Origin of the sequence: Streptomyces sp. SID8352 (genome assembly GCF_009862265.1) — a bacterium.
Classification (GTDB): Bacteria; Actinomycetota; Actinomycetes; order Streptomycetales; family Streptomycetaceae; genus Streptomyces.
Genome location: NZ_WWGX01000012.1, coordinates 57,672 through 115,342 on the forward strand (window position 1 = coordinate 57,672; position 57,671 = coordinate 115,342).

44 protein-coding genes and 1 riboswitch (2 of these 45 cut by a window edge) are annotated in these 57,671 nt (G+C 74.6%); of the genes, 29 read left to right on the forward strand and 15 right to left on the reverse strand.

Annotated features, from left to right (window positions below):
- From GTY84_RS04270 to gcvT, 11 genes are all read right to left on the reverse strand, one after another.
- Positions 1-1,069, reverse strand: partial view of an MFS transporter gene (locus tag GTY84_RS04270; RefSeq protein ID WP_161224740.1) — the 5' portion only. It extends 275 nt beyond the left edge of the window; only the first 1,069 of its 1,344 coding nucleotides appear in the window; it begins with the start codon at positions 1,067-1,069; its stop codon lies beyond the left edge, outside the window.
- The gene (locus GTY84_RS04275; protein ID WP_161224741.1) at positions 1,062-2,159 is read right to left on the reverse strand and encodes a beta-ketoacyl synthase N-terminal-like domain-containing protein; all 1,098 of its coding nucleotides are present in this window, start codon (positions 2,157-2,159) and stop codon (positions 1,062-1,064) included. The genes GTY84_RS04270 and GTY84_RS04275 overlap by 8 nt, the downstream gene beginning before the upstream one ends.
- Positions 2,149-3,480 carry a fatty acid--CoA ligase family protein gene (locus GTY84_RS04280; protein WP_161224742.1) on the reverse strand — a complete coding sequence of 444 codons (1,332 nt, stop codon included), beginning with the start codon at positions 3,478-3,480 and terminating at the stop codon, positions 2,149-2,151. Before GTY84_RS04280 ends, GTY84_RS04275 begins: the two co-directional genes overlap by 11 nt.
- Positions 3,481-3,506: 26 nt before the next feature.
- A complete protein-coding gene (locus tag GTY84_RS04285) occupies positions 3,507-5,195 on the reverse strand; it encodes a thiamine pyrophosphate-dependent enzyme (RefSeq protein ID WP_161224743.1) in 1,689 nt (562 codons plus the stop codon).
- A gap of 82 nt (positions 5,196-5,277) precedes the next feature.
- Positions 5,278-5,787 (reverse strand): hypothetical protein, encoded by a 510-nt coding sequence (locus GTY84_RS04290; protein WP_161224744.1) that lies wholly within the window; start codon positions 5,785-5,787, stop codon positions 5,278-5,280.
- Positions 5,784-7,061: an aldehyde dehydrogenase family protein gene (locus GTY84_RS04295; RefSeq protein WP_161224745.1), complete on the reverse strand. Its 1,278-nt coding sequence runs from the start codon at positions 7,059-7,061 to the stop codon at positions 5,784-5,786. The genes GTY84_RS04290 and GTY84_RS04295 overlap by 4 nt, the downstream gene beginning before the upstream one ends.
- A gap of 861 nt (positions 7,062-7,922) precedes the next feature.
- Positions 7,923-9,593 carry an ABC-F family ATP-binding cassette domain-containing protein gene (locus GTY84_RS04300; RefSeq protein WP_161224746.1) on the reverse strand — a complete coding sequence of 557 codons (1,671 nt, stop codon included), beginning with the start codon at positions 9,591-9,593 and terminating at the stop codon, positions 7,923-7,925.
- A 502-nt stretch (positions 9,594-10,095) separates the two neighbouring features.
- Complete coding sequence (locus GTY84_RS04305; protein WP_161224747.1) at positions 10,096-11,463, reverse strand: L-serine ammonia-lyase; 1,368 nt, start codon at positions 11,461-11,463, stop codon at positions 10,096-10,098.
- A 103-nt stretch (positions 11,464-11,566) separates the two neighbouring features.
- Complete coding sequence (glyA, locus tag GTY84_RS04310) at positions 11,567-12,829, reverse strand: serine hydroxymethyltransferase (protein ID WP_161224748.1); 1,263 nt, start codon at positions 12,827-12,829, stop codon at positions 11,567-11,569.
- 32 nt (positions 12,830-12,861) lie between these two features.
- Positions 12,862-13,239, reverse strand: a complete 378-nt coding sequence (gcvH, locus tag GTY84_RS04315) for a glycine cleavage system protein GcvH (RefSeq protein WP_161224749.1) — start codon at positions 13,237-13,239, stop codon at positions 12,862-12,864.
- Positions 13,240-13,375: 136 nt separating this feature from the next.
- Positions 13,376-14,494, reverse strand: a complete 1,119-nt coding sequence (gene gcvT, locus GTY84_RS04320) for a glycine cleavage system aminomethyltransferase GcvT (RefSeq protein WP_161224750.1) — start codon at positions 14,492-14,494, stop codon at positions 13,376-13,378.
- Between the two features lie 151 nt (positions 14,495-14,645).
- Positions 14,646-14,740: riboswitch (glycine riboswitch) on the reverse strand.
- Between the two features lie 936 nt (positions 14,741-15,676).
- Between gcvT and GTY84_RS04330 the strand changes: the two genes are divergently transcribed.
- The 11 genes from GTY84_RS04330 to GTY84_RS04380 all read left to right on the forward strand — a co-directional run bounded on the left by GTY84_RS04330 (position 15,677) and on the right by GTY84_RS04380 (position 28,760).
- Entirely contained in the window at positions 15,677-16,348 is a 672-nt protein-coding gene (locus GTY84_RS04330; RefSeq protein WP_161224751.1) for an AAA family ATPase, read from the forward strand.
- Between the two features lie 144 nt (positions 16,349-16,492).
- Entirely contained in the window at positions 16,493-17,263 is a 771-nt protein-coding gene (locus GTY84_RS04335) for an enhanced serine sensitivity protein SseB (RefSeq protein ID WP_161224752.1), read from the forward strand.
- Positions 17,264-17,357: 94 nt separating this feature from the next.
- Positions 17,358-18,140, forward strand: a complete 783-nt coding sequence (locus GTY84_RS04340; RefSeq protein ID WP_161224753.1) for an enhanced serine sensitivity protein SseB C-terminal domain-containing protein — start codon at positions 17,358-17,360, stop codon at positions 18,138-18,140.
- A gap of 794 nt (positions 18,141-18,934) precedes the next feature.
- Positions 18,935-19,933, forward strand: a complete 999-nt coding sequence (locus tag GTY84_RS04345; protein ID WP_161224754.1) for an ABC transporter permease — start codon at positions 18,935-18,937, stop codon at positions 19,931-19,933.
- Positions 19,934-19,971: 38 nt separating this feature from the next.
- Positions 19,972-21,744 (forward strand): ABC transporter substrate-binding protein, encoded by a 1,773-nt coding sequence (locus GTY84_RS04350; RefSeq protein ID WP_161224755.1) that lies wholly within the window; start codon positions 19,972-19,974, stop codon positions 21,742-21,744.
- A gap of 69 nt (positions 21,745-21,813) precedes the next feature.
- Positions 21,814-22,821: an ABC transporter permease gene (locus tag GTY84_RS04355; protein WP_161224756.1), complete on the forward strand. Its 1,008-nt coding sequence runs from the start codon at positions 21,814-21,816 to the stop codon at positions 22,819-22,821.
- Entirely contained in the window at positions 22,818-23,903 is a 1,086-nt protein-coding gene (locus GTY84_RS04360; RefSeq protein ID WP_161224757.1) for an ABC transporter ATP-binding protein, read from the forward strand. Before GTY84_RS04355 ends, GTY84_RS04360 begins: the two co-directional genes overlap by 4 nt.
- A complete protein-coding gene (locus GTY84_RS04365) occupies positions 23,900-25,192 on the forward strand; it encodes a dipeptide ABC transporter ATP-binding protein (protein WP_345943336.1) in 1,293 nt (430 codons plus the stop codon). The genes GTY84_RS04360 and GTY84_RS04365 overlap by 4 nt, the downstream gene beginning before the upstream one ends.
- A 69-nt stretch (positions 25,193-25,261) precedes the next feature.
- Complete coding sequence (locus GTY84_RS04370) at positions 25,262-25,921, forward strand: trimeric intracellular cation channel family protein (RefSeq protein ID WP_161224758.1); 660 nt, start codon at positions 25,262-25,264, stop codon at positions 25,919-25,921.
- A gap of 189 nt (positions 25,922-26,110) precedes the next feature.
- Positions 26,111-26,971 (forward strand): thioesterase family protein, encoded by an 861-nt coding sequence (locus GTY84_RS04375; protein WP_161224759.1) that lies wholly within the window; start codon positions 26,111-26,113, stop codon positions 26,969-26,971.
- Between the two features lie 625 nt (positions 26,972-27,596).
- Entirely contained in the window at positions 27,597-28,760 is a 1,164-nt protein-coding gene (locus GTY84_RS04380) for a cysteine desulfurase family protein (RefSeq protein WP_161224760.1), read from the forward strand.
- A gap of 64 nt (positions 28,761-28,824) precedes the next feature.
- On the opposite strand, the gene GTY84_RS04385 is transcribed toward GTY84_RS04380, so the two are convergent.
- Entirely contained in the window at positions 28,825-29,523 is a 699-nt protein-coding gene (locus tag GTY84_RS04385; protein WP_161224761.1) for a peptidoglycan recognition family protein, read from the reverse strand.
- Positions 29,524-29,582: 59 nt separating this feature from the next.
- Between GTY84_RS04385 and mnmA the strand changes: the two genes are divergently transcribed.
- Complete coding sequence (gene mnmA / locus GTY84_RS04390; RefSeq protein WP_161224762.1) at positions 29,583-30,713, forward strand: tRNA 2-thiouridine(34) synthase MnmA; 1,131 nt, start codon at positions 29,583-29,585, stop codon at positions 30,711-30,713.
- 80 nt (positions 30,714-30,793) lie between these two features.
- Here mnmA and GTY84_RS04395 read toward each other — a convergent pair whose 3' ends face one another.
- Positions 30,794-31,117, reverse strand: a complete 324-nt coding sequence (locus GTY84_RS04395) for a DUF427 domain-containing protein (protein WP_161224763.1) — start codon at positions 31,115-31,117, stop codon at positions 30,794-30,796.
- Between the two features lie 106 nt (positions 31,118-31,223).
- On the opposite strand from GTY84_RS04395, the gene GTY84_RS04400 reads away from it, so the two are divergent.
- From GTY84_RS04400 to GTY84_RS33450, 15 genes are all read left to right on the forward strand, one after another.
- A complete protein-coding gene (locus GTY84_RS04400; protein WP_161224764.1) occupies positions 31,224-31,763 on the forward strand; it encodes a TIGR00730 family Rossman fold protein in 540 nt (179 codons plus the stop codon).
- An 18-nt stretch (positions 31,764-31,781) separates the two neighbouring features.
- The gene (locus GTY84_RS04405) at positions 31,782-32,480 is read left to right on the forward strand and encodes an SDR family oxidoreductase (RefSeq protein ID WP_161224765.1); all 699 of its coding nucleotides are present in this window, start codon (positions 31,782-31,784) and stop codon (positions 32,478-32,480) included.
- 478 nt (positions 32,481-32,958) lie between these two features.
- Entirely contained in the window at positions 32,959-33,960 is a 1,002-nt protein-coding gene (locus tag GTY84_RS04410) for a methionine synthase (RefSeq protein WP_161224766.1), read from the forward strand.
- 15 nt (positions 33,961-33,975) lie between these two features.
- On the forward strand, positions 33,976-36,180 hold the full coding sequence (gene ligA / locus GTY84_RS04415) for an NAD-dependent DNA ligase LigA (RefSeq protein WP_161224767.1): 2,205 nt from the start codon (positions 33,976-33,978) through the stop codon (positions 36,178-36,180).
- 259 nt (positions 36,181-36,439) lie between these two features.
- Positions 36,440-38,680 (forward strand): bifunctional diguanylate cyclase/phosphodiesterase, encoded by a 2,241-nt coding sequence (locus tag GTY84_RS04420; RefSeq protein ID WP_161224768.1) that lies wholly within the window; start codon positions 36,440-36,442, stop codon positions 38,678-38,680.
- 910 nt (positions 38,681-39,590) lie between these two features.
- Complete coding sequence (gene gatC / locus GTY84_RS04425; RefSeq protein WP_006130840.1) at positions 39,591-39,887, forward strand: Asp-tRNA(Asn)/Glu-tRNA(Gln) amidotransferase subunit GatC; 297 nt, start codon at positions 39,591-39,593, stop codon at positions 39,885-39,887.
- A gap of 5 nt (positions 39,888-39,892) precedes the next feature.
- On the forward strand, positions 39,893-41,386 hold the full coding sequence (gene gatA, locus GTY84_RS04430; protein WP_161224769.1) for an Asp-tRNA(Asn)/Glu-tRNA(Gln) amidotransferase subunit GatA: 1,494 nt from the start codon (positions 39,893-39,895) through the stop codon (positions 41,384-41,386).
- Positions 41,383-41,625 (forward strand): hypothetical protein, encoded by a 243-nt coding sequence (locus GTY84_RS04435; RefSeq protein ID WP_161224770.1) that lies wholly within the window; start codon positions 41,383-41,385, stop codon positions 41,623-41,625. Before gatA ends, GTY84_RS04435 begins: the two co-directional genes overlap by 4 nt.
- A gap of 15 nt (positions 41,626-41,640) precedes the next feature.
- Positions 41,641-43,155: an Asp-tRNA(Asn)/Glu-tRNA(Gln) amidotransferase subunit GatB gene (gatB, locus tag GTY84_RS04440; RefSeq protein WP_161224771.1), complete on the forward strand. Its 1,515-nt coding sequence runs from the start codon at positions 41,641-41,643 to the stop codon at positions 43,153-43,155.
- A 437-nt stretch (positions 43,156-43,592) separates the two neighbouring features.
- Entirely contained in the window at positions 43,593-45,914 is a 2,322-nt protein-coding gene (locus GTY84_RS04445) for an MMPL family transporter (RefSeq protein ID WP_161224772.1), read from the forward strand.
- Positions 45,892-46,467, forward strand: a complete 576-nt coding sequence (locus tag GTY84_RS04450; protein WP_161224773.1) for a GNAT family protein — start codon at positions 45,892-45,894, stop codon at positions 46,465-46,467. Before GTY84_RS04445 ends, GTY84_RS04450 begins: the two co-directional genes overlap by 23 nt.
- 35 nt (positions 46,468-46,502) lie before the next feature.
- Complete coding sequence (locus GTY84_RS04455) at positions 46,503-47,186, forward strand: hypothetical protein (protein WP_161224774.1); 684 nt, start codon at positions 46,503-46,505, stop codon at positions 47,184-47,186.
- A gap of 228 nt (positions 47,187-47,414) precedes the next feature.
- Positions 47,415-47,588 (forward strand): hypothetical protein, encoded by a 174-nt coding sequence (locus GTY84_RS32850; protein WP_202549151.1) that lies wholly within the window; start codon positions 47,415-47,417, stop codon positions 47,586-47,588.
- Between the two features lie 593 nt (positions 47,589-48,181).
- A complete protein-coding gene (locus GTY84_RS04460; RefSeq protein ID WP_161224792.1) occupies positions 48,182-51,280 on the forward strand; it encodes a LuxR family transcriptional regulator in 3,099 nt (1,032 codons plus the stop codon).
- Positions 51,281-51,320: 40 nt separating this feature from the next.
- Positions 51,321-51,551, forward strand: a complete 231-nt coding sequence (locus GTY84_RS33450) for a DUF6191 domain-containing protein (protein ID WP_161224775.1) — start codon at positions 51,321-51,323, stop codon at positions 51,549-51,551.
- 437 nt (positions 51,552-51,988) lie between these two features.
- On the opposite strand, the gene GTY84_RS04470 is transcribed toward GTY84_RS33450, so the two are convergent.
- Both GTY84_RS04470 and GTY84_RS04475 read right to left on the reverse strand, forming a co-directional pair.
- Positions 51,989-53,161: a PQQ-dependent sugar dehydrogenase gene (locus GTY84_RS04470; RefSeq protein ID WP_161224793.1), complete on the reverse strand. Its 1,173-nt coding sequence runs from the start codon at positions 53,159-53,161 to the stop codon at positions 51,989-51,991.
- 485 nt (positions 53,162-53,646) lie between these two features.
- Positions 53,647-54,645, reverse strand: a complete 999-nt coding sequence (locus tag GTY84_RS04475) for an aldo/keto reductase (RefSeq protein WP_161224776.1) — start codon at positions 54,643-54,645, stop codon at positions 53,647-53,649.
- Positions 54,646-54,719: 74 nt separating this feature from the next.
- On the opposite strand from GTY84_RS04475, the gene GTY84_RS04480 reads away from it, so the two are divergent.
- Both GTY84_RS04480 and GTY84_RS04485 read left to right on the forward strand, forming a co-directional pair.
- Complete coding sequence (locus GTY84_RS04480) at positions 54,720-55,661, forward strand: 2-hydroxyacid dehydrogenase (RefSeq protein WP_161224777.1); 942 nt, start codon at positions 54,720-54,722, stop codon at positions 55,659-55,661.
- A gap of 439 nt (positions 55,662-56,100) precedes the next feature.
- Positions 56,101-57,671 carry the start of an EAL domain-containing protein gene (locus GTY84_RS04485; RefSeq protein ID WP_161224778.1) on the forward strand. The gene runs 1,615 nt beyond the window's last position, so the window shows 1,571 of its 3,186 coding nt (coding positions 1-1,571); its start codon is at positions 56,101-56,103; its stop codon lies off the right edge, out of view.

Genomic DNA, 57,671 nt, shown 5'->3' on the forward strand with positions numbered 1-57,671 from the left:
ACTCGGTGATCCCCGCGAGGAAGAGCAGGGCCAGCGCGAGCGGGGCGGACGACACGTGGACGAGGGACACCCAGAGGACCGCCTCCACGACGTTGCCGACGATGTACAGCAGGCCGCTGTGGAAGCGCACCAGCCGCCCGACGAGAACGCCGCCGACGACCGCGCCGATCGCCATCGCGCCGAGGAGGTACCCGTAGAAGCCGGAGTGGCCGGGGAAGGAGTCGGCCGCCAGCCCCAGGAGGAACATCCGGCCCACCGAGACGGCCCCGACATAGGTGAACCCGGTCAGGGTCAGCCCCAGCAGGAAGCGGTCGCGGGCGACCGCCGCGGCCATGCCGTGGACCCCGGCGGCGTAGGCCCGCCGCAGGTGCCGGCCCGCCGCGAGGAGCGCGCCGCCGGGGCGCCGCCGGTGCCCGGACCCGCCCGGCTCCCGGCCGTCGTGCGGCCGCAGCAGCGAGCCGACGGGGGAGGCGGGGACGAGCAGGACCAGCCCGGCGGCGGCCAGACAGGTGACCGCCTCGGCCAGGAAGGCCACGTGGAAGCCCGCGGCGGCGACGAGGATGCCCGCCAGCGGGGGCCCCACGAAGACGGGCAGCCGCTCCACGGTGATGAGGAAGCCGTTCCCGGCGAGTTCCTCGCCCTCCTTCAGGACCAGCGGACGCAGCGCGAGCCGGGCGGGAGCCGCGAACATGTGGCTGATGCCCACGAGCAGGCCCAGCACCTGCACCTGCCAGAGCGCGGACGTCCAGGGCATGAGGGCGATGACCACAGCGCCGCCCAGCGCGCTGACCGCCGCGACCCGCCGGGGGTCCCAGCGCGCCACCGAGTCGCCGACCACGGGCCCGAGCAGTACACCGGGGATCAGCCGCGCCGCGAAGGCGAGACCGGCGGACGCGGTGATGCCGTACCGGTCGAGGAGGAGCAGCGGCAGGGCCACCGCGGTCATCGCCGAGCCCAGCTCGATCAGGAAGATACTGAGGAACAGCGCGTTCCTCGAAAGGGCACGGGAACGGAGGGGAACCGCCGGGTCCCCCGCCGTCCGGTCCTTCGCGCCCGGTGGCTCAATCATCTACCAGCTCTCTTTCGTACCCGCTCGTCTCAAGGAGGACGCAGGCGTAGTTGCCGCCGAATCCGAAGGCGTTGACCAGGACCCGCCGCAGGCGGGCCGGGGAGCGCTCGGTGCTGACGCGCACCGCCGGATGCTCCGCCAGCGGTGCGGCGCAGCCCGGTGTCGCCGGGAGGAGGGACCTCCGCATCGCCTCCGCCGCGTGCGCCACACCGGCCAGGGCCGAGGTGTGGAGGAGGTGACCGAGCGCCCCCTTGTGGGAGAACACCGGCACCCGCGTCCAGCCCAACTCCTCGCCGAGGGAAGCGAGTTCCCCGAACTCCACCGCGTCGCCGAGGGCCGTGCCCGTGGCGTGGGCGCAGACGGCGTCCACCCGCGTCCGGCCGGTGCCGTCCGCCGGGGACAGCACCGCGCGCAGGACGGCGCCCATGGCGGCCGGATCGGACTCGGCCCTGCTCGGCTTCACCAGGCAGGCGGTCCCCGCGACCGCTATCGTCCCCCCGCCCCCGCGGGCCCCGGCCGCCTCCGCGCGCTCCAGCACGAGGGCGACGGCACCCCGGCCCACGGCCATCCCGCCGCGCTCCGTGTCCAGGGGCCGTACCGCACCCGTGGCGAGCACCCCGACCGCCTCCAGGCTCATCTCCTCCATCGGGTCGGAGACGGAGGCGCCCGCGACCACGACGACGTCGGCCTGTCCGGCGGCCAGCCGCTGCGCGGCCAGACGGATGGCGAATCCCCCGGTGGCGCAGGCGTGGGAGACCACCGTGACGGGGGCCCGTCCCGCGCGCGTGGACAGCACGTCCGTGTTCGCGCCGTGCAGGAAGGGCGCCGTCGCGGAGTCCCTCGCGTCGGCCTGCGCACAGACGACGACCGCCACCCCGGTCCCGGTGCGGGGCGGCCCCGGAGGGAACCCGGCCCCGGCGAGGGCCTCGTCGACGACCGCCTCCAGCAGGTCCCGCTTGGACCACGACGGAGGTGCCGCCGCGTAGGCGCCCGGTGTCGAGGCCGCGCGCCACAGGCCCTCGGCGCCGTCGCCCCCGGGCAGTCGCGCCGCGATGCCCGTGATCACCGGGAAGGAGCGCTCACTCGCCACCGTCCCCTCCCCCCACGCGGGTCCGGGCGCGGCCGGACAGCAGCCCCCGGACGGCTTGTCTGTCGAGCTTGCCGTTGCCCAGGCGCGGCAGTTCCACGACGGGCACCACCACCCGGGGGCGCAGCACCGGCGGCAGCAGGTCCCGGGCGGCCGCCCGCCACCGCGCGAGGTCGGTGCCGCCCGCGGCCACCACCACCGCGCCCATCCGAGGCGTCCCCCGGCGGTCCACGACGGCGTCCACCACCACCTCGCCCACCGAACAGCGGTGGCTCAGCAGCGCCTCCACGTCCGAGGGGATGACGGTCTCGCCGTGGATGGTGATGCGGTGCTTCAGCCGGCCCACGATGCGCAGCGCGGGGCCCACCCATTCCGCCTGGTCGCCCGTGGCCAGCCAGCCGTCGGCGCGCAGCGCCGGCCGGGTGGTGCCGAAGTAGCCGGACGTCACGCCCGGACCCCTGACCAGGAGTTCGCCGCTGGTGTCCTCGATCGACACCTCCGTGCCGGGCAGCGGAAGACCGACCGTGCCGGGGTGGAAGTGCCCGGGGGCGTTGAGCGCCACGTTCGGTCCGGCCTCCGTGAGCCCGTAGCCGTTGTGCAGGGGAGCGTCCCACCGTGCGAGGGCCTCCTCGACCGCGGGCGGCAGCACCTCCCCTCCGCAGCCGCGGAACCGCAACGCGGCGAAGGCCCGCAGCTTCTCGGGGGACCCCTCCAGCCGGGAGAGCAGCGCCGTGTACAGCCCGGGGACCCCGTCGAGGGTGGTGATGCCGTCCCGGGTGAGCCTGTTCAGGACGGCGATGGCGTCGCTCCTCGTCTCCACCCACAGCTCGGCCCCGGTCAGGCGCGCCATGCCGAGGACACTGAAGCCGTAGGCGTGGCCGAGCGGGAGGGGCAGGCAGAGCCGGTCCGTGTCCGTGGTGCCCATGCGCTCCGCGGTGACCCGGTACTGGTACTCCTGGCTCCGCGCGCTGAGCATGACCAGCCGCGGATCACCGGTGCTGCCCGAGGTGAAGCAGGCGACCGCGGTGCCGGAGGGGAAGCGCCGTCCGGTGGTGACCGCACGGGGCGTCACCACCGGCCCCGCCGGGTCCTCGGCCACCTCGCAGACGGCGGGCAGCCAGGAGGTCCGGGCGTAGGCGGACCGCAGCACCAGGACGGCGCCCGTCCGCCGGCACGCCTCGGCGGCCGCCACGAACGCGATCCCGTTGGCGGTGGGGGCGAGGACACCCGTGCCGGGGGCCGCACCGGCCGCGGCGACCTCCCGCGTCACGGAGTCGGTCGCGCGACGCAGGGCTTCGGCCCCGACCGGGCGGCCGTCGATCACGAGACGCACGGTCCGGCGCCGCCCGCTCATGACGGCCGCACCAGGCCCCGGCGGGCGGCCGGCGGCAGGTCCCCGTCGTCCGCGCGGACGACCACCAGGGCGAGCCGCCCGGCCCCGGCGTGCCCACGGGCGCGCGCGAGCGCGTGCTCCAGGTCGCCGGGCGCGCCGGGCCGCTGGACGTCGTCGAACATCGACTCCAGGGCGGGAAGGGTCCGGGAGCGGTCGGTGAAGGACATCAGCGGCGCGGTGTCCTCGCGCTCGGCCCGGGGCCAGCCCCAGCCGCCGTTGTCCCAGGTGATGACCGTGAGCCCGACACCGGCCCGGCGCGCGGTGGCCAGCGCCGCGAGGCTCATCTCCAGGGCACCGTCACCGCAGGTCACCACCGTCTCCATGGTGGGATCCGCGAGGTGTACGCCCACCGCGGCGGGCAGCGCGAACCCCATCATGGTCTGCTCGCCCGGGGTGACGGCCGTTCCCTCGGGCCCCAGTTGGAGATGCGTGTAGTGATATCCCCACAGGTCGTGCAGTCCGTTCTCCTGGACGACGCACCAGCGGCTGCCGCCGTACTCGCGGGACAGGGCCCGCAGCGTCGCGGGCACCATGCCGAGGGGTTCGTCCCGCTCGGCCAGGCGGTTCCTGGCGGCACGCCATTCCTCGCCCCACGCGGTCCGCCGGGCCGTGGTGTCCCGTTCCGACGCGGCGAGGAGCGCTTCCGCCGTGAGGGCCGCGTCGCCCGCGAGGAAGCACGCGGCCGGGGTGCCGTGCAGCCGCGCCTCGTGGTCGGTGTCGATCCGCACGACGGCCGTGTCACCGACGAGTTCGTCCCAGCCGTCCCGGGCGGTCTCCTCCAGCCGGGTCCCGAACGCGAGCACGAGGTCGGCCCGGCGGAGCGTGTCCTCCATCCCCTCCTCGCGGTACAGGCCGATCAGTCCGCAGTAGTCGCCAACCGCGTCGTGGAACCGGTCACCGGTCTCGGGAACCGTGCCCCGGCCGCTCGCCGTGGAGAACACCGGCGCGTTCAGTTCCGCGGCCAGCCTCTCCACGGCGGGGCCCGCCCCGGCGGCGTGCGCGCCGCCGCCCACCACGACGAGGGGGCGCCGGGCGCGTTCCACCAGCGCTGCGGCGTGCCGCAGTTGCTCCTCGGCGGGCGCCTGGAGCGGACGGGGGACCGCGGGGGCGGCGGGGCGCGGGGCGCTGTCGGCAGGCCCGGGCGCGCCGCCCGCGGCGACGTCGGCGGGCACCTCGATGACGGCGATCCCGGGGCGGGGGCCGGTGGACTGCCACACGGCCGACTCGACCGCCCAGCGGAGCTGTTCACCGGTGGCCAGCACGTGGTACCAGACGGCGAACTGCCCGAGCAGCTCCCGCTGCGACACCTCCTGGAACGCGGCCCTGCCCCGCTGCTCCCGGGCGGTGGCCGTGGTGACGAGTACGGCGGGCAGCCGCAGCGACGCCAGTTCTGCCAGGCCGGTGAGGGCGTTGAGCACCGAAGGGCCGGTGGAGACCTCGATCGCGGCCGGCCGCCGTCCGGTCCGGGTGTAACCGGCCGCCACGCAGCCCAGCATGCGCTGGTCCCGCGGCACGAGGGTGCGGAAGTCCTTGCGCCGGGAGGCCGCGTCGACCAGGCAGGGGAGGTCCGAGGGGAACCCCACCACCGTGCTGACACCGAGGCGGCCGAACTCCGCCGCCATGCAGTCCCAGAACCCGTTTGCCACTGACAGTCGCCCCTTCGGTCTCACGCGTGCGTGCATGGGTTGTGCCGGCCCGTCCCGCGGGTCCCCACCGCGCCCCGCCGGCCTACCGCTCCGGGGAGAGGAGCACTCCGGTCAGATGGAACCGGGATTCCGAGCAACGGACCCGCAGGACCGCGGCACCCTCGGACGGGTCCGCCACCAGGGCGGCACGGGCGGCCCCTTCGGCCGCCTCCAGGTCCTGGGCACCGCAGTGGAAGTAGGCCTCGTGCTCGCCGGTGGCACCTTCCGAGTACGCCATCAGCAGGCGGCTGGGTTCCAGTTCGGTCGAGGCCGAGGGCCGGATGCGGTACTTCCGTCCCTCGACCCGCCGCTGGTACAGGGCTCCGGCCACGGCGCAGTATTCGGCGACGGCGAAGTGCAGGGGGGTGCGGCCGGTGAGGCCGGGCAGCCCGGCCAGCACCTCGGCGACGGCCGACGGAGCCTCGCGCCACCACGGGGGCTCGGGGACGCGGGGCGTCCGGGCGGGGGCCCGGGGGCGTCCGCCCCCGGGCGCCGGGAGGGCTCGGACGACGCTCCGCGACCGGGACGGCCGGTGCCGGCCCGCGCCGGTCATCGCGCCACCAGGGGGGTGCCGACGGCGTCGGCGGCGGGGTGCGGCCCGGCCTCCCTGGACAGCAGCAGGGGACGCGCCGCCACTTCGCCCGCCTGCCAGCGGGCGCTGGCCCGTCTGCCGTAGCCGCCGAAGGGGCGGTTGCCGTCCTCGGCCTGGAAGGAGGTCCGCGGGCCGCAGTTGACGGAGGTGCCCAGGACGGGGTCGGGCAGGCCGGGCTCACCGTACACACTGACGTACATTCCGCGTTCGGTCTCCGTCTCGCTGGTGAGCCAGGCGCGGACCTCGGTGGCCTCGTGGTAGCTCGTCAGGCAGATGACCGGGGAGAAGAGTTCGGGCGGATGTGTTTCCGAAAGGCATGGGAACTCGACGACGGTCGGTTCCAGCCGAAGGTTCCGCTCATCGACCGTTCCGCCGCTGAAGACCTTTTCCCGGTGCGTTTCGATGAACGCGGAGGCCGCTTCGAACGCGTCGTTGTAGAACATGGGGGGAATGACGAGCCCGGGCCGCTCCCTGGGCGCGCGGGGAACCTCGGCGAAGGCATGCGCCAACCGCTCCCTGAGTTCCGGGTATATCGAGGAGTGCGCGATGAGCAGGTCTGGGCAGAGGCAGTCCTGACCGCCGTTGAAGAGCCGGGACGAGGTGGTCTCGCGGACCACTTCGGCGACATCCGCGAAGGGGCCGGCCACCACGGGGTTGGGTCCGGATCCAAATCCCAGGATGGGCACCGCGGAAGGAATCGATTCTCTGATCGCGTGAAGATTCTCGTAGCGTCCCGTGAAGACGACCGTCCGGGCTTCGCGGCACAGTGCGACGAACTCGCGCTGCGAGACGTCGGCCATGGTCACCGGATTGTGCGGAAGACCCGCGAGGATCCCGTGGAGGGCGAACACCGCCTCGCGTGTCCGGGCCGACGGCCGGATCAGCACCTCGTCGCTCCACAGTCCGGGCATCAGGCCGAAGAGGACATACGAATAGAGCACGTTGTTCGACGGCAGGAAGGTGCAGACACGGCCACCGGTGGTGCCCTCGAACTGCCGCATCTCCGCACGGCCGCCGCGCAGTGTGGCGATCGCGGAGTCCAGTTCGGCGACCGCGCTGTCCCGGGTGGCGATCTCCGTGAGTAATCGGGTGAGATCCTCGGAGCGTTCCAGCAGGAAGTCGGCCCATGTATCGCACAGGAACCCCATGTGGTCCAGATCGGGTTCCGCTTCGACTGTTCGGCTTCCGGATGACGCGACGTGCAAGAGTTCCCCCTCGGCGGTGGCGTTTCGCACGTATGGAATGGTTGACCGTTCGGCGGGCCGCAGACGAAACCCGAAACGGAGCCGGCTGCCTGCTGCGGGGAGTGGGCGGGCGAACCTCGGGCGCCGCGTTCACTGCTGGGGAGGGTGGTCGGGCCCGGGAGGAAAGGGAGTCGGCGCTGACGGTGCCGCTGGAGTTGGGGCGGCCCGGCAATTCGTCGACACCTCCCCACTTGAATCGGCGAGCTACGTGATCTCCGGCATCAATAGCGTCCACAGCGAACATCTGCTTGTCAACGCTCCCTCGGGAAGGGCGTACCGGAAAAGCGCAATGTCCATTATGGGGTAATGGTGTGAACCATTTGCTCTTGCCCGGTGAGGGACGCTGCGCGGTATAAGGGAAGGGGGCGATGGACCATTCGGATGTTCAAGGGGCGCCCGGGGCGCTGAATGCGGCGGTGCGGTGCCGCTGCGCGGCCGAGCGGGCCCGCGGTGACAGTTGGCCGAAATCCTGAAGGTGCTTCCCGCTCCTCCCGGGCGTCTGCGGGGAAAGTGGGCTGGTGGCCGGACCGGGGCCGGTCGGTGCCATGGGGTCCGCGGGGAAACCCGGTCGCGTTCTTGGCCGAAGAACCATGGGGACGGGGCCGGACTTCGCCGTGCGCAACGCGGCACGACTGCCCCGGCGAAGACATCGCGCCAAGTTTCCGGCCGTCCGGACGGCCTCTTCGGTGTGCGTGGCCGGACGAGTGCGGTGCGGATCGGTTTCTCCTGCGATTCGGTGGAGGGGGTGCCCCGCCGTGTGCGGCCTCGCCCGGACGGGCCGGGACCGGTCCTGGACGGCGGTCCGCCATGTGCCGGTGGGGAGGGCGGCCGCTCGCGGCGGCCGCCCGGCGGTCACACCGGTACCTCGGTGAGTCCGCCGTCGGCCATGTCGAGGCGGCGGGTGACGCGCACCGAGTCGAGCATGCGCCGGTCGTGGGTGACCAGCAGAAGGGTGCCCGGGTAGGTGCCCAGGGCCGACTCCAGTTGTTCGATGGCGGGCAGGTCGAGATGGTTGGTCGGCTCGTCCAGGACGAGGAGGTTGACCCCCCGGCCCTGCAGCAGTGCGAGGGCCGCCCGGGTGCGCTCACCGGGGGAGAGCGTGGACGCGGGACGCATGACGTGGTCGGCCGTGAGGCCGAACTTGGCGAGCAGGGTGCGGACATCGGCCGGACCGGTGTCGGGCGCGGCCGCGCGGAAGGAGTCGAAGAGGGCTGTCGGGCCCTGGAAGAGCGCGCGCGCCTGATCGACCTCACCGATGACGACGCCCGGGCCGAGCGCCGCCTCGCCCGCGACCAGCGGCAGCCGGCCCAGGAGGGCGGCGAGCAGCGTCGACTTGCCCGAGCCGTTGGCGCCGGTGACCGCGACCCGGTCGGCCCAGTCGATCCGCAGGGTCACCGGGCCCAGCGTGAAGGCGCCGCGCCGCACCTCGGCCTCGTTCAGCGAGGCCGCGATCGCGCCGGAGCGCGGCGCCGCGGCGATCCGCATGCGCAACTCCCACTCCTTGCGCGGTTCCTCGACGACATCGAGGCGCTCGATGAGCCGTTCGGCCTGTCGCGCCTTGACGGCCTGCCTCTCGCTGGACTCCACGCGGGCCCTGCGGCCGATCTTGTCGTTGTCGCCGGACGCGCGGCGAGCCCTTCTGACCCCCTTCTCCGCCCAGGCGCGCTGGGTCCTGGCCCGGGCTTCGAGCGCGGACTTCCGGTCGGCGTACTCCTCGTACGCCTCCCGGGCATGCCGGCGGAGGGCCTCCCGCTCGTCCAGATGGGCGGCGTAGCCACCGCCGTAGAGGGTGACCCGCTGCTGCACCGGGTCGAGTTCGAGGACCCTGGTGACGGTGTGCGTGAGGAACGCGCGGTCGTGGCTGACGACGACGGCGCCCGCGCGCAGTCCGCGCACGAACTCCTCCAGTCTCTCCAGGCCCCCGAGGTCCAGGTCGTTGGTCGGCTCGTCGAGGAGGAACACGTCGTAGCGGGACAGCAGGAGTGAGGCGAGTCCCGCGCGGGCGGCCTGGCCGCCGGAGAGCGCGGTCATGGCCCGACCGGGACCCACGTTCAGGCCGAGTGCGCCCATGACGCGCTCGGCGCGCTCCTCCAGGTCCGCGCCTCCCAGGGCGAGCCATCGCTCCAGGGTCTCCGCGTACGCGTCGTCCGAGCCCGGCACCCCGTCCGCGAGTTCCCTCGTGGCCCGGTCCATCGCGCTCCGGGCGGCGGCGACGCCGGTACGGCGGGCCAGGAACGCCCGGAGCGTCTCGTCCGGCCTGCGCTCGGGCTCCTGCGGCAGATGGCCGACGGTCGCGGTGGCCGGGGACAGCCGTACCGTTCCCCGGTCCGGCGCTTCCAGACCGGCGAGGAACCTGAGCAGTGTGGACTTCCCGGACCCGTTGGGCCCGACGAGTCCGATGATGTCGCCGGGCGCCACGACGAAGTCCGCCCCCGAGAACAGGGAACGGCCGCCGCGGTCGGCGGCGAGGCTCCTGGCGACGAGGGTCGCGGACGGAGAGATGGCGTGGCTGCTGATCGTCATGAGGTCCTCGCGAGGGCGAACGCTGTCGGAGATGCGGCGGCGCGGGTGAGCATCACGCGATGACCGGACCGACGGGGAGGCGGGCGTGCCGTCCGGCCCGGAGGGTCCGGGGGAGGGCATGGCGTACCGAGGTCGCGTCCTTTGGGGTCACGGGCAGCGCACGGGTCGGCGTCGCACGTGAGGGACGTGCGGAACGACCGGGCGGCGTGATGATCGGAACCTCGGAGCTACAAGGTCCACCTCTGACGGAGACGACAGGACCGCCGACCACCCTAGGCGCTCGGGGCGAAGCGGGGCAAGGACCCGGCCGGGGAGGAGGGGCCCGGTGCGGCGGCCCGTTCCCCACCCGGTGGAAAGGGAGTTCCCCCCGGGGGGCGGCCAGGGACGCCGGGCCCTGACACTCCTTGGGCGGGGGCCCGGGGGTTCCGCCGGGGCGGGGGGCGCGGGGCGCGTCCTCCGGCGGTGCCGGAGGGCGCGGGGGCAGCGGCCGGGGCCCGGAGCCTCAGCACTCGATGATGTTCACCGCGAGCCCGCCGCGCGCCGTCTCCTTGTACTTGACGGACATGTCCGCGCCCGTCTCCTTCATCGTCTTGATGACCTTGTCCAGGGACACCTTGTGCGAGCCGTCGCCGCGCATCGCCATGCGGGCCGCGGTGACCGCCTTGACCGCGGCCATGCCGTTGCGCTCGATGCAGGGGATCTGGACCAGGCCGCCGACCGGGTCGCAGGTCAGGCCGAGGTTGTGCTCCATGCCGATCTCGGCCGCGTTCTCCACCTGCTCCGGCGAGCCGCCCAGCACCTCCGCCAGCGCGCCCGCCGCCATCGAGCAGGCGGAGCCCACCTCGCCCTGGCAGCCGACCTCGGCGCCGGAGATCGAGGCGTTCTCCTTGAACAGCATGCCGATCGCGCCGGCGGCCAGCAGGAAGCGGACCACGCCGTCCTCGTCGGCGCCGGGCACGAAGTTGACGTAGTAGTGCAGGACGGCGGGGATGATCCCGGCGGCGCCGTTGGTGGGGGCGGTGACGACCCGGCCGCCGGCCGCGTTCTCCTCGTTCACGGCCATCGCGTAGAGGGTGATCCACTCCATCGCGAGGGCCTGCGGGTCGCCCTCGGAGCGCAGCTTGCGCGCGGTGGTCGCGGCGCGGCGGCGGACCTTGAGGCCGCCCGGCAGGATGCCCTCGCGGGACATGCCGCGCGCCACGCACTCCCGCATCACGCGCCAGATCTCCAGCAGGCCCGCGCGGATCTCGTCCTCGTCGCGCCAGGTCCGCTCGTTCTCCAGCATCAGCGCGGAGATCGACAGCCCGGTCTCCTCGGCACGCCGCAGCAGTTCGTCACCGGTGCGGAAGGGGTGCTTGAGCACGGTGTCGTCGAGCTTGATCCGGTCCGCGCCGACCGCGTCCTCGTCGACGACGAAGCCGCCGCCGACCGAGTAGTACGTCTTGGCGAGGACCTCCTCGCCCCCGGTGCCGTACGCCCGCATCGTCATGCCGTTGGCGTGGTAGGGCAGGGCCTTGCGGCGGTGCAGCACCATGTCGTCGTCGTAGGAGAAGGCGATGGCGCGCTCGCCCAGGAGCCGCAGGCGCCCCGAGTCGCGGATCGCGTCGACCCGCTCGTCGGCGCGCTCCACGTCCACGGTGCGCGGCGACTCGCCCTCCAGCCCGAGCAGCACCGCCTTGGGCGTGCCGTGCCCGTGGCCGGTGGCGCCGAGCGAGCCGTACAGCTCGGCGCGGACGGTGGTGACGGAGCCCAGCAGCCCTTCGTTGCGCAGCCGCCGGGCGAACATGCGGGCCGCCCGCATCGGGCCGACCGTGTGGGAGCTCGACGGACCGATGCCGATCGAGAACAGGTCGAAGACCGAGATGGCCACGGGGACTCCTCTGAGGCGGGGGTGGTGCGGAGGGGAGGGCGCGGGGCGCCGGTCCCGCTCGTGGCGGGCCCGGCGCCCCGCACCGTGTGCTGTGCGGCGGTGGTCAGCCGCTCAGCCCGGGGTAGAGCGGGTGCTTGTCGGCCAGGGCGGTGACCCGGGCCTTCAGCGCCGTCACGTCGCAGGACGGCTTGAGGGCCTCCGCGATCACGTCGGCGACCTCGGCGAAGTCCTCGGCGGTGAAGCCGCGGGTCGCCAGGGCAGGGGTGCCGATGCGCAGGCCCGAGGTGACCATCGGCGGGCGGGGGTCGTTCGGGACGGCGTTGCGGTTGACGGTGATGCCCACCTCGTGGAGGCGGTCCTCGGCCTGCTGGCCGTCCAGCTCCGAGTCGCGCAGGTCCACCAGGACCAGGTGCACGTCCGTGCCGCCGGTCAGCACGGAGACGCCGGCCGCCCGCGCGTCGTCCCGCACCAGGCGCTCGGCCAGGATGCGGGCACCCTCCAGCGTACGGCGCTGGCGGTCCCGGAACTCCTCGCTCGCGGCGACCTTGAAAGCGACGGCCTTGGCGGCCACCACGTGCTCCAGCGGACCGCCCTGCTGACCGGGGAAGACGGCGGAGTTGATCTTCTTGGCCAGCTCGGCCGTGGAGAGGATCACACCGCCGCGCGGGCCGCCCAGCGTCTTGTGGGTGGTGGTGGTGACCACATGGGCGTGCGGCACCGGGTTGGGGTGCAGCCCGGCCGCGACCAGACCGGCGAAGTGCGCCATGTCGACCATGAGGTACGCGCCGACCGCGTCCGCGACCTTGCGGAACGCGGCGAAGTCGAGCTGCCGGGGGTAGGCGGACCAGCCGGCGACGATCAGCTTCGGCCGGTGCTCCTCGGCCAGCCGCTCCACCTCGGCCATGTCGACCCGGCCGTCGTCGCCGACGTGGTAGGCGACGACGTCGTAGAGCTTGCCGGAGAAGTTGATCTTCATGCCGTGGGTCAGGTGCCCGCCGTGGGCGAGGTTCAGGCCCATGATGGTGTCGCCCGGCTTGAGCAGGGCGAACATCGCGGCGGCGTTGGCCTGGGCGCCGGAGTGGGGCTGCACGTTGGCGTGCTCGGCGCCGAACAGCTCCTTGACCCGGTCGATGGCGATCTGCTCGGCCACGTCGACGTGCTCGCAGCCGCCGTAGTAGCGGCGGCCGGGGTAGCCCTCGGCGTACTTGTTGGTCAGGACCGACCCCTGGGCCTCCATCACCGCGACCGGCGCGAAGTTCTCGGAGGCGATCATCTCCAGGGTGGACTGCTGGCGGCGCAGCTCGGCGTCGACGGCCGCCGCGACGTCGGGGTCCAGCTCATGCAGGGGGGTGTTCAGTAGCGACATGCGTGGGTGACCTCTCAGGACCTCGGGACCGGTCAGGCGCCCGCGAACGCGGCGTACTCGTCGGCGGAGAGCAGGTCGCCCGGCTCGTCCGTGACGCGCACCTTGAACAGCCAGCCGCCCTCGAAGGGGGCCGAGTTCACCAGCGAGGGGTCGCCGACGACGTCCTCGTTGACCTCGGTGATCTCACCGGAGACGGGGGAGTACAGGTCGGAGACGGACTTGGTCGACTCCAGCTCGCCGCAGGTCTCGCCCGCGGTCACCGAGTCGCCGACCGCCGGGAGCTGGACGAACACGACGTCACCGAGCGCGTTGGCCGCGTGCTCCGTGATGCCGACCGTCGAGACGCCGTCCTCGGCGGCCGACAGCCACTCGTGCTCCTTGCTGTAGCGAAGCTGCTGGGGGTTGCTCATGGCCTGAATTCTCCTGTACGCGGAAGAGTGCTGGTGAACGGGGTGACCCGACCGGGTATGTCCCCGGGCGGCGCGGGCGCGCGCGGGCACGGGGGCGGCGGACCGCACGCCCGGGGTGCCCGCCGTCGGCGGGTGGCTACTTCTGACGCTGGTAGAACGGGAGCGCCACGACCTCGTACGGCTCGTGGGTGCCCCGGATGTCCACGCCGACGCCGGGCGTGCCCGGGGCCGCGTGCGCCGCGTCGACGTACGCCATGGCGATCGGCCGGCCCAGCGTCGGGGACGGCGCGCCGGAGGTGACCTCGCCGACGGTCCGGCCGTCGACGACGACCGCGTACCCGGCGCGCGGGACCCGGCGGCCCTCGGCGACCAGGCCGACCAGGACCCGGGGCGGCTCGGCGGCCGCCCGCTCGGCGGCCTCGGCCAGCGCGGCGCGGCCGACGAAGTCGCCCTCCTTCTCGAACTTGACCACTCGGCCGAGCCCGGCGTCGAAGGGGGTCAGCGCGGTGCTCAGCTCGTGCCCGTACAGCGGCATGCCCGCCTCCAGGCGGAGCGTGTCGCGGCAGGACAGCCCGCAGGGGACGAGTCCGGCGTCCTTCCCGGCCTCGGTGAGCGCCTCCCACACCCGTGCGGCGTGCTCCGGCCGCACGAACAGTTCGAAGCCGTCCTCGCCGGTGTAGCCGGTGCGGGCGATCAGCGCGGGGACGCCGGCGACGGTGCCGGGGAGCCCGGCATAGTACTTCAGGCCCTTGAGGTCGGCGTCGGTGAGGCTGCCCAGGATGCCCGCGGACTCCGGGCCCTGCACGGCGAGCAGCGCGTGGGCGTCGCCGTCGTCGCGGACCTCGGCGTCGAAGCCGGCGGCGCGGGCGGTGAGGGCCTCCAGCACGGCCCCGGCGTTGGAGGCGTTGGCGACGACCAGGTAGTCGGTCTCGCCCAGGCGGTAGACGATCAGGTCGTCCAGGATGCCGCCGTCCTCGCGGCAGATCATCGTGTAGCGGGCGCGGCCCGGCTTCACGCCGCTGATGTTGCCGACCAGGGCGTGGTCCAGGAGGGCCGCCGCCTGCGGGCCGGTGACCGCGATCTCACCCATGTGGGAGAGGTCGAACAGCCCGGCCCTGGTGCGCACCGCGATGTGCTCGTCGCGCTCGGAGCCGTAACGCAGGGGCATGTCCCAGCCCGCGAAGTCGGTCATCGTGGCGCCCAGCGCGCGATGCGTGGCATCGAGCGCGGTGCGGCGGAGTTCGGTACTGCTCATCGGTCGTCTCCCAGGTACAGGACGGCACGGGCGAGGTGGTCCTCCCCATCTGTCATCGGAACCTGAGAGGTTCGCCCGGACCACCGGAACACGGCGATCAGGGTTTGCACCTTGGGTGGGGCCGCCGGGGCGGCCCGCTTTTCAGATGTGCCTCGCCCGCGCGGTAACGGTGCCTGAGAGATTCAAGGGAGGGACTTGCTCCTTCGGCGCCCCGGCGACTGCCGGGGACTCTCCCGCGCGGATTCAAACGGCCGGTATGCAGTTGGCGCCGCCATCATCGCACGCCGGGCGCCCTGGTGGCAGACCGTGATCCGTAACCGACCCGTGGCACCGCGCGCACGGAAACGCGAGACTGCCGCATTACCTTCTCTTTACACTCGGCGGGGTAGGGGACGCGTGAAACGCCCCAGGGGGAGGACGACCACGGTGAACAGGCCCACGGCGTGCGCCACGACCTCCGGCACCGCGCTGCCGCCGAAGCCCCGCGCGGACGACGGCGCGGCCGGTGGCGAGAGGGGGAGCGGCGGGGGAGCGCGCCCCGGGGAGGGCGCGGCGGAGACGCGGGCGGCGGGGGAGCGCCCGGCGGGTTCCGGCGCCGACCGCGCGGTCCCGGCGGCCTCGGCGGGGGCGCGGACGCCCGGTGCCGCGACCTCGGCGACGCCCATGACGCCCGCCGCCCCGGGTGTCCCCGCGTCCCCGGGTGTCCCCGCCACCCTCGCAGCTCCGGGTGTCCCCGGAACCCCGGGTGTCCCCGGAACTCCGGGTGTCCCTGGGACACCGGGCGTCTCGGGAACCTCCGGCGCCCCGCACTCTCAACCCGACGGCCCCCCGGACGCCGCGGGTCCCGCACCCCGGCCGTTAGACGCCACCGGAGCGCGCCCCGTCGCGGACCGCAGGCCCCCGCCCGCGCCGAACGGGGCACGGGCTCCCCTCCCGTCCGTCCCGCCGGGGGACACCCCGGCCGCCGCCCCGGCCCCGCGCCCGTCCGCGTCACCGGCCGCCGTGGCGTGCCCGCCTGCCCCGGGGGGCGCGGACCCCACTCCGGCCCCGCGCCCGTCCGCGTCACCGGCCGGCGTGGCGTGCGTGCCCGTGCCGGACCCGCACGTTTCCGTCCCGTCCGTCCCGCCGGGGGACACTCCAGCCGCCGCCCCGGTTCCGTCCCCGTCCGCGTCACCGGCCGCCGTGGCCCGTCCACTCGCCCCGGGGGGCCCGGGCCCCACCCCGGCCCCGCGCCCGTCCGCGCCGTCGGCCGCCGCGTGCCCGTCCGCGGCACCGGCCGCCCCGCCCCGCGTCCGGGACCTCCGCGCCGGCGGTCGGCCCGCCCCGTTCGCCCTCCGCTTCGGGCCCCGGGACGTGGTCGTGGTCGCCGGGCTGCCCGGCAGCGGCAAGTCCACGCTGATGCGCCGCGCCGTCCGGGGGCGGCGGATCGACTCCCAGGACGCCCGCGACCGCTGGGAGCGCCGGGTGCCGCGCGCCCTGCCCTACGCCGTCTACCGCCCGCTGGTCCGGCTCTCCCACTACGCCGGGCTGCGCCGCGCCCTGCGCTCCGGCGAGGGCGTCGTCGTGCACGACTGCGGCACCCAGCCCTGGGTGCGCGGCTGGCTGGCCCGCTGGGCCCGCCGCCGGGGCGGTGCCCTGCACCTCGTCGTCCTCGACGTGGCCGCGGGCACCGCCCTCGCCGGGCAGCGCGCCCGCGGCCGGGGCGTCTCCCGCTACGCCTTCCACCGGCACCGCGCGACGACCGCCCGCCTCCTGCGCTCCCTGGCCGGCGGACCGCCCCCGGGCTGTGCCTCCGCCACCCTCCTCGACCGCCCCGCCGCCACCGCCCTGCGCACCCTCGCCTTCACCGCCTGAGCCGGGCCCGCGCGGGCGCCCGGTGACGGCCGACGGCCGCCGCCCGTAAGCCCGTTGCCCCGATTCCGCGGGGCCCTGGGGCCCGGCGGCGCGGGCGGGTAGCCTGTGGCGGCACACGAGCGGTACGAGGCAGGCGGTAGGCAGATGGAGATTCCGGCCCAGGGGCAGTCCCGGCCGCCCGGCGGCGGCTGGCCCGGCAACGAGCTGGAGGAGGTGCTGTCCGCCTCCCTCGGCGTGCCAGGAGCCGAGGCCCGGCTCCTGGAGGTGCTCGGCCGCAGCTCCCTCTGGATACCGCTGCCCAACGGCGGCGGCCCGGACAGCGGCCCCCTCGACCTGCCCGCGGTCGAGCTGGACGGCCAGGCCTACGTCCCGGTCTTCAGCTCCGAGGAGCAGCTCCGCCTCGCCACCGGCGGCCATCTGGGGTACACCGTCGCCCCCGCCGCCGAGTTCGCCCGGGGCCTGCCCCCGCAGATCGGCCTCGCCGTGAACCCGGACGGCGCCGTCGGCGTCCCGCTGCCCCCGGCCGCCGTCGCCGATCTCTGCCGCACCGGCCTCACCCCGCTGGACGGTCCCGCCTCCGGCGGCCGGGTCCGCCTCTTCGAACCGGACTGGCAGGACGACCCGGTGGACTTCCTGGCCGCCGCCTCCGCCGAGTTCGACGCCACCGGCGTGGTCCGCACCGCCCGCCGCTGCCTGGCCGCCGTCGAGACCGCCGAGCCGGTCATGTTCGTCGGCGTGGAACTGGCCCACTGGGAGGGCGACGCCGCCACCCGGCCCCTCGACGCGCTCGGCCGCGCGCTCGGCCGCGCCCCGGCGCCGTGGCCGGTCAACCTGGTCCTCCTGGAGGCCGCCCAGGACCCGGTCTGCGACTGGCTCCGCGACCGGGTGCGGCCCTTCTACCAGCAGGACCGTTGACCGGAAAAGACCCCTGCCGGGACTCGGGCTCCCCTTGCGCGGGGAGCCGTAAGCTGGTCGCACTACCGGGGAACTTCTCGAAGGGGCGATACACGTGAGCGCCAGCGGCACCGCGACCGGGCAGGTCGAGCACATGCTGCGCCAGGTCACGCCCGGGGGCTACGACGCCTACGAGGCCCTTCTGCGCGCGCTCGCCGCCCCCACCTCCGGCCAGGTCTGGATGCTGCTGTGGCACGGCCAGGCCGGTTCCCCGGACGCCCAGTACGGGAACATGGAGGTCGACGGACACGGCTACGCGCCCTGCGTCACCTCCGCCCAGGAGCTGTCCGCCAGCGGCTGGAACCGGTCGTACGAGGTCGTCGACGTCCTGGAGGTGGCCCGCTCCCTGTACCCGGACCACTTCGGCCTCTGGCTCAACCCGCACGCCCCCGGCGGCGGCCTCGGCGTGCCCTGGCTCGATCTGCGCCGGATCGCCTCCGGACTGGACCGCCAGCCCGCCGGTCCGCTGAGCCTGTCCGACCCGGCCATCGAACTCCCCCAGTTCTACGCCCTGCTCGCGCGCAACGCCCATCTCACCCCCGCCGTCCGCGCCCTGCGCCGGGCCTGGGTGCAGCCGGCCCTCGGCTCCCCCTATCTGGCCATCGGCCTGGACGTGTACGACGTCTCCCCGCCCGCCGTGGACGCGGTGCGCGGCATGATGCAGCAGTCGGTGGGCGCGGTCCCGGAGGGGCTGCCGGTCTCCACCGTCGCCATGACCGACGCGCACGACCCGGTCGCCATGTGGCTGCGGGCCAACGCCCGCCCGTTCTACGACCGCGAGGCCCATGCGCCCGCCCCGGGCCCCGGCTACGGGTACCCCCCGCGCGGCGCGTACTGACCCGGGACCCGCCCCCGTTCGCATTCCCCGCCCGACACCGGCCCCACCCGTGCCCCGGCCCCACCCGTGCCCCGGCCCCACCCGTGCCCCGGCCCCGCCTGTGCCCCGGCCCCGTCCACGCCCCACGCCCGAGCCCGGCGCCCCCTCGGCCCGACACCACCCGGCAGCCCCCGGCGCCGGGACCGACCGGCCCCGCCCACCGCATCCGCGGCGGGTCTGCGGCCGCCCGCGGCCTCCGGAGCCCCCGGCGCCCGCCACGTGCCCCGGGCGCACCCGCCCACCCGCCCTCCCGGAGCCCGGCGCCGCCCCCGCCCTCCGAGCGGTCCTCCCCGCGCCCCCGCCCCCTGGCCTGCGCGGACGCGGAAGGTACCGGCGGGTACGGCCGGACGGGTGAACAGGTGGGGCCCCTGCGCGGGCTTCCCGCCCCTGTGTCACTGTGTCCGGGGTCGAGGCCTTCGAGGATGAGGGGCTCTTTCCGGATTTCACCGGACATGATGGACAGGCCACTGTCCGGCATGAGTTGTCTGCCGTTCGGATAACGGAACTCAGCGGTCGGCGTCACGGTTGCGCATACTTTCCCCGTCAGATCTGGCGCGTGATCGCCGGGGCGTTGAAGACTCCCCTCCACGGGGGAAGGCCGCCGGTCCGGTGAGTGAGCGCCCATGAGGTGCGCCGGAGGCCGGACGGCGGACGGCCGAGTCACACCGCGTCCGCCGGGCAGCAAGCAAACGGAACAAGTCGCCGACTGCGGCGGGCAAAGGCCGGTCACCACCGGCGAGAGGGGTCGGGTCACTGTGACCGCACCGATCGAGACCACCGGGGCGCAAGCCGAGGCACAGCCCGAGGCTGTCCTGGTCGGCGCCGATAAGGGGCAGATCGAGGGCCGTTCCCTGGGCCAGATCGCCTGGTCCCGCTTCAAGAAGGACAAGGTCGCCGTCGCCGGCGGGGTCGTGGTGATCCTGCTGGTCCTCATCGCGGTCCTGTCCCGTCCCATCCAGGCGATGTTCGGCCTGGACCCCAACGCCCTCAACCAGGACCTGATCGACCCCAACACCTCGCTGCCGAAGGGCGACTTCGGCGGCATGAGCATGGACCACCCGCTCGGTGTGGAGCCGAAGTTCGGGCGGGACATCGCCACCCGCATCCTGGAGGGCTCCTGGGTCTCGCTGGTCGTCGCCTTCGGCGCCACGATCCTGTCGAACACCATCGGCGCCATCCTCGGCGTGGTCGCGGGCTACTACGGCGGACGCGTCGACACGATCATCAGCCGGCTGATGGACACCTTCCTCGCCTTCCCCCTCCTGCTGTTCGCCATCGCCATCTCGGCGACGCTGCAGGGCGGTGCCTTCGGGCTGGAGGGACTGCCGCTCCACATCGTGGTGCTGGTCTTCGTCATCGGCTTCTTCAACTGGCCCTATCTGGGCCGCATCGTCCGGGGCCAGACACTGGCCCTGAGGGAGCGCGAGTTCGTCGACGCCTCCCGGGGGATGGGGGCCAAGGGCCCGTACATCCTCTTCCGGGAGCTGCTGCCGAACCTCGTCGGTCCGATCATCGTCTACTCGACGCTGCTGATCCCGACCAACATCCTCTTCGAGGCGTCCCTGAGCTTCCTCGGCGTGGGCATCCAGCCGCCGCAGGCCTCGTGGGGCGGCATGCTGAACCAGGCGGTCGACTTCTACCAGGTCGATCCCCAGTTCATGATCGTTCCCGGTCTTGCCATCTTCGTGACCGTCCTGGCGTTCAACCTGCTCGGCGACGGTCTCCGTGACGCTCTCGACCCGCGCAGCCGCTGAACCGCGCCTGCCCAGAGAGTCCTACAGATTTACCACCAATGGAGGGGAAGCAGACCATCATGCGAAGGTCAACGCTGGCCGCTATCGCGGCCGTCGGCAGTGCGAGCTTGCTGCTCTCGGCGTGCAGCAAGGCCGACGACAACTCGGAGAACAAGGGCAACACGTCGGCTGAGGCCAACGCAGCGACCACGAGCGTCGTCAACGCCTCCACCCAGAAGGGCGGGACGGTCACGTACGAGTACTCGGACGTGCCGGACTCCTTCGACCCCGGCAACACGTACTACGCGTACATGTACAACTTCAGCCGGCTCTACGCCCGTCCGCTGATGACCTTCGCGCCCGGTCCGGGCGAGAAGGGCAACAACCTCGTCCCCGACCTGGCCGAGAGCAAGGGCCAGCCGAGCGACGGCGGCAAGACCTGGACGTACAAGCTGCGTGCGGGCCTGAAGTACCAGGACGGCACGCCGATCACCTCGAAGGACGTCAAGTACGCCGTCGAGCGCTCCAACTTCGCGCGTGACGTGATCTCCCTGGGCCCGAACTACTTCCAGCAGTTCCTCAAGGACGGCGCCAAGTACAAGGGCCCGTACAAGGACAAGAGCCCCGAGGGCCTGAAGGCGATCGAGACGCCGGACGACACCACCGTCGTCTTCCACCTCGACCGCCCGTTCCAGGAGTTCGACTACCTGGTCGCGACGCCGCAGACGGCGCCGGTGCCGCAGGCCAAGGACACCGGCATCGACTACGTCAAGAACATCGTGTCGTCCGGCTCCTACAAGTTCCAGAGCTACGAGGAGGGCAAGCAGGTCGTCCTCGTCCGCAACGAGAACTGGGACCCGAAGACCGACCCGCTGCGCAAGCAGTACCCGGACAAGATCGTCGTCAAGCTCAAGGTCAACGCCGAGACGATCGACCAGGACGTGCAGTCCGGCACCGCCATCGACTTCGGCGGCACCGGCGTCCAGGCCGCGACGCAGGCCAAGGTCGTCAACGACGCCAAGCTGAAGGCCAACACGGACAACACCTACGGTGGCCGTCTGGTCTACATGGCGATCAACAACCAGGTCGCCCCGTTCGACAAGGTCGAGTGCCGCAAGGCCGTCGAGTACGCCATCGACAAGGTCTCCGTGCAGACGGCCCTCGGCGGCCCGATCCGCGGTGAGGTCGCCACCACCGTCCTGCCGCCGGACATCGTCGGCTACGGCAAGGCGGACGTCTACGCCACCGAGGGCAACAAGGGCGACGTGGCCAAGGCCAAGGAGCAGCTCGAGGCCTGCGGCAAGAAGACCATCACCACCAACATCTCCGCCCGCAGCGACCGCCCGCAGGAGATCGACGCGGCCACCGCGATCATCGCCTCGCTGAAGAAGGTCGGCATCAACGCCAGCCTGAAGCAGTACCCGTCGGGCAAGTACTTCACCGACTACGCCGGTGTGCCCACGTTCACCAAGAAGCAGAACATCGGTCTGCACCTGATGCAGTGGGGTGCCGACTGGCCCTCCGGCTACGGCTTCCTGCAGCAGATCCTGAACGGCGGCGCGATCGGCACCTCGGGCAACACCAACCTGTCGTACATCGACGACAAGCAGATCAACGAGCTGCTCGGCAAGGCCATCGCCACCGAGGACGCGACCGAGCGCAACTCGCTCTACGCCGAGATCGACAAGCGCGCGATGGAGCAGGCCGCGCTCGTCCCGCTGACCTACTTCAAGGTCCTGCTGTACCGCCCGACCACCTTCACCAACCTGGTGTCCACGGCGGCCTTCAGCGGTCAGTACGACTACCTCAACATCGGCACGACCAAGAAGTAGCCCCGGAAGGCAGGTGAAGGCATTGGTGCCCGCGGGCTTCGCGGCCCGCGGGCACCAGCGCCGGTCCCCGTGATCTCGTACATCCTCCGTCGGACGTTCGCGGCAGTGATCCTGCTGCTGGTCGTCACCGCGGTCACCTTCGCGATCTTCTTCCTGCTGCCGCGGCTCGTCGGCCAGAGCGCCGACCAGCTCGCCCAGCAGTACATCGGAAAGAGTCCGACGAAGGCCGACATCGCCGCGGTCAAGCAGAACCTCGGCCTGGACCAGCCCCTCTACGTCCAGTACTGGCACTTCATCAAGGGGATCGTCAGCGGCGCCACCTACAACCTGGGCCCCACGACGGCGCGCTGCGACGCTCCGTGCTTCGGCTACTCCTTCAAGAACCACGTCGAGGTGTGGCCGCAGCTCACCTCCCGGCTCCCGGTGACGCTCTCCCTGGCCGGCGGCGCCGCCGTGCTCTGGCTGCTCTCCGGTGTCCTGATCGGTGTCATCTCGGCGCTCAAGCCCCGCAGTGTCTTCGACCGCACCTTCATGGGCGTCGCGCTCGCCGGTGTCTCGCTGCCGATGTTCTTCACCGGCAACCTGGCGCTGCTGCTGTTCACCTTCCAGTGGCCCATCTTCGGACGCACCTATGTGGCGTTCACCGAGAATCCGGGCCAATGGGCCAACACGCTCTTCCCGGCCTGGTGTTCACTGGCCCTGCTGTACTCCGCCATCTACGCGCGGCTCACCCGCTCGGGGATGCTGGAGACGATGAACGAGGACTTCATCCGCACGGCCCGCGCCAAGGGCCTGCGCGAGCGCACGGTCGTCACCCGGCACGGCCTGCGGGCCGCCCTGACGCCGATCATCACCGTCTTCGGCATGGACCTCGGCCTGCTGCTCGGCGGTGCGGTGATCACCGAGACGGTGTTCTCGCTCCCGGGCATCGGCCAGTACGCGGTGCAGGGCATCACCGACAACGACCTGCCGCCGATCCTCGGCGTCACCCTGCTCGCCGCCTTCTTCGTCGTCTTCGCCAACCTCCTGGTGGACCTGTTGTACGCCGCCGCCGACCCCCGGGTGAGGCTCTCGTGACCGAACTCTCCAGGACCGCGTCCGCCGCGGGCACCCCCGCGAACGCGCCCGACGCGTTCCTCACGGTCCGCGACCTCAAGGTGCACTTCCCGACCGACGACGGCCTGGTCAAGTCCGTCGACGGGCTCAGCTTCCAGGTGGAGAAGGGCAAGACCCTCTGCATCGTCGGCGAGTCGGGCTCGGGCAAGTCGGTCACCTCACTGGCCATCATGGGCCTGCACCGCCTCGGCCCCCGCGGCAAGAACGTCCGGATGTCCGGCGAGATCTGGCTCGACGGCAAGGAACTGGTCTCCGCCGAGCCGGACGAGGTGCGCCGGCTGCGCGGGCGCGAGATGGCGATGATCTTCCAGGACCCGCTGTCCGCGATGCACCCGTACTACTCGGTGGGCAGCCAGATCGTCGAGGCGTACCGGGTCCACCACGACGTCAGCCGCAAGGCGGCGCGCAAGCGGGCGGTCGAGATGCTCGACCGGGTCGGCATCCCCGAGCCCGGCAAGCGCGTCGACAGCTACCCGCACGAGTTCTCCGGCGGCATGCGCCAGCGCGCGATGATCGCCATGGCACTGGTCAACAACCCCGAACTGCTCATCGCCGACGAGCCGACGACGGCCCTCGACGTGACCGTCCAGGCACAGATCCTCGACCTCGTCCGCGATCTGCAGAAGGAGTTCGGCTCCGCGGTCGTGCTCATCACCCACGACCTCGGCGTGGTGGCCGAGATCGCCGACGACGTCCTCGTGATGTACGGCGGCCGGTGCGTGGAGCGCGGTTCGGTCGACGACGTCTTCGAGCGCCCCCAGCACCCCTACACCTGGGGACTGCTCGGCTCGATGCCCCGCATCGACCGCGAGACCTCAGAACGGCTCATCCCGGTCAAGGGCCAGCCGCCGAGCCTCATCAACGTCCCCTCGGGCTGCGCCTTCCACCCGCGCTGCCCGTACGCCGACCTCCCCAAGGGCAATGTCACCCGTACCGTGCGCCCGGAGCTCCAGCAGGTCGGCAGCGGGCACTACTCCGCCTGCCACCTCTCGCCGGAGGACCGCACGCGGATCTGGACCGAAGAGATTGTGCCGAAGCTGTGAGTGAGACGAAGAAGACGGACGGGACGAAGGTCCCGGCGCAGGCGGCGGCCCCCGGGGAGCGCGAGGTGCTGCTCAGGGTCGAGGGCCTGCAGAAGCACTTCCCGATCCGCAAGGGCGTCCTGCGGCGGCAGGTCGGCGCGGTCAAGGCCGTCGACGGCATCGACTTCGAGGTGCGCAAGGGCGAGACCCTCGGCGTGGTCGGCGAGTCGGGCTGCGGCAAGTCGACCATGGGCCGGGTCATCACCCGGCTCCAGGACCCGACCGGCGGTTCGATCCACTTCGAGGGCCAGGACATCACGCGGCTGAACACGGCCGGGATGCGCCCGCTGCGGCGGGACATCCAGATGATCTTCCAGGACCCGTACGGCTCCCTGAACCCGCGCCACACCATCGGCGGCATCGTCTCGGCACCGTTCCGCCTCCAGGGCGTGGAGCCCGAGGGCGGGGTGAAGAAGGAGGTCCAGCGGCTCCTGGAGCTGGTGGGCCTGAGCCCGGAGCACTTCAACCGCTACCCGCACGAGTTCTCCGGCGGCCAGCGCCAGCGCATCGGCATCGCCCGCGCGCTGGCCCTGAAGCCGAAGCTGGTGGTCGCGGACGAGCCGGTCTCCGCGCTGGACGTCTCCATCCAGGCCCAGGTCGTCAACCTGATGGACGACCTCCAGCAGGAACTGGGCCTGACGTACGTGATCATCGCGCACGACCTGTCCGTCGTCCGGCACGTCTCGGACCGGATCGCGGTGATGTACCTGGGCAAGATCGTCGAGCTGGCGGACCGCACCTCGCTGTACGAGGCGCCGATGCACCCGTACACCAAGGCCCTGATGTCGGCCGTGCCGGTGCCGGACCCGAAGCGCCGGGGCGCCAGGAGCGAGCGCATCCTGCTCCGCGGCGACGTGCCCTCGCCGATCGCGCCGCCCAGCGGCTGCCGTTTCCACACCCGGTGCTGGAAGGCCACGCAGATCTGCGCGACCACCGAGCCGCCGCTGAAGGAACTGCGGCCGGGGCAGCGGGTCGCCTGCCACCACCCGGAGAACTTCGCGGACCAGGCGCCGCAGGACGTCGTCCTGCTCTCCGACGCCAGGGCGGCGGCGGAGACGGTGCCGGAGAAGGCGCTCGCGGAGTCCGCGGCGACCTCGGCGGCGGTCGCCGCGGAGGTCGGCGGCGCGACGGCGGCGCCGGCCGGGGGCGCCGGACCGGCGGGGGAGTCCCCGGCGCCGGAGGAGGGCGCGGCCTCGGGAGGCTCCGGGGACTCCGCGGAGTCCGGGGAATCCTCCGGCGACAAGAAGTAACCTGCCCGTCCAGCGAACCCCCGCCTTCGTTTGCAAGGCGGGGGTTCGCCGTCGGGTGAGAATGTCAGGGTGTACCAGCAACTCTTCAGCCCCACCGTCCAGCACACGCTCGATCTGATCGGCATCTTCGTCTTCGCCATCTCCGGAGCGCTGCTGGCCGTCCGCAAGAACTTCGACGTGTTCGGCATCGCCGTCCTCGCCGAGGTCACCGCGCTGGGCGGCGGGCTGTTCCGGGACCTCGTCATCGGCGCCGTCCCGCCCGCGGCCTTCACGGACCTGGGGTACTTCGTCACCCCGCTCCTCGCCACGGTGCTGGTCTTCTTCCTGCACCCGCACGTCGAGCGCCTGCAGACCGGCGTGAACATCTTCGACGCGGCCGGTCTCGGCCTGTTCTGCGTCGCCGGCACCACCAAGGCGTACGACTACGGGCTCGGCCTCACCGCCTCCGCCTGCCTGGGGCTCGCCACGGCCGTCGGCGGCGGCGTGCTGCGCGACGTGCTCGCCAACGAGGTGCCCTCGCTGCTGCGCTGGGACCGCGACCTGTACGCCGTCCCGGCCATCGTCGGCTCCGCCATGGTCGCCCTGTGCATCCGTCAGGACGCCCTGACCCCGTTCACCACCGGGCTCGCCGTCGTCACCGCCTTCGTGCTGCGGCTGCTGGCCCTGCGCTACCACTGGCGGGCCCCGCGCGCCTGGAACCGGCGCTCGACGGCGGTGGAGGGCGAGTGACCCCCCCGCCCCCGGCGGGCCCGGCCCCCGGCCTCCCGCTTTCCGGCGGCCCGGCCCCCGCTTCCCGGCGGCCCGGCCCGCGGCTCCCTCTTCCCGCCGGCCCCGGTCCGGCAACCCCGGCTCCGGGGCGAGGCGTCCCTTTCAGGCCAAAGCTACCGCTTAGTAGATCCCTGGGGTACGGTTGCGGTCATGCCAGAAGCAGCCTCCGCGCCGGTCACCCGGGCCACCATCGGCGACAGCGAGTTCGACCGTGACACCGCCGTCGTCCGACGCGCCCCGGGCGTCTACGGCATCGACCTCTCCGCCGGCTGGACGATCATCAGCGCCGTCAACGGCGGCTATCTCCTGGCCGTCCTGGGCCGCGCCCTCGGCGACGCCCTGCCGCACCCCGACCCGTTCACCATCACGGCGCACTACCTCACCGCCTCGCGGCCCGGCCCCGCCGTGATCCGCACCGAGACGGTCCGCACCGGGCGCTCCCTCTCCACCGGCCAGGCGTCCCTCCTCCAGTACGACGACGAGGGCGCCGAGGTCGAGCGCATCCGCGTCCTCGCCTCCTACGGGGACCTGGGCACCCTGCCCGACGACGTCCGCACCGCCGCGCGCCCGCCCGTGCTGCCGCCCATGGAGCGGTGCTTCGGCCCCGAGGACGGCCCCGCGCCCGTCGAGGGAAGCTCGGCCATCACGGACCGGCTGACGCTCAGGCTGGACCCGGCCACTCTGGGCTGGGCGCTCGGACAGCCCTCCGGCAAGGGGGAGATGCGGTCCTGGTTCGGGCTGGCCGACGGCCGTGACGCCGACCCGCTCTCGCTGCTGCTCGCGGTGGACGCGCTGCCGCCCACCGCGTTCGAGCTGGGGCTCAAGGGCTGGGTGCCCACCGTCGAGCTGACCGCGCACGTGCGCTGCCGCCCGGCGCCCGGCCCGCTGCGGATCGCCGTCACCACGCGCAATCTCGCCGGGGGCTTCCTGGAGGAGGACGCCGAGGTCTGGGACAGCGCGGACCGGCTGGTCGCCCAGTCCCGCCAACTGGCCCGCGTCCGCCTGGGCTGACGCCGCCGTCCCGCGACCCGGGTCCGGTGATCCGGCCCGGTGATCCGGGCCGCGATCCGGGCTCCGTGGCCAGTGCCGGGGCCCGTCCCAGCTCCGAGGCCACCGCGCCCGTCCCGGCCCGGGTTCTTGCGCTGCCACGCCGGGCCGGGTCTTGCGCTCCCGCGCTCGGCTCCCGCTCCGGCTTCAGTGCTGTCGCCCCGCCCCGGCGCCTCGCGCCGCTGCTGCCTGGTTCCGGCTCCCGTGCCGCCGTCCCGGTCCGGCCAGGGGTCTCGTGCTGCCGTCCCGTCCCGGTTCCCGGGCTGCCGCGCCCCGTCCGGCCTCCGGCCCTGTGCCGCCGCCCCGGCTTCCGGAGCTGCTGGGCCCGCCCCGGCCCCTCGCGCCACCGCGTGCCCGGCCCTCCGTGCCGCCGTGCCGGCACCGGCGCCCGTGCCGCCGTCTCCGTCCGCCCCGGCTCGTCCCGCCGTTCACGGCCGGCCCGGGCCGTGCGCGCTGGCGCACCCGCCGGCCCGGGCCCCCCTTCCGGGCCGGAGGGCGCGGTGCAGGACGGCCGCGTCCGTCGGGTCCGGCCCCAGGGGCGCCCTCGGCCCGGGGGCGTGCGGGGGCGCCCCGTAGAATCGGGGGCACCATGGCTTACCTCGACCACGCCGCGACCACCCCGATGCTTCCCGAGGCGATCGAGGCACTCGCCGCACACCTTGGTGTCACCGGAAACGCCTCCTCCCTCCACGCGTCCGGCCGCCGCGCCCGGCGCACCGTGGAGGAGGCCCGCGAGACCCTCGCCGAGGCCCTCGGCGCCCGCCCCAGCGAGGTCGTCCTCACCTCCGGCGGCACCGAGGCCGACAACCTCGCCGTCAAGGGCCTGTACTGGGCCCGCCGCGCCGCCGACCCGGCCCGGACCAGGGTGCTGGCCAGCCCCGTCGAACACCACGCCGTCCTCGACGCCGTCCACTGGCTCGGCGAGCACGAGGGCGCCACCGTCGAGTACCTGCCCGTCGACGCGTACGGCGCCGTCCACCCCGAGGCCCTGCGCGAGGCCCTCGCCCGCGACCCCGGCGATGTGGCCCTCGTCACCGTGATGTGGGCCAACAACGAGATCGGCACCATCATGCCGGTCCGCGAACTGGCCGACGTGGCAGCCGAGTTCGGTGTCCCGCTGCACGCCGACGCGATCCAGGCGGTGGGCCAGCTCCCGGTGGACTTCGGTGCCTCCGGCCTGGCCGCGATGTCCGTCTCCGGCCACAAGATCGGCGGCCCCTACGGCATCGGCGCACTGCTCCTGGGCCGCGAGTACAGCCCCGTGCCCGTGCTGCACGGCGGCGGCCAGGAGCGCCACGTCCGCTCCGGCACCCTCGACGTGCCGGCCGTCGCCTCGTTCGCGGTCGCCGCCCGGCACGCCGTCACCCGGCAGCCCCGGTTCGCCCGCGAGGTCGGCAACCTGCGCGACCGGCTGGCCGAGGCGGTGCTCGACGCGGTGCCCGACGCCCTGCTCGGCGGCGACCCGGTGCGCCGGCTCCCGGCCAACGCCCACTTCACCTTCCCGGGCTGCGAGGGCGACTCCCTGCTCCTGCTGCTCGACGCCCAGGGCATCGAGTGCTCCACCGGCTCCGCCTGCACCGCCGGGGTCGCCCAGCCCAGCCACGTCCTGCTGGCCACCGGCACCGAGCCCGAACTGGCCCGCGGCACCCTGCGGTTCTCCCTCGGCCACACCTCCACGACGGACGATGTGGAGGCGGTCGCCAAGGCCATCGGCCCGGCGGTGGAACGGGCCCGCGCGGCCGGCCTGAGCTGAACCGGGCCGAACCGGGGGCTCGCCGGACCCGGCCCGCGCCGGGCGGCCCCGGCCCGCCGGGGCGTCAGCCGCCCGCGACCGCCGTGCCCGGCGACCCCGTCCCGGTGCCCGGCGTCGGGACCGAGGTGCGGGCGCGCCGCACCAGCCGCAGGTACCTGTCCCAGTCCCAGTGCGGCCCGGGGTCGGTGTGGTCGGCGCCCGGCACCTCCGCGTGCCCGATGATGTGCGCGCGGTCGACGGGTATCCCGTAGCGGGCGCAGATCCCCGCGGTCAGCTCGGCCGAGGCCGTGTACATGGCGTCCGTGAAGTCCTGCGGGCGGTCCACGAACCCCTCGTGCTCGATGCCCACACTGCGCTCGTTGTACTCCCTGTTCCCCGCGTGGTAGGCCACGTCCAGCTCGCGGATCATCTGGGTGACCCGCCCGTCGCGCCCCACCACGTAGTGGGCCGCCGCCCGGTGGCCCGGGTCCTGGAAGGCCCGCACCGCGCTCGCCAGACTGCCCTGGGTGACATGGACGACGACCCGGTCGACCCGGTAGTCGCCGGGACGGTCCGCCCGCCGCCAGTTCGCCTCCGAGGCGGCCACCCAGCGGGCCCCCTCGTAGTCCACCGCCCCCGGCACCCGCGGCGTCCGCTCCCCGGGCCCGCGCCACCACAGCGCCGCGCCGCCCAGGGCCACCGCCGTACCGCCGAACAACAGCGCCCGCCGGCCGATGTGCCGCTCCCGGCCGCCGGCCCCGCCCGATCCGCTCTTTTCCCCCATACCCGGGAGAACGGATATCCGAGGGTCCCGGTTCCCTTTCCCCTTACCCTGGAGGGGCTATGACTGACATCCCGCGGCCCGCCCGCCCCCTCCGCGTCCTCGCCGCCATGTCGGGCGGGGTCGACTCCGCCGTCGCCGCCGCCCGCGCGGCCGAGGCGGGGCACGACGTGACCGGCGTCCATCTCGCCCTCTCCGCGAACCCGCAGTCCTTCCGCACCGGCGCGCGGGGCTGCTGCACCATCGAGGACTCGCGGGACGCCCGCCGCGCGGCCGACGTCATCGGCATCCCGTTCTACGTCTGGGACCTCGCCGACCGCTTCCGCGAGGACGTCGTCGAGGACTTCGTCGCCGAGTACGAGGCCGGCCGCACCCCCAACCCCTGCCTGCGCTGCAACGAGAAGATCAAGTTCGCCGCGCTCCTCGACAAGGCGCTCGCGCTCGGCTTCGACGCCGTCTGCACCGGCCACTACGCCAAGGTGGTGCTGCGCGAGGACGGCCTCCGGGAGCTGCACCGCGCCTCCGACATGGCCAAGGACCAGTCCTACGTCCTCGGCGTGCTCGACGACCGGCAGCTCGCGCACGCCCTGTTCCCGCTCGGGGACACCGTCACCACCAAGGACGAGATCCGGGCCGAGGCCGCCCGACGGGGGCTCGCCGTCGCCCGGAAGCCCGACTCCCACGACATCTGCTTCATCGCCGACGGCGACACCCAGGGCTTCCTGGCCGGCCGCCTGGGCCGCGCCGAGGGCGACATCGTCGACGAGTCCGGGGCGCGGCTCGGCACCCACGAGGGCGCCTACGGCTTCACCATCGGCCAGCGCAAGGGCCTGCGCATCGGCACCCCCGCCCCCGACGGCAAGCCCCGGTACGTGCTGGACATCTCGCCGGTGGACAACACGGTGACGGTGGGCCCGGCCGAGGCCCTGGACGTCACCGCGCTCACCGCGATCAGGCCCCGCTGGTGCGGCGCCGCCCCGTCCGGCCCCGGCACCTACACGGCCCAGCTCCGCGCCCACGGCGGGGAGACGGAGGTCCGGGCGGAGGTCGTCGACGGAGCCCTGGAGGTCGCCTTCGCCGCGCCGGTGCGCGGTGTCGCCCCCGGCCAGGCCGTCGTCCTCTACGACGGCACCCGGGTGGTGGGCTCGGCGACCATCGCCTCCACCACGCGCGCCACGGCGGGCGCCGCCTGACGAGCGGCCGGGCACCGCGCCCCCTGGGCGCCCGGCCCGGCCGCCCGGCCCGGCCGCCCGCGGCGGCGCCGCCGCGCCGGTCAGAACACCTCCACGTCGTAGAAGCACAGGTGGTCCCTGATCGCGGCCACCTCCGGCTTCGGCTCCGGGTAGGCCCAGGCCAGGTCCGGCGCGTCCGGCAGCGACCAGTACGACGCGTCGCCCTTGAACGGGCAGTGCGTGTGCGTGCCGGACGGGGTCAGCAGATCGAGCCGCACGTCCCCGGCCGGGATGTAGTACCGGTCGGGGCAGCCCGTCTCGCGCAGCAGCAGCGCCCCGTCGCTCTCCGCCAGGACCCGGCCGCCGCGCACCACGCGCACGTGCCGTCCGCTGGGCCCGACGGTGATGCGGTGTCCCTCGCTCACGATCGTCCTCCTCGGTCGGTGGCCCCCGTCACATGGGCGCCCCCTTCAGGACAGCGTGCCCAAAGGCCGCGTTCTTCCCGACCGGGCCGCGCCGTACCGTGGGGCCATGAACATCTGCGTCTTCCTGTCCGCCGCCGACCTCGACGAGCGCTACACCCGTCCCGCGGGGGAGTTCGCCACCCTGCTCGGCAAGGGGGGCCACACCCTCGTCTGGGGCGGTTCCGACGTCGGGCTGATGAAGGTGGTCGCGGACGGCGTCCAGGAGGCCGGGGGGCGGCTGCTGGGCGTCTCCGTGGACTTCCTCGCGGACCGGGCCCGCGCGGACGCCGACGAGATGGTGATCGCCGGGGACCTGGGCGAGCGCAAGCGCCTGCTCCTGGAGAAGGCCGACGCGGTGGTGGTCATGGTCGGCGGCACCGGCACCCTGGACGAGGCGACCGAGATCCTGGAGCTGAAGAAGCACGGCCGCACCGACAAGCCGGTCGTCGTGCTCAACACGGCGGGCTTCTACGACGGCCTCCGCGAGCAGTTCCGCCGCATGGAGGACGAGGGCTTCCTGCCCCGGCCCCTGACCGACCTCGTGTTCTTCGCCGAGGAGCCGGTGGGCGCCCTCGCCCACCTGGAGGAGACCCTGGGCGTGGTCTGACCCCCCGGTGGTGCGAGCATGGCGGTCATGGCTACTCATGTGATCACCGGAGCGGGCTCGGGCATCGGCGCGGCCGTGGCCCGCCGACTGCACGAGCGCGGCGACGGCCTCGTGCTGCACGCCCGCGACGCGGGCCGGGCCCGGGAACTGGCCGCCGCCTTCCCCGGCGCCGCCACCCTGGTCGGGGACCTGGCCGACCCGGACCGGCTCTCCTGGGCCCTGTCGCACCAGTCGCCGCCGGACCGCGTCGACTCCCTCCTGCACATCGCCGGAGTGGTCGACCTCGGCCCGGTCGGGGATCTCACCCCCCGGACCTGGCACCACCAGCTCAACGTCAACCTGATCGCCCCCGCCGAGCTGACCCGGCTGCTGCTGCCGCAACTGCGCGCCGCCCAGGGACACGTGGTGTTCGTCAACTCCGGGGCCGGGCTGAACGCCTCCGCCAACTGGTCCGCGTACGCCGCCTCCAAGCACGGGCTGAAGGCCCTCGCGGACTCCCTGCGCCAGGAGGAGCACGCCCACGGCGTCCGCGTCACCTCCGTCTACCCCGGCCGCACCGCCGGCCCCATGCAGGTCAAGGTGCACAGTCAGGAGGGCAGGGAGTACGACCCGGCCCGCTGGATCGACCCGGAGTCGGTCGCCACGGCCCTCCTGGCCGCCCTCGACCTGCCCCGGGACGCCGAGGTCAACGACCTGACCATCCGCCCGGGCCGTTAGCCGGGGGCGGGCCCGGGGCCTCGGCCAACGGGCCCCGCGTGGGGGAGGGGCCGTACGCCGGGCGCCCGCACCCCGGGCCCCCGCGTCGGGCGCGCTCCCGCGCCGGGCCGCCGAGCCCGGATGACCGCGCACCGCCCCCCCCCGCCGGGGCGGGCCCACGCGTCCGCCGGGGACGGTGCGGGGCCGGGGCGGCTCCGCCCGGAGCGGGTGCCCGTCCGGGCACCTGCGCCCGCCGGGGGTCCGCGTCCGTCCGGGGGGCCGCGTCCGTCCGGGCACCCGCGCCCGCCCGCGAGGCCGTACCCGCCCCGCGCGTCCACCGGGCCGTGTCCCGCGCCGCGCCGCCCGACACCGCGTCCGCCCGGCCCCGCCGTCCCCGCAAGCCCGCGACCGGAGCGGCCGCGTCCCCGGTCCCTCCGGGGGCGGCGCCCGGCGGGGAGTCCGGCGCACCGCGCCCCCGCCCCCTGCGTACGCTTTCCCCGTGAACGACAACCGGCCCTTCGGCCCCGCCACCGGCATCGGCTCGCTGCCCGGCCTCGACGCCCGGGAGGCCGCCCGGACCGCCACCGGCAGCTTCGAGGACTTCCCCTTCCTCCCCGAGCTGCCCGCCCGCGGTCCCGGCGCCGACATGACCGGCCGCACCGCCGGGATGCTCGTGGAGCTGTACGCGCGCGTGGAGCCCAGCGGCTGGCGGCTCGGCGACCGCCCCGGCCGCGACACCCGGCGGGCCCGCGCCTGGCTCGCCGAGGACCTCGACGCGCTGGAGGAGTTCACCCAGGGCCACCAGGGGCCCCTCAAGGTGCAGGCCGTCGGCCCCTGGACGCTCGCCGCCGGCCTGGAGCTGCGCAACGGAGAGGCCGTCCTCTCCGACCCCGGCGCCCGCCGCGACCTCACCGCCTCCCTCGCCGAGGGCCTGCGCCTCCACCTCGCGGAGATCCGGCGGCGGGTGCCCGGCGCCACCCCCGTCCTCCAGCTCGACGAGCCGTCCCTGACCGCCGTCCTGACCGGCCGGGTCCGCACCGCCAGCGGCTACCGCACCCACCGCGCCGTGGACCGCCAGGAGGTCGAGGCCGCCCTCCGCGACCTCGTCGCCGTGCACGACGGCGGCCCCACCGTCGTCCACAGCTGCGCGCCCGCCGTCCCCTTCGCCCTGCTGCGCCGGGCCGGGGCGGCCGGGGTCTCCTTCGACGTCTCGCTGCTCACCGAACGTGACGACGAGGCGATCGGGGAGGCGGTCGAGGGCGGCACCCGGCTGTTCGCCGGTGTCGTGCCGGGGACGGACACGGCATTGTCCGAGCCTGCCGGTAGCGTCGGGGACGTCAGAACGTTGTGGCGCAGGCTGGGGCTGTCTCCGGGGCTTCTCGCGGACGCGGTCACGGTCACCCCGGCGTGCGGACTCGCGGGCGCGTCCCCCGAGTACGCCCGCCGGGCGCTCGCCCACTGCGTCCGGGCGGCGAGATCACTCGCGGACAACCCTGAGTAACGGGAGGACGACACGGTGGCCGGCGACAAGCAGGCGGAGACGACGAACGTGCCCGCGGAGGCGCGCGAGGAGCACGGCGGGCTCGCGGAGCGGATCGAGGAGCACCGCTTCCGGTACTACGTGAAGGACGCCCCCGTCGTCAGCGACGCGGAGTTCGACCGGCTGCTGCGCTCCCTGGAGGCGCTGGAGGAGGAGTACCCGGAGCTGCGCACCCCGGACTCCCCGACGCAGAAGGTCGCGGGCACCTACGAGACGGAGTTCACGGCCGTCGAGCACCGCTCCCGGATGCTCTCCCTCGACAACACCTTCAACGACGAGGAGCTCGCCGCCTGGACCGAGCGGATCGCCAAGGAGCTGGGCGACCAGGAGTACCACTTCCTCTGCGAGCTGAAGGTCGACGGACTCGCCGTCAACCTCACCTACGAGCACGGCCGCCTGGTCCGCGCCGCCACCCGGGGCGACGGCCGCACCGGCGAGGACATCACGCCCAACGTCCGCACCATCGCCGGGATCCCCGACCGCCTCGCCGGGGAGGAGGTGCCCGGCCTCGTCGAGATCCGCGGCGAGGTCTACTTCCCGATGGAGAAGTTCCAGGAGCTGAACGCCCGGCTGACCGCCGCCGGCGACAAGCCCTTCGCCAACCCGCGCAACGCGGCGGCCGGATCGCTGCGCCAGAAGGACCCCAGGGTCACCGCCACCCGCCCGCTGCGCATGGTCGTCCACGGCATCGGCGCCCTGGAGGGCTACACCGGCCTGACCCGGCTCTCCGGGGCGTACGGCCTGCTGGAGACCTGGGGCCTGCCCACCTCCGCGCACAACCGGGTGGTCGACGGGCTCGACGGCATCCGGGAGTTCATCGCGTACTACGGCGAGCACCGGCACTCCGTGGAGCACGAGATCGACGGCGTCGTCGTCAAGCTCGACGAGATCCGCCTCCAGGGCCGCCTCGGCTCCACCGCCCGGGCCCCGCGCTGGGCCATCGCGTACAAGTACGCGCCGGAGGAGGTCAACACCAAGCTGATCGACATCAAGGTCGGCGTCGGCCGCACCGGCCGCGTCACCCCCTACGCCCAGGTCGAGCCGGTCACCGTGGCGGGCAGCGAGGTGGAGTTCGCCACCCTGCACAACCAGGAGGTCGTCAAGGCCAAGGGCGTCCTCATCGGCGACATCGTGGTGCTGCGCAAGGCCGGTGACGTGATCCCCGAGATCCTCGGCCCGGTCGCCGACCTCCGCGAGGGCAGGGAGGAGGAGCTGCACAGGTTCGTCATGCCGACCGAGTGCCCGGAGTGCGGGACGACGCTCGTGGAGAAGAAGCAGGGCGACATCGATCTGCGCTGCCCCAACGCCCGCACCTGCCCGGCCCAGCTCCGCGAGCGCCTCGCCTACCTCGCGGGCCGCGAGTGCCTCGACATCGAGCACTTCGGCGGAGTCGTCGCCGCCGCCCTCACCCGGCCGCTGGAACCGGCCGAACCGCCGCTCGCCGACGAGGGCGACCTCTTCGACCTCACCCTCGAACAGCTCCTGCCCATCCGGGCGTACGTCCTCGACCCGGACAGCGGGCTGCCCAAGCGCGACCCGAAGACCGGCGAGGAGAAGATCGTCCCCGTCTTCGCCACCAAGGACGGCGAGCCCAGGAAGAACACGGTCGCCCTGCTGGAGAACATCAGGGAGGCCAGGACCCGCCCGCTGGCCCGCTTCCTCAACGGCCTCTCCATCCGCTACGTGGGCCCGGTCGCCGCCCAGGCCCTCGCCCGGGAGTTCCGCTCCGTCGACCGCATCGAGCAGGCCACCGAGGAGGAGCTGGCCGCCACCGTCGGCGTCGGCGCCACCATCGCCGCTGCCGTCAAGGAGTGGTTCACCGAGGAGTGGCACCGCGAGATCGTCCGGAAGTGGAAGGCCGCCGGCGTCCCGCTGGAGGACCACGCCACCGGCGAGGAGGAGGGCCCCCGCCCCCTTGAGGGCCTGACCGTCGTCGTCACCGGCACCCTGGAGCGCCACACCCGGGACGGCGCCAAGGACGCCCTCCAGAGCCGCGGCGCCAAGGTGACCGGATCGGTCTCCAAGAAGACCTCCTTCGTCGTCGTCGGGGACAGTCCCGGCTCCAAATACGACAAGGCCGTTCAACTCAAGGTGCCCGTCCTGGACGAGGACGGATTCGCCGTCCTGCTCGACCAGGGCCCCGAGGCCGCGGCCGCCGCCGCGCTTTCGGCCGAGGAATAACGGTTGAACGTCGCTGGATCGGCGCATACCAGATGCATACGGGTGGCCAGGCCGCATTCGGGCAACCGTTGACGACCGGTGCCGCAGGGAGCCCTTGGCGGCCTAGTGTTGAGGTTGTGCGCCCGCCGTGCCCGGTCACGGCCGGGTCGCATGGCCCCTGCCCATGGAACAGGGGGAAGGGGTCTCCCATGCGGAGCCGCTGATGGATGTCGGGCGTCGGGCCGCGTGGTGGGCACCGCCGGCTGTGAGAGGGACGGGAATGGAACCGACCGAGAGCGCCGCCGCGGGCTCACGGCCGCGCCTGCGGCGACTGGTCAGCGCCTGGTGGGGCATCAGATCCCCCGCACCGGGGGGCGGCACACCGCGCCCGGCGGTGCCCGGACGCCCCGCCGGGCACCGGACGGCCCTCGCGCTGCCCTGCCGCTCGGAGGAGCACGCCGACACCGAGCGCCATCCGGCCTGGCCCGCGCTGCCCGCCGTGATCGTCGCCCTCGCCGCGTTCGTGCTGGGCGCCGGGTACTACCGGGCCCTCAGCGGCGGCCACCCCCTCTTCCCGTCCGGGACCGCGGGCTGGTCGCTGGCCGTGCTCGCCGGCATCGTCGTCGGACACCTCGTCATGCTCGGCCGCTCCCGCTGGTGGGGAGGGACCGGCTCGGGCGCGGCGCTCACCCTGGCCGTCCTGCTGCTCCACGGCTGGGTGCCGGCCGGGATGGTCAGCCTCACCGTCGTCGTCCTGGTCGGCGTCGCCCGCCGGGGGAGCTGGCGCCAGGGCGTCCTGCACGGCGCCGTGGACATCCTCGGCATCGCCGCCGGGGCCCTGGTGCTCGGTGTCTGCGGCTCCGTCCCCACCGTCGAGCACCCCTGGGACCCGACGGCCTGGGGGCCCTACGCGGTGCCCAAGGTGGCGCTGGTCGCCCTCGCCTACCTCGTCGTCACCCGCGCCCTGCTCTGGTACCTCCAGACCCCGCGCCCCGGGCTGCCCACCGTCGCCCGCACCGCCCTGCTGCGGCAGGGGCTGCTGGCCGTCGCCCTGCTCGGCATCGCCCCGCTGATCTGCGTGGTGGCCGTCGCCAAGCCGCTGCTGCTGCCGCTGTTCTCCATTCCCCTGATCGCCCTCGACTCCACCCTGTGGATCGCCCGCGCCCGCGCCGAGGAGCAGCTCCGCGACCCGCTCACCGGACTGCCCAACCGGCAGTGGCTGCTGGAGCGCACCTGGACCGCGCTGGACGAGGCCGAACGCTCCGGGGCCCGCGCCGCCCTCATGCTGATCGACCTCGACCGCTTCCGCTCGGTCAACGACACCCTCGGGCACCTGGCGGGCGACCGGCTGCTGCTGCAGACCGCCGACCGGCTCCGCCAGGCCCTCCCGCGCGGGGCGGAGGCCGCCCGGCTCGGCGGCGACGAGTTCGCCGTTTTACTGCCGGTCGCGGACTCCACCACCGCCGCGGCCCGGGTCGCCCGGGGCCTGGTCACCGAACTCAGCTCCCCGCTCGACCTGGACGGGCTGACCCTCGTCCTGGAGGCCAGCGCCGGGGTCGCGGTCTTCCCCGACCACGCGCTCGACGCCGAGGGGCTGCTGCGCCGTGCCGACGTGGCGATGTACCAGGCGAAGCGGGACCGCACCGGGGTGGAGGCCTACGAGTCCAAGCGCGACTCCAACACCCCCGACCGGCTCGGACTCCTGGGCGACCTGCGCCGCGCCCTGGACGCCCACGAGGTGCGCCTCCACTACCAGCCCAAGGTCCGCTTCGACGGCCAGGTGGCCGGGCTGGAGGCGCTGGTCCGCTGGGTCCACCCGGAGCGGGGCAAGGTGCCGCCGGACGAGTTCATAGCCATCGCCGAGTCCTCCGGGCTGATGCCCCGCCTCACCGAGTACGTGCTGGAGACGGCGCTCGCCCAGGTCGCCCAGTGGCGCTCGCAGGGGCTGTTCGTGCCGGTCGCCGTCAACGTCTCCCCGCGCGACGTGCACAGCCCCGGCTTCGCCGGATCGGTCGCCGCCCGGCTCGCCCGGCACGGGGTCCCGGCGGGAGCGCTCCAACTGGAGATCACCGAGCACGTCCTGCTGGAGGACCCGCAGCGCGCCGCCGACACCCTCAACGCGCTGACCGGACACGGCGTCAAGATGTCGCTGGACGACTTCGGCACCGGCTACTCCTCCCTCGTCCACCTGCGCCGGCTCCCCGTCAGCGAGCTGAAGATCGACCGCTCGTTCGTGGCCCGGCTGGCCGTGGACACCGAGGACGCGGAGATCGTGCGCTGCACCGTCGACCTCGCCCACTCCCTCGGCCTGCTGGTCGTCGCCGAGGGCGTCGAGGACGACGAGACCTGGGAGCGGCTGCGCGACCTCGGCTGCGACGCCGTGCAGGGCTGGCTGGTGGCCGCCGCGATGCCGCCGGACGAGACCACCGCCTGGCTGCTCGCCCGGGGCGCCCGGGGCTGGCAGCGCTCCACCGCCGCGCTGCCCGCCGCCCGGGTCGACGAGCCCCGCCGGACGCCCTGACGGCACCCTGACCCTGAGGCCCCCGCCCCGGGCCCGGCGTCCGGCCCGGGCGCCCGCCCGGGGCGCCCCGGGCGGGCGCGGGGAGGCGGCGGTCCTCCGCCATCGGGGCCGACCGGTCCGGAGGCCGGGCCCGGCCGCGCGTCCGCCCGGCGGGCCCCGCGGGCCCGCCCGGTCCCGGACGCCCCCGGCGCGCGGGACCCGGCCCCGCGGCGGGCATGCGCGGCCGGCCCGCCCTGCGGTACGCCTCGGTGGCGGCCCGCCCGGTGGCGGGCGGCGAAGCCCCGAAGGCCCCGGGCCCTGGAATTCGCCCCGGACCGAGGGGCCGCCGCCGTGCCGGGCCACCGTGCGCAGCCCCGCCCCCCTCCGCGCCCGCTCGCCGGAATCCCGGGCCGGGCCGTGGGCCAGGGCCGGAAGGGGTCGGCGGCCCCGGTGTCCGCCCTTCCGCCGGAGCCTCGTCTCGGCGCCCGCCCGCACGGCGGGTGCCTCCCCGGCGCCGCGCGTCGGGAGGCGACCGGCGCCCGCCCGCCCGCCGGAAACCCGGGCCGGCCCGGATGCCGGGGCCCGACCGGGGCGGCGAACCGGGCATGTGCCTGTCCGCCCGTCGGGGGGCGAACCGGGCATGTGCCTGTCCGCCCGTCGGGCGCCGAACCGCGCATGCGTCTGTCCGCCCGCCGGGGCGAACCCGGCATCCCCCGGCCGCCCGTCGGCACACGCCCGCCGGCGCCTCCGCGCGGGCGTGCCCGCCCCCGGCGCGGCCCCCGACGAATCCACCGAACGGGTGAACATCACCCCGTACCGCGCGGGGCGCCGCCCGGCGGTCGCCGGGCCGGGGAAACCGATGTACGACCATCCGGCCCGGCCCCATAGGATTGGCTCCAAACCACACACACTCACCCCAGAGGAACGCTGCATGCCTGGCATCACGCGCGAGGAGGTCGCCCACCTCGCCCGGCTGGCGCGTCTGGAGCTGAAGCCCGAAGAGCTCGATCACTTCGCGGGACAGCTCGACGACATCATCGGCGCGGTCGCCCGCGTCAGCGAGGTCGCCGACCAAGACGTACCGCCGACCTCGCACCCGCTCCCGCTGACGAACGTCATGCGGGCGGACGAGGTCCGTCCGTCGCTCACGCCCGAGCAGGCGCTCTCCGGCGCCCCGGCCCAGGAGCAGCAGCGTTTCAAGGTGCCGCAGATCCTGGGGGAGGAGTAACCGTCATGAGCGACATCATCAGGCTCACCGCGGCCGAGATCGCCGCGAAGATCGCCGCCGGTGAACTGACCGCGGTCGAGGTCACCGAGGCCCACCTGGCCCGGATCGAGGCCGTCGACGAGAAGGTGCACGCCTTCCTGCACGTCGACCGCGAGGGCGCCCTCGCCCAGGCCCGCGCCGTCGACGAGAAGCGCGCCCGGGGCGAGAAGCTCGGCCCGCTGGCCGGCGTCCCCCTCGCGCTGAAGGACATCTTCACCACCGAGGGCGTGCCGACCACCGTCGGCTCCAAGATCCTCGAAGGCTGGATCCCGCCGTACGACGCGACCGTCACCAAGCGGCTCAAGGCCGCCGACGTCGTCATCCTCGGCAAGACCAACATGGACGAGTTCGCCATGGGGTCCTCCACCGAGAACAGCGCCTACGGCCCGACCGGCAACCCCTGGGACCTCACCAGGATCCCCGGCGGCTCCGGCGGCGGTTCCTCGGCCGCGCTCGCCTCCTTCGAGGCGCCGCTCGCCATCGGCACCGACACCGGCGGCTCCATCCGCCAGCCGGCCGCCGTCACCGGCACCGTCGGCGTCAAGCCGACCTACGGCGCCGTCTCCCGCTACGGGATGGTCGCCTTCTCCTCCTCCCTCGACCAGGGCGGCCCCTGCGCCCGCACGGTCCTGGACGCGGCCCTGCTGCACGAGGTGATCGCCGGCCACGACCCGATGGACTCCACCTCCGTCGACGCGCCCGTCCCGCCGGTGGTCGAGGCCGCCCGCAACGGCAGCGTCGCGGGGATGCGCGTCGGCGTCGTCAAGCAGTTCCGCGGCGAGGGCTACCAGGCCGGTGTCGTCCAGCGCTTCGACGAGTCCGTCGAGCTGCTGCGCGGGCTGGGCGCCGAGATCGTCGAGCTGGACTGCCCGTCCTTCGACCTCGCCCTCTCGGCGTACTACCTGATCGCCCCCTCCGAGTGCTCCTCCAACCTCGCCCGCTTCGACGGCCTGCGCTACGGCCTGCGGACCGGCGACGACGGCACGCACTCCGCCGAGGAGGTCACCTCCCTGACCCGCGAGGCCGGCTTCGGCCCCGAGGTCAAGCGGCGCGTCATGCTCGGCACCTACGCCCTGTCGAGCGGCTACTACGACGCGTACTACGGCAGCGCCCAGAAGGTCCGCACCCTGATCACGCGGGACTTCGAGCGTGCCTTCGAGCAGGTCGACGTGATCGTCTCGCCGACCACCCCGACCACCGCCTTCGCGATCGGGGAGCGCGCCGACGACCCGATGGCGATGTACCTGGCCGACCTGTGCACCATCCCCACCAACCTGGCGGGCAACGCGGCCATGTCGCTGCCCTGCGGGCTCGCCCCCGAGGACAACCTGCCGGTGGGACTGCAGATCATCGCCCCCGCCATGAAGGACGACCGGCTCTACAGGGTCGGCGCCGCCGTCGAGGCCGCCTTCGTGGAACAGTGGGGTCACCCGCTGATCGAGGAGGCACCGTCGCTGTGAGCAAGGCACTGTCGAAGGCCAAGGGCTTCAAGAAGTCCAAGAACGGCCTCTACCTGTCCATGGCCACCACCGCGTTCGGCGCGCTCGGCATCGCCAAGCAGGCCAGGCAGGCCCGCGCCGAGAGCGACACGCTCCGGCTGGTCGACGCCGCCGTGTCCGCCGCCGCGATCGTCACCGGCCTCGCCATCCTCTACCGCGAGGTGAAGCGCCTCGGCGACGACGACGTCCTGCTGGGCTGAGAGGGAAGTTTCACCGTGACCACCACGACCGACCTGGTGTCGTACGAGGACGCGCTGGCGTCGTACGACCCCGTCATGGGCCTTGAGGTCCATGTCGAACTCGGCACCCGCACCAAGATGTTCTGCGGCTGCTCCACCGCGCTCGGCTCCGGACCGAACACCCAGACCTGCCCGGTCTGCCTCGGCATGCCCGGCGCGCTCCCGGTCGTCAACGCGACCGGCGTGGAGTCCGCGATCAGGATCGGCCTCGCGCTGAACTGCGAGATCGCCGAGTGGTGCCGCTTCGCCCGGAAGAACTACTTCTATCCGGACATGCCGAAGAACTTCCAGACCTCCCAGTACGACGAGCCGATCGCCTTCGACGGCTACCTCGACGTACAGCTGGAGGACGGCGAGACCTTCCGGGTGCAGATCGAGCGCGCCCACATGGAGGAGGACACCGGCAAGTCGACGCACGTCGGCGGCGCCACCGGCCGCATCCACGGCGCCTCGCACTCCCTGCTCGACTACAACCGGGCCGGCATCCCGCTCATTGAGATCGTCACCAGGCCCATCGAGGGCGCGGGCGAGCGGGCCCCGGAGGTCGCGCGGGCGTACGTCCGGGAGCTGCGCGAGGTCATCCGGGCGCTCGGCGTGTCCGACGCCCGCATGGAGATGGGCCAGATGCGCTGCGACGTGAACCTGTCGCTGCGCCCGCACGGCCGCGAGCGGTTCGGCACCCGCAGCGAGACCAAGAACGTCAACTCGCTGCGCTCCGTGGAGCGCGCCGCCCGCTTCGAGATCCAGCGGCACGCCGCGGTCCTCTCCTCGGGCGGCACGATCATCCAGGAGACCCGCCACTTCCACGAGGACACGGGGTCCACCACCTCGGGCCGGGTGAAGGAGGAGGCGGAGGACTACCGGTACTTCCCGGAGCCCGACCTGGTGCCGGTCGCCCCGTCCCGCGAGTGGGTCGAGGAGATCCGCGCCGCGCTGCCCGAGCTGCCGCTGGTGCGCCGCAACCGGCTCCGCGAGGAGTGGGGCGTGAGCGGCACCGAGATGCAGGCGATCCTCAACGCCGGTGCCCTGGAGCCGATCGTCGCGACGATCGACGCCGGCGCCGACGCGGCCTCCGCCCGCAAGTGGTGGATGGGCGAGCTGGCCCGCAGCGCCAACGAGTCCGGCACCGCGCTGGACGAGCTGGCGATCACCCCGGCGCAGGTCGCCCGGGTGTCCGAGCTGGTCGCCGGGGGCGATCTCAACGACAAGCTGGCCCGCCAGGTCATCGAGGGCGTGCTCGCCGGGGAGGGCACCCCGGACGAGGTCGTCGACCGCCGCGGCCTGAAGGTCGTCTCCGACGAGGGCGCCCTGACCACCGCCGTCGACGAGGCCATCGCGGGCAACCCGGGCATCGCGGACAAGATCCGCGGTGGCAAGGTGGCCGCGGCCGGCGCCCTGGTCGGCGCGGTCATGAAGGCGACCCGCGGCCAGGCGGACGCGGCCCGGGTCAAGGAGCTGATCCTGGAGCGGCTCGGCGTCACCGAGGGCTGATCCACGCCGCCGGGCCCGGCCCGGCGGCGGTGCCCGAAGGGGCGGTGCGCGGGACCCGGTCCCGGCGCGCCGCCCCTTCCGCGTTCACCGGACCGGGACCGGGCCGGGGGCGGCAGGTCGCCCGTGTCGCGGCCGTCGGGAGACCGCCGGGGGAGACGCGCACCGTACCCGCAGCCCGCAGCCCGCAGCCCCTTCCCGGGTCCCGTGCCCCGGCGGGCGCCGGCCGCCGCAACCGGCCCGCCCGGCGGGTGGGGGAGAACCTCCCGCACTGCTGTGAATAAGCACACGAAGTCCGCAAAGGATCATTTCCGGCTGCGAGAGTGGGATTCGCACGGCTCATGTGTTCTTCGTCGGCCGTTCACTCGCCGAATGCCCGCCATTCCGTGACGGACGGTTTCCGGCCAAGATCCACCATCACACCCCCCGGGAGCCTGATCGTGGCAGCCCTCGCACGCTGGTGCCTCCGGCGGCGTCTCCTCGTCGTCCTGCTCTGGCTGCTCGCCCTCGGCGGCGTGGGGTCGGCCGCCCTCGTCGCGGGATCCTCGTACGCCAACGACTACGGCATCCCCGGCACCGACGCCGACCGCGCCTACCAGCTCCTCCACGAGGGCTTCCCGGGCCTCGACGGGGACAGCGACACCATCGTCTGGCACACCGGTTCCGGCAGCGTCCGCGCCGCCGACGTCGAGCAGACCATGACCCGCACCCTGGACCGCGTCGCCGAGCTGCCCGGGGTGGTCTCGGTCACCGGGCCCTACGACGGTCCCGGCTCCGGCATGATCAGCGAGGACGGCCGCACCGCCTACGCCACGGTCACCTTCGCCGACGCCGTCGAGGACCTCGACCCGGCCCGTGCCGAGGCCGTCGTCGACACCGCCGGACAGGCCCGCGCCGACGGGCTCCAGGTCGAGCTGGGCGGCAGCGCCATCGCCCTCACCCAGTCCTCCGGCGGGCACCTGGCCGAGATCGTCGGGGTCGCCGTCGCCGCGGTGGTGCTCTTCGTCGCCTTCGGCTCGCTCGCCGCCTCCCTGCTGCCCATCGCCACCGCCCTGGTCTCCGTCGGCACCGCCTACGCCGGGATCACCCTGCTCGGCCACGTCATGACCGTGGCCGACTTCGCGCCGATGCTCGGCACCCTCATCGGGCTCGGCGTCGGCATCGACTACGCCCTGTTCATCGTCACCCGGCACCGACGGGGGCTGAAACGGGGCCTGTCCGTCACCGAGGCCGCCGAGAACGCCGTCGCCACCACCGGGCGGGCCGTCGTCTTCGCGGGCGCCACCGTGTGCATCGCCCTGCTGGGCATGCTCATCCTCCGGCTGAGCTTCCTCAACGGCGTCGCCATCGCCGCCGGCCTCACCGTGGTCCTCACCGTCGCCGCCTCCGTAACCCTCCTCCCGGCCCTGCTGTCGTACATCGGCCCGCGCGCCCTGAGCCGCCGAGAACGGCGCCGCCTGGCCCGCTCCGGGCCCCAGCCCGAACTGCCCACCGGCTTCGCCGCCCGCTGGTCCGCCTTCGTCGAGCGCCGGCCCAAGCTGCTCGGCGCCCTCGCCCTGGTGGTCATCACCCTGCTCGCCCTGCCCACCCTCGGGCTCCGCCTGGGCACCTCCGACCAGGGCAACGACCCCCGCTCCACCACCACCCGCCAGGCCTACGACCTGCTCGCCGACGGCTTCGGCCCCGGCGTCAACGGGCCTCTCACCCTCGTCACCGAGGTCGACGGAGCCGGGGACCGGCTCGCCCTGGACAACCTCGGCACCGCCCTGCGCGCCACCGAGGGCGTCGCCTCCGTCAGCCCCGTGACCTACAACGCCGGGGGCGACACGGCACGGCTCGCCGTGGTGCCCGAGTCGGCCCCGCAGTCCGAGGCCACCAGCGACCTCGTCCAGCGGCTGCGCTCCGACGTGCTGCCCCGCGCCGAGGCCGGGACCACCCTCGACGTCCACGTCGGCGGCGTCACGGCCGGGTACGACGACTTCGCCCGGGTCATCATCGGCAAGCTGCCGCTGTTCGTCGGCGTCGTCATCGGCCTGGGCTGCCTGCTGCTCCTGCTGGCCTTCCGCTCCGTCGGCATCCCCCTGAAGGCCGCCGCGATGAACGTCGCCGCCGTCGCCGCCTCCTTCGGCGTCGTCGTGGCGATCTTCCAGTGGGGCTGGGGGAGCGAACTGCTGGGCCTGGGCAGCGCCGGACCCATCGAGCCCTTCCTGCCGGTGATCATGGTGTCGGTCCTCTTCGGGCTCTCCATGGACTACCAGGTCTTCCTGGTCAGCCGGATGTACGAGGAGTGGCTGGAGACCGGGGACAACCGCCGGGCGGTCCGGGTCGGCCTCGCCGAGACCAGCCGGGTGATCAACTCCGCCGCCGTCATCATGATCTCGGTCTTCCTCGCCTTCGTGCTCAGCGGCGAGCGGATCATCGCCATGTTCGGCATCGCCCTGGCCGCCGCCGTCGCCCTGGACGCCTTCGTCCTGCGCACCCTGCTGGTGCCCGCCCTGATGCACCTGCTGGGCCGGGCCAACTGGTGGCTGCCCCGCCGCCTGGACGCCCTGCTGCCCCGGCTGAGCATCGAGCCGCCCGAGTGCCGCGCGGCCCATGAGAGGCTGGCCGCCGCGACGGACGCCGCGGTGGCGGACGTCCTGACCGGGGGCGCCCCGGCCGGGGACCCCCTGGAAGAGAGTGGCCGGACGGAGGACGCGCTGGCGTCCGCCGCCCCGGCGGACGAGGAGCGTCAGCACGATGTACGCGATACCACTGGGTGACGACGGCGCCGAACTGCGCCCCCTGGAGACCTGGCACGCCGAGGAGTTCCTGGCCCACCTGGACCGGGGCCGGGAGTTCATCAACGAGCACGTCCCGTTCGGCTCCCGCGCCACCGACCTCGACTCGGCCCGCGCCCTGCTCCGCTCCTACGCCGACCGGCACGCCGCCGACACCGGCTTCCTGCACGGGCTGTGGCTGGACGGCACGCTCGTCGGCGGTGTCCTCTTCCCCGACTTCGACGCCGCCACCGGGGTCTGCGAGATCGGCTGCTGGCTGGAGCCCGCCGCCACCGGCCGGGGCCTGGTCGCCCGCGGCGCCCGCGTCCTGATCGACTGGGCCTTCGACCGGCGTGGCATGCACCGCGTCGAGTGGCACGCCTCCGCCGCCAACCTCCCCAGCGTCAACGCCGCCCGGCGGCTCGGCATGACGCTGGAGGGCGTCCGGCGCGAGAGCTTCCCCTACCGGGGCGTCCGCCAGGACATGGAGGTGTGGTCGGTCCTCGCCCCCGAGTGGCGCGCGGCGCGCGACCGCGGGGCCGCGGCCGACCGTTAAGGGACCTCTCAGAGAGCGTCCGTACGGTGCGGGACATGGGAACGAGGACAGTGGACGAGAGCGGCGCGACGTCCGACGAGAGCACCACCGGCACGACCGCGTCCGGTACCGCCGACGGCGGGGTCATCACCCGCCCGGCCGCCGGGGCGGACGGCCCCGCGGCCGTCCCCGCCGCCGGGGACGGGGCTGCCGGGGAGACCGCCGAGGACGCGGGCGGCGCCGAGGACGCGGGCGCCGCGGTGGACGCGGGCACCGTGGTGGACGGGGACGCCGCCGAGGACGGGGACGCCGTCGCCGGTGCGTTTGACGGAGCCGCCGCCCCGGCCCCCGGCGTCGGCCAGGGCGCGGGCGCCGTCGTCTCCGCGGGGCTCGGCGTGGTCTCGCTGACCGGCGGCTGGATCGGCACCGTGGCCTCCGCCCGGGAATCCGTGATCGGCCAGTTGGAGACCAGCGCCTCCTCCGACGTCGCCACCATGATCGAGAAGGGCTACGGCAACGCCTGGCAGGCCACCGCCCTCTGGGGCGGCCTGTTCGCGCTGACCGCGCTGATCGTCGGCGTCGTCGTCCTGGCCCGACCCGCCTTCGGGGCGCCCGGCGCGCCCCAGGCCCCCTGGATCAAGTCCGTCGCCTGGGCCGGAATCGCCCTCGGCGTGATCGGCCTGCTGCTCGCCGTGCTCAAGTACACCGATGTCCTGCTGGGGCTGCCGTCGGCCGGCTGACCCCCGGCGCACCCCCCGTCTGAGGGGCCTTAGCCCGTCCGGTGCCCTCCGGACGCGCGTCTAAGGCCCCTCAGCCGCGTCCGGGCACCCGCGAGGGGCCGGAGGATGCGGCAGACGCCCGATGTGGCGCACCCCCCTGGGACACGAGAGTGGAGGCATCGCGGATTCCGGGCACCGAACCGCCCGGCCGACGCGACGACCGCCCTCTTCCGCCCGTGAGGACACGCCATGTTCGAGTACGAGCTGCACCAGTACCGCTACGACGAGCTGATCCGCCGTGCCGACCGGGCCCGGCTGGTCCGCGAGGCCGTGCGGGCCCGCCGCGGCGCCCCCGGGAAGGCGGGCGGAGCCGAGAGCCATGACACCGGCCCCCGCGGGTCCCGCTCCCCCCGGGCCGCGTGACCACCGCACCGCGGGCGGACGGCCCCCGCGCCGCCCGCCCGCGCCGCGCACTCCCCGCCCGCCCGCCCACCGCACCGGACCCGCCCACCGCACCGGACCTGCCGCCGACCCGCCCGACGACGGCGGGTGCGGCGGGCGCGGCGGGGCAGGCGGGCGGGGTGGGCACACCGTCCCCCACGCCCCCGGCCACCGGGCCCGCTCCTCCCGGGGCCTCCGCCCCGGCCGGGCGCGCCGCTCCGGTCCCGCCCGGCCGGGGCGGAGGCCCCGGCGCCGCGTCCGGCGATCCGGCCGCCGCCCCCGGCGGTTCCGCCACCGCCCCTGGTGCCGCATCTCCAGGGCAGGCCGTCGACCCGGGCGCCGTGTCCGGCGTTCCCGCTTCCGTTTCGGAGGCTTCCGGCGTGGTCGGAGGCGTACGGAGGGGGGAGGTGCTTCGTTCCCGTCCGCTCCCGCGCGCTCCCGGCGCCGCGCCCGGCGGTTCGGCCACCGACCCCGGCGCCGCGTCCGGCGTCCCCGTCCCGGACGTCCCCCGGGCGACCCTCCGCGCGGTCGGGCGGGCGCGGAAATCCGGTGCGCCCCCGCCCCCGGCCCGTGCGATGCTCGGCACCGTGGAGACCAGGTCAGCAAGCCCCGTGTTCATCGGCCGCACCGGCGAACTGGACACCCTGGACGACGCGCTCGCCCGCGCCGAGGCCGGGGAGCCCCAGGCCGTCCTGCTCGGCGGCGAGGCCGGGGTCGGCAAGACCCGGCTCGTCGAGGAGTTCGCCGCCGCGGCCCGGCGCCGGGACGCCGTCGTCGCCCTCGGCGGCTGCGTCGAGATCGGCGCCGACGGACTCCCCTTCGCCCCGTTCTCCGCCGCCCTGCGCGCCCTGCGCCGCGCCCTGCCCGAGGAGCTGGCCGGGGCCGCCGAGGGCCAGGAGGAGGAGCTGGCCCGGCTGCTGCCAGAACTCGGCGACCCCACCCCCGCCGCCCACCCCGGACGGCACGAGGAGGAGGGCACGGCCCGTCTCTTCGACCTCACCGCCCGCCTGCTGGAACGCCTCGCCGCCCGGCACACCGTCGTCCTCGTCCTGGAGGACCTGCACTGGGCCGACGCCTCCACCCGCCACCTGATCGCCTACCTCTTCCGCGTCCTGCGCACCGGCCGCCTCGTCGTCCTCGCCACCTACCGCTCCGACGACATCCACCGCCGCCACCCGCTGCGCCCCCTGCTCGCCGAACTCGACCGGCTGCGCACCGTCCGCCGTCTCGAACTCGGCCGCTTCACCCGCGACGAGGCGGGCCGCCAGATCGCCGGCATCCTCGCCGCCGAACCCGACCCGCTCCAGGTCGACGAGATCTTCGAACGCTCCGACGGCAACGCCTTCTTCGTCGAGGAACTCGCCGTCGCCGCCCGCGCTGGACGCCGCGCCGGACTCACCGACTCCCTGCGCGACCTGCTGCTCGTCCGCGTCGAGGCGCTCCCCGACAGCGCCCAGCGGATCGCCCGGGTCGCCGCCGAGGGCGGCTCCACCGTCGAGCACCGGCTGCTGGCCGCCGTCTCCCGGCTCTCCGAGGACGACCTGATCGAGGCCCTGCGCGCCGCCGTCCACGCCGCCATCCTGCTCCCCGCGCCCGACGGCGACGGCTACCGTTTCCGCCACTCCCTCGTCCGCGAGGCCGTCGCCGACGATCTGCTGCCCGGCGAGCGCTCCCGCGTCAACCGCCGCTACGCCGAGGCCATCGAGGCCGACCCCGCCCTGGTCCCGCCCGCCGACCGGGCCCTGCGCCTGGCCAGCTACTGGTACCACGCCCACGACCCGGCCAAGGCCCTGCCCGCCGTCCTCGGCGCCTCCGTCGAGGCCCGCCGCCGGCACGCCTACGCCGAGCAGCTGCGGCTCCTGGAACGGGCCATGGAACTCTGGGAGCACGTCCCCGAGGAGACCCGAGCAGCCCTGCGCCCGGTCGACCACGCGGAGGCGTACCCGCCCTGCGGCGGCGACCCGGCGACCACCCCGCTGTCCTACCTGGACCTGATGGCCGAGGCCGCCGTCGCCGGACGGCTGTGCGGGGAGCGGGAGCGGGCCATGAAGATCATCAAGCGGGCGCTGGCCCTGCTGGACGAGGACCCCGGCACCGACCTCCCCGGCTCCCGCCCCGCCGGGCGCGACCCCCAGCGCGCCGCCTGGTTCTGGACCCAGCGCTCCCTGCTGGTACAGGCCCAGGGGCGCGGCGACGGATGGCGCGAACTCGGCATCGCACAGGACCTGGTGCGCGGACTGCCGCCCTCCGAGGTGCACGCCGAGGTGCTTGCCATGGCCGCCAACTGGGCCATGCTGCGCGATCCCGGCCCCGACGCCGTCGTCGCCGCCGAGCGCGCCGTCGAGTACGCCCGCCGGGTCGGCGCCCACGACATCGAGCTGAACGCCCGCGTCACCCTCGGCGGACTGATGGTCGACGCCGGTGACATCGAGGCCGGACTCGCGCAGATGTCCCGGGTCCGGGAGGAGGTGGCCGCCGAGGGGCACCCCGCCGTGGTGGGCCGCAGCCATGTCAACCTGCCCTCGGTCCTGGAGGGCATCGGCCGCTCCGAGGAGGCCGTCGCCATCCTGCGCGAGGGCGTCGCGCTCACCCGTCGCAAGGGCCTGCTGGAGTCGGAGGCCTGGGTCCGGGGCAACCTCGCGGACTCCCTGATCTCCCTGGGCCGCTGGGACGAGGCCGCCGAGGCCGCCGGCCACGCCGCCGCCCGCCGCGCCCCCACGCCCAACGGCTCCGCCGCCCTCAAGCTCGCCGTGATCGCCCTCGCCCGGGGCCGGACGGCCGACGCCGAACGGCTCCTCGCCGAGGCCCGCGGCTCCTACGGCACCCACGACCCCATGCCCCAGTACACCCTGCCGCTGGCCTCCCTCACCCTCGACCTCGCCGCCGCCGGGGGCCGCTTCCCCGACGCCCGCGCCGCCCTGGACGGCGTCCTGGAGTCCGGCTTCCCGCCCGGCACCGAGCGCTACGCCTGGCCACTGCTGCGCTCCGCCGCCGCGGCCGAGGCCGACGCGCTCGGGCTGCCCGGGGCCGAGGAGGGCCGCGTCGCCGTGCTGGACCGGATCGCCCGCACCGCCGACCGGCTCACCACCCGTGTCCCGCTCTGGGAGGCGTACTCCCTCTGGCTCCGCGCCGAACTGGACCGCGCCCGGGAACGGGACACCCCGGAGCCCTGGTCCGCGGCGGCCTCCGCCTTCGAACCGCTGCGACGGCCCTACCCCCTCGCCCGCGTCCGGTACCGGCTCGCCGCCGCCCTGCTGGCCACCGGCGGCGAGGACGGGCGCGCCCGCGCCGGGGAACCGCTCCGCCTCGCGGCCGCCGCCGCCGACCGCCTCGGCGCCCGGCCCCTCGCCGACGCCGTCGCCCTGCTCGCCCGGCGGGCCCGGCTGCCCCTCGACCCCGACTCCGCCGGGCCCGCCGGGGCCGGGGCGGACGCCGACCCGGCCGGGGCCCTGGGGCTGACCGGCCGCGAGCGGGACGTGCTGCGCCTGGTCGCCGAGGGCCGCACCAACCGGCAGATCGCCGGGGAACTGTTCATCTCGCCCAAGACCGCCAGCGTCCACGTCTCGAACATCCTCGCCAAGCTGGGCGTCTCCGGCCGGGGCGAGGCGGCGGCGGTCGCCCACCGCCTCGGCCTCTTCCCGCCCGGTACGCTCCCCGCCGGGGCACGGCCGTGAGGCATACCCTGAGGGGGACACCGGCGCAGGGAGGCCCCCCGTGTTCAACGCGTTCGACGAAGTCTTCGCCCCGGGCCGCGAGCACACCCGCGACGAACAGAACCGACTGGAACTGACCCGCGAGGACGTGGGGGACGCCGACCCGGGCCACGGCCCGATAGACCTCTCCTCCGGCCGGGTCGTCGTCCGCGCCCCGCAGCCGTCGGCGTCCGAGGAGCCCCCCGGCCGCTCCGGCGACCGGCCCGCGCCGGGCGGGGGAGACCCCGCGTAGACCACCGCCGGGCCCGGAGGCGGCCCCGCGACGGCGGCCCGCCGAAGGGCCGCCCACCGCACCCGCCCGCCGGGCGGTCCGCCTGGTCCGCGCCGCCCGGCCCGCGCCGCCCGGCCCGCGCCGCCCGGCCCGCGCCGGGCGGCTGGCCCCGGGCGGGTGGTCCGTCTGCGGCACCTGCCCACCGGGCGGTGCGTCCGGCCCGCGCCGGGCGGTTCGGCTCGGCTGCCGCGGGAACGGTCCGCCCCGGTTTCCGCCGCGCGGTCCGGTCCGCTTCCCACGTGGCGGTCCGTGCTGATGGCCGTTCGCGCCGGTGCGGGGGTACCACGGCGGGTTCCTCCGGTCGCCCGGGGACGGAGGAACCCGCCGCCCGCGTGCCCGGCGGTATGTCCCGCGCCCGGCCGCGACCCGAGGGGCGCGCGGCCGGTGGCCGGACGGCCTCAGTCCACCTTCAGCTCCAGGATCCGGTCGTCGCCGGGCTTCGGGTCGCCCCGGCCGTCCGTGTTGCTGGTGACCAGCCACAGCCTGCCGCCGCCCGCCGCCGCGGCCATGCGCAGCCGCCCGTACTCGCCGTCGAGGAACGCCTGCGGCCCGGCGGACGCCTCCGTGCCCTTCAGCGGGACGCGCCACAGCCGCTGCCCGCGCAGCGCCGCCATCCAGACCGAGCCCCCGGCGAACGCGATGCCGCTGGGACTGGCCTTGTCCGTCGGCCACTCGGCGACCGGGTTGCGGAAGGCGGGGTCGTCGGACCTGCCCTCCACGTCGGGCCAGCCGTAGTTGCCGCCCGGCCCGATCGCGTTCAGCTCGTCCCAGGTGTCCTGCCCGAACTCCGAGGCGAACAGCCGCTGCCGGCCGTCCCAGGCGAGGCCCTGCACGTTCCGGTGACCGTAGGAGTAGACGACGGAGCCGGGGAACGGGTTGCCGGGCGCGGGCTCGCCGTCCGGCGTCATCCGCAGGATCTTCCCGCCCAGCGACTCCTTGTCCTGCGACAGTGCCTTGTCGCCACCGTCGCCGGTGCCCGCGTACAGCATCCGGTCGGGGCCGAAGGCGATCCGGCCGCCGTTGTGCACGACGCCCTTCGGGATGCCCCGGAGCACCGTGCTGGGCGCGCCCAGTTGCTGGCCCGGCGGCTTCCGGGGGTCGTACAGCATGCGCACGATCCGGTTGTCCGAGACCGTGGTGAGATAGGCGTAGACCAGGCGGTCCGAGCCGTGGTCGGGGGAGAGGGCGATGCCGAGGAGGCCGCCCTCGCCCTCCGCCGCCACCCCGGGCACCTCGCCCAGCTCCGTGTGCTTCCCGGTCCGCTCGTCCACCCGCGTGATCGTGGCGTCGTCGCGGGAGGACACCAGCAGCCCGCCGTCGGGCAGCGGAGCCAGTCCCCAGGGGGTGCGCAACTCCCTCGTGACCGTCCGCAGCACCCGCGCGGAGCCCTTCGCGGGCGGCGCCTGCTCGGCCGGCGGGCCCGAGGAGGACCCGGTGCCGCCGGGCGCGGTGCCCGCCGTACCGGGGGAGCCGGGGCTCGCGGAGGTCCCGGCGACCGGGGGCCATCCGCCGTCGCCGGAGGAGCAGCCGGCCGTCAGCAGCAGGGCGGCGCAGGCCAGCGCTGCCGTCACGGTTGGACGTGGCACGATCTCGGTCCCTTCGACGCGGCGGTTCCCCCTGTCATACACCGGCGGGGCCGCCCGGGTTCCCGTTCCCCGCATCCCATGGCCCCCGGACGGCCGACGCCCCCGGATTCCGGCCCCCCGCGCGGGGGTTCACCGGGGCCGCCGCCCGGCACCGCGCCGGTGCGGCGCGGAGGAGAAGGGGCGGCGTTCCCCCGGCGGACTCCGGCCGGTCCGCGCCCCGGCCGGTCCGTGCCGGTCCGCGCCCCGACCGGTCCGCGCCGGTCCGTGCACCGTCCTGTCCGGGCCCGTCCGGTCCGGACGGGGCGCGGAGCAGGACGACGCGACGTCCCGGCCCGCCGCCGGTCGGCGGACGTACGACCGGGCCGAGCACCCCGCCCCCGTCCTGCCCGATCCCGCCCACGTCCTGCCCCGTGCCACCGGCGCCTTCCCACCGGCCGCGTCCCACCGGCCCCGTCCCGCCCCGGATCCGGTCAGTCCCACGAGCCGCGGGCCGGTGGCAGGGCCGCCATCTCCGCCAGGTCCTCCCCGGTCAGCTCCAGCTCCGCCGCCCCCGCGTTCTCCGTCACCCAGCGCTCCCGCTTGCTGCCCGGCACCGGCACCACGTGCCGACCCCGCGTCAGCACCCAGGCCAGCGCCACCTGCGCCGGGGTGACCCGCTCCCCGTGCCGGGCGGCGATCCGGCGCAGCCCCGCCACGATCGGCTGGTTGGCCGCCATCATCTCGGCCGTGAACCGGGGATGCCGGGCCCGCAGGTCCTGCGGCTCGAACCCCTGGCCCGGCGTCAGCGTGCCGGTCAGGAAGCCGTTGCCGAGCGGCATCGCCGCGAGGAAGCCGACCCCGCGCGCCTCGCACCACGGCAGCAGCGAGCGCAGCGCCTCCGGCGACCACACCGACAGCTCGGCCTGCACCGCGCTCACCGGGAACACCTGCTGCACCCGCTCCAGCTGACGGACGGTCTGGTCGTGCAGCCGCGCCCCCGGACGCCGCGACGAGCGGGCCCCGACCGCGCACAGCCCCAGCGCCCGCACCTTCCCGGCCCGCACCAGCTCCGCCATCGCGCCCCAGGTCTCCTCCACCGGCACCTCGGGATCGGCCCGGTGCAACTGGTAGAGGTCGATCACATCCGTCTGCAGCCGCCGCAGCGACGCGTCACAGGCCCGTCTCACGTACCCCGGGCGGCCGTTGGCCACGACGTGCTGGTCGCCGACGAGCAGCCCGACCTTGGTCGACACGAACGCGTCGGCCCGTCGCTCCCTCAACACCCGCCCCAGCAGCAGCTCGTTGGTGAACGGGCCGTACATGTCGGCGGTGTCCAGCAGGGACGCCCCGAGGTCCAGGGCGCGGTGCACCGTCCTGAGCGACTCGTCCCCCCGCTGCCGCGAGGCGCTGTACGCCCAGTTCATCGGCATGCAGCCCAGTCCGACGGCCCCCACCGAGAGTGCCGTCGCGCCGATCGTCCTGCGCTCCACCTGCTCGTGACCCTCCCTCGTCAGGCCACCCAACCTAACCTCTGCCGTCGGACGCCCTGACATAGCCTCCTGGCATGACTGCTGACGTGTGGCTGCCCATCCCGCCGGACGAGATCGAGGGACTCCCCGAGGGGCCCGCCTACCGCTTCTGGAACGGCGGCGAGGAGTACCCGGCAGACCCCGCCGACTGCGCCTACTACGTCGTGCCCTATCTGAGGCCCAGCGGGGTCGTCACCCGCCCGATGCCCCTGATGCGCTCCGTCCGCGCCGTCCAGACGCTCTCCGCCGGGATCGACCATGTGCAGCCCGCGCTCGCGGACCTCCCTCCGGGCGTCCTGCTGTGCAACGCGCGGGGCGTCCACGAGGCCAGCACCGCCGAACTCACGCTCGCCCTGGTCCTGGCGTCGCTGCGCGGACTGCCCGACTTCGTCCGGGCCCAGGACCGGGGCGAGTGGCTGGCCGGTTTCCGCCCCGCGCTCGCGGACAGCAGGGTGCTCATCGTCGGGTACGGCTCCATCGGCGCCGCCATCGAGGACCGGCTCACGCCCTTCGAGGTCGCGCCGGTCGTGCGCGTCGCGCGCTCCGCACGCACGACGGAGCGCGGCCCCGTGCACCCGTACACCGACCTGCCCGGACTGCTGCCGGAGGCGGACGTCGTCATCCTCTCCACGCCCCTCACCGACGCCACCCGGGGCCTGGCCGACGCCGCCTTCCTGGCCCGGATGAAGGACGGCGCCCTGCTCGTCAACGTCGCCCGCGGCCCCGTGGTCGACACCGGCGCCCTGCTGGCCGAACTGCGCGCCGGGCGCCTCACCGCCGCCCTCGACGTCACCGACCCCGAGCCGCTGCCGCCCGGCCACCCCCTCTGGACCGCTCCCGGCACGCTGATCAGCCCGCACGCCGGCGGACCGACGGCCGCGTACTGGCCCCGCGCCAAGCGGCTGATCGCCGACCAGCTCACCCGCTTCGTCAAGGGCGAGCCGCTGCGCAACGTGATGCTGACCACCGGCGGCTGACCCCGGCGCCCGGGGCGGACCGCCCCCGCCCTCAGGGGCGCGCGCCACCGGCTCCTGCCCCCTCCGCGCTCCCCCAGGCGCCGCCGGTGCCCGCATTCCCGCTGGTCGTCACGGAGCGTAGAGAACCTATGTCCCTGAGTGACGAGACTGGTGTATCGTCCGACAGGGGAAAGCGCCGCACACCGTGGGCGCCGGGGATGGACATGGCAGACAGTGATGGGGGGCGACGGGCAATGCACGGCCTGTGGACGAACGATCCGACGCGGCGGAGCCGCCGCCGACGGCCCCGGCACGCGGCCCCGCCCGGCCGCGGCCACCGCGACCGCCGGGACGGCGGGTGCCCGCCGCGCGGCCCGCACCAGCGCCGTCCGAGCTGCCGCCGGAAACAGCCCCACCGCGCCCCGAGGGACGCGGGGGCGGTGCGGACCCGGGGGTCACGGTGAGCCCGCCGCCCTCCCCGACCGCGCTGGACGACGCCCCGCGCGCCCGGCCCGCCCCGGCCCCGTGCGGGCGCCGCCCGCCCGCCTCCGGCGGCCGGTCCCTGCTCCGCCAGCTCCTGCTGGCCCTGGTCTGCGCCGTCTTCGCCGTGGGCTCCGCGCTCGGCTGGGGCTCGCCCCACGCGGCCCAGGTCATGGGCGACTTCGGGCTGAGTGCCGCGGCCGGCACCGCCGCCGTCTCCTGCCTGCTGTACGCGCGCAGCGGCCGGGCCCGGTTCCGGCCCGCCTGGACGCTGTTCGCCCTCTCCTCGGCCATGGCCTCCCTGGGCAATCTGGTGTGGGGGTGGTACGAGGTCGTGCTCGAACGGCCCGTCCCCAGCCCCAGCTATGCCGATCTGTTCTTCCTGTGCTTCGCGCCGCCCGCCATCGTCGGCCTGCTGGTGCTCGCCAAGCGGCCGGTGACCAAGGCGGGCTGGATCTGCCTCGGCCTCGACGCCTGGCTGATCGGCGGCTCCCTGCTGACCCTCGCCTGGAGCCTGGCCCTCGCCCAGGCCGCCAAGGCCGACGGCGGCGCGGGCGTGGCGCGCTCCGCGCTCTCCGTCGCCTATCCGCTGCTGGACATCGCCCTGGTCAGCATGGTGCTCGCGCTGCACTTCCGCCGCTCCCCGGTGCACCGGTCCGCCGTGAACACCGCCATCGGCGGGCTCGCCCTGACGGTGATGTGCGACGCCCTGTTCACCTCCCCGCTGCTGCACAACAGCTACCGCAGCGGGCAGCTGCTCGACGCCGGGTGGTTCGCCGGATCGCTGCTGCTCGCCTACGCGCCCTGGGCCGCCTCCCGGCACAGCCTGCCCGTGGCGGGGGAGACCGTCGCCGGGTTCGGCCGGCCGCTCCATGAGCACCTGCCCGCCCAGCGCGCCGCCGGCCTCCCGGACGGGACCTCCGCGCCCCCGCCGTTCGCGCCCCCGCTCTCCGCGCCCCCGGCGTTCGCGGGGCAGCGCGCGGGCGGCCCGGCGGCCCCCGACGCCGTCGCGCCGGGCGGCGACCACGGCCGGCACCCCGGGGCCCGGCCCCTCGCCGGATCGCTGGCCGCGCTGACGCCCTACCTCGCCGCCGCCGTCTGCACCCTGGGCATCCTGTACAACGTGCTCAACGGCCGCAGCGTCGACCGCGTGGTGCTGCTGACCGGGGGCACCGTGGTGCTCGCCCTCGTCGTGCGCCAGGGCATCATGCTCCTCGACAACATCACCCTCACCCAGGAACTGGCGCAGAAGGAGAACCACTTCCGCTCCCTGGTCCAGGGCTCCAGCGACGTCATCATGATCGCCGCCCCCAACGGCGTGCTGCGCTACGTCTCCCCGGCCGCCGCCGGGGTCTACGGCCGCCCGGCCGAGGAGCTGGTCGGCGGCGAGCTGGCGGGCCTCATCCACCCCGAGGACCTCGGCTGCGTCGTCCACGAGGTGCGCCGCTTCCTCGCCGCCAGCCCCGCCGAGGAGCCCACCACCCGCATCGAGTGCCGGTTCCGGTCCGGCGACGGCGGCTGGCTCAACGTCGAGTCCACCGTCAACCGCCA

Coding starts and splice junctions, on each gene's coding strand:
- GTY84_RS04450 (WP_161224773.1), top strand. CDS start 45,892: ATGTACGCGATACCACTGGGTGACGACGGCGCCGAACTGCGCCCCCTG.
- GTY84_RS04335 (WP_161224752.1), top strand. CDS start 16,493: ATGGAGATTCCGGCCCAGGGGCAGTCCCGGCCGCCCGGCGGCGGCTGG.
- GTY84_RS04385 (WP_161224761.1), bottom strand. CDS start 29,523: ATGGGGGAAAAGAGCGGATCGGGCGGGGCCGGCGGCCGGGAGCGGCAC.
- GTY84_RS04455 (WP_161224774.1), top strand. CDS start 46,503: ATGGGAACGAGGACAGTGGACGAGAGCGGCGCGACGTCCGACGAGAGC.
- GTY84_RS04460 (WP_161224792.1), top strand. CDS start 48,182: ATGCTCGGCACCGTGGAGACCAGGTCAGCAAGCCCCGTGTTCATCGGC.
- GTY84_RS04405 (WP_161224765.1), top strand. CDS start 31,782: ATGGCGGTCATGGCTACTCATGTGATCACCGGAGCGGGCTCGGGCATC.
- gcvT (WP_161224750.1), bottom strand. CDS start 14,494: ATGAGCAGTACCGAACTCCGCCGCACCGCGCTCGATGCCACGCATCGC.
- gatA (WP_161224769.1), top strand. CDS start 39,893: ATGAGCGACATCATCAGGCTCACCGCGGCCGAGATCGCCGCGAAGATC.
- gcvH (WP_161224749.1), bottom strand. CDS start 13,239: ATGAGCAACCCCCAGCAGCTTCGCTACAGCAAGGAGCACGAGTGGCTG.
- GTY84_RS04380 (WP_161224760.1), top strand. CDS start 27,597: ATGGCTTACCTCGACCACGCCGCGACCACCCCGATGCTTCCCGAGGCG.
- GTY84_RS04300 (WP_161224746.1), bottom strand. CDS start 9,593: ATGACGATCAGCAGCCACGCCATCTCTCCGTCCGCGACCCTCGTCGCC.
- gatC (WP_006130840.1), top strand. CDS start 39,591: ATGCCTGGCATCACGCGCGAGGAGGTCGCCCACCTCGCCCGGCTGGCG.
- glyA (WP_161224748.1), bottom strand. CDS start 12,829: ATGTCGCTACTGAACACCCCCCTGCATGAGCTGGACCCCGACGTCGCG.
- GTY84_RS04290 (WP_161224744.1), bottom strand. CDS start 5,787: ATGACCGGCGCGGGCCGGCACCGGCCGTCCCGGTCGCGGAGCGTCGTC.
- GTY84_RS04350 (WP_161224755.1), top strand. CDS start 19,972: ATGGAGGGGAAGCAGACCATCATGCGAAGGTCAACGCTGGCCGCTATC.
- GTY84_RS04420 (WP_161224768.1), top strand. CDS start 36,440: ATGGAACCGACCGAGAGCGCCGCCGCGGGCTCACGGCCGCGCCTGCGG.
- GTY84_RS04480 (WP_161224777.1), top strand. CDS start 54,720: ATGACTGCTGACGTGTGGCTGCCCATCCCGCCGGACGAGATCGAGGGA.
- GTY84_RS32850 (WP_202549151.1), top strand. CDS start 47,415: ATGTTCGAGTACGAGCTGCACCAGTACCGCTACGACGAGCTGATCCGC.
- GTY84_RS04400 (WP_161224764.1), top strand. CDS start 31,224: ATGAACATCTGCGTCTTCCTGTCCGCCGCCGACCTCGACGAGCGCTAC.
- GTY84_RS04375 (WP_161224759.1), top strand. CDS start 26,111: ATGCCAGAAGCAGCCTCCGCGCCGGTCACCCGGGCCACCATCGGCGAC.
- mnmA (WP_161224762.1), top strand. CDS start 29,583: ATGACTGACATCCCGCGGCCCGCCCGCCCCCTCCGCGTCCTCGCCGCC.